The organism is Mycobacterium vicinigordonae (assembly GCF_013466425.1).
Classification (GTDB): domain Bacteria; phylum Actinomycetota; class Actinomycetes; order Mycobacteriales; family Mycobacteriaceae; genus Mycobacterium; species Mycobacterium vicinigordonae.
In genome coordinates, this window is record NZ_CP059165.1 from 6,206,028 (window position 1) to 6,263,698 (window position 57,671).

Consider the following 57,671-nt stretch of genomic DNA (forward strand, 5'->3'; position numbering starts at 1 on the left):
GCACGACAGCGCCCTCACCATCAGCGACAACACAGACATCCGGTTCGCCGAATCCACTGGAGGCAAGGCGTTGACGTCCGAAGTCGTCAGGCCGTCGAATCCGCCTGGAGAACACCCGCGGGAGGGACGTGCCGCACAGCCGGCCGACCCCGCCAGTGAACCCATCAGCGAACTCGATCCCGGTCTGGTCCGGGCGGGTGCCGCCGCCGCCGCTCGCCGACGAGAACTCGACATCAGCCAGCGCAGCCTCGCGGCCGACGGCATCATCAACGCCGGTGCGCTGATCGCCTTCGAGAAGGGCCGCAGTTGGCCCCGCGAACGCACACGAGCCAAGCTCGAGGAAGTACTGCAATGGCCCGCGGGGACGATCGCCAAAATCCGCGACGGTGCGGCTTTAGGCATGCAGGCGGCTCCCCGACCAGCCCCGGTGCCGGTTGGCGACGCCGGCCCCGAGCCAACGCCGGCACCCGAGGGCCCCGCTTCACTGATCGCCCAGGCCGTGGCCGCCGCCGTCGACACCTGCAGTCTGGCGATCGCCGCGCTGCCCTCGCCGCAGGATCCCGAGTTCATCGAGCGAGCCGCGCCGATTCTGGCCGACTTGCGGCAACTCGAAGGTATCGCCGTTCAAGCCACCCGGATCACTCGTATCACTCCGGAATTGATCAAGGCTATGAGCGCCGTGCGCCGATATCACGACCAATTGATGACGCTCGGCGCAACGGCACCCGGCGCCACGCTGGCGCAACGGCTGTACGCGGCGCGCCGGCGCTCCAACCTTTCCACTTCCGAGACGGCACAAGCGGCCGGAGTCGCGGAGGAGATGATCGTTCGGGCTGAGGCCGAGGAAGCTTTGCCGGCCGAGATTGCCGCGGCGATCGAAGCGCTTATCCGTCAGATCAATTGAAAGGCTTTCCGGCCCCTGTCGCGGGGTGAAGCGCCAGTGCCGCCGGCAACATCTCGTGCCTTTAGCACTGTTTCAGGGGTCGGCCCGACGGTGCCGTTCTGCACGCGAAAAGCCCCGCATAGCCCGAAAATTCGTGCATCTAGCTCACCTATACCGCTGTTAAGCTCGACGTACGGTGCGAAGGTGCATAACGAAAGTGACCGTGCACTCCAACAGCCAACGTGAGGAAGCTTTCAAATGTCGGGTAGCGCGATATGCAAGACCACCAGTAACTTCATTTACACCCAACTGTTTTTACTGGGCGACGGCATTCCCGACCCGGGCGACATTTTCAACGCCGGTTCGTCGCTGTTCAAAGGTGTCGCCGACAAAATCGGCTTGGCCATTCCGGGCACCAACTGGATTGGTGATGCCGCCAACGCCTATTTGAACCAGAACACCGCCCAACAACTTCGCGCCAAGCTGATGGGTGAAATCGATGACTTGACCGGCAATCTGATCTCCAATCAGGCCGAGCACGTCGAAAGCACCCGCAAAGTGCTGCGCGCCATGAAGAGCATGGTCGACGGCGTGTACAAGGCGTGCAAGTGGTGCGAAGACAACCTCTGGATCGTCGGTGACGCCATCTCGGTGTCGATGGCGATCCCGGCGTGTGGGCTCGCAATGACCGTGGTCGGCGGCGCGCTGCTCTACCTGACCATCATGACCGCCATGAACGCGTTCAACATGATTGGACTCGGCGGCCGACTGCTCGACATCCTGAAGAACCTGCCCAACCTGGCCGGACTAATCCCCGGCATCATCGAGGACATCATCGACACCATCTGGCCTCCGAAGCTCCCCGACATCCCAATTCCGGGTCTGCCAAACATCCCGGGCCTGCCCGAATTCACCTGGCCGCCACAGGTCGGTCTCCCGGACTTCAACCTGCCGATCCCGGGCCTGCCCGAATTCCAGTGGCCGGCCATCCCCGGCCTGCCCGACTTCGGTGGCATGCTGCCCGACCTGGGCGGCGTCATCCCCGGGTTCCCCAGCCTGCCCGGACTGCCCAACATCCCGGACATGTTCCCCGGCCTGCCCGGGCTCGGCGATCTGTTCCCCGGCGTCGGCAACCTGGGCAAGCTCCCCACCTGGACCGAATTGGCCGCGCTACCGGACTTTTTGGGCGGTTTCGCCGGCCTTCCGGTGTTGAGTTTCGGCAATCTGCTCAGCTTCGCGCAGCTGCCGGGCGTCGGGCAGGTCACGTCCACGATGGGCCAGCTGCAGCAACTCATGGCGGCCGGTGGCGGCCCCGGCCAACTGGGCAACATGGCCAGCCAACAGGCGCAGATGATTTCCTCACAGGCGCAGCAGGGCGGCCAGCAGGACGACTCGGACGACGAGCGAACCGGCGCGGCCGCCGGAATCACCGGGGGCGAGCGCGCGCCGGTCGATACGGCAGCCGGTGGCCAACAAAGTCCGCAGGGAACCGTGCTCTAACTCCTAGCAAATCGGCCTGTAACCAGCCAAACCCATAGCAAGCCAAAGCCATAGCGAGTAAAACGTTAAACGTAGAGGAGGGTCTTCCCCATGTCAGGAGTTCTCGGCGTCGTTCCTTCGTTCCTGAAGGTTCTGTCCGGCATGCAGACCGACATCGCGGGCCAATTCCAGACCGCCACCAATTCGGTAACCGGGATCAGCGGCCGGGTCTCGATGACCCACGGTTCGTTCACGTCGAAGTTCAACAATGCGCTGCGCGACATGGAGACCAACCGCGCCAACACCGGCAAGGGCGTGCAGGGCGTCAGCAACGGGTTGGCCACCAGCCTGCTCTCGGCCGCAGGCGCTTACCTGAAGGCCGACGAAGGCCTCGCCGGCGTCATCGACAAGATCTTAGGCTAATCATGTCCGGTCCGCTCGCTTCCGGTCGCGCGGGCCTTTACGACGACGTGGTCGGGGTCGAGGTGACCATCGACGGCATGCTGGTGATCGCCGACCGACTGCAGCTTGTCGATTTCCCCGTCGCACTCGGGATCCGGCCCAACATCCCGCAAGAGGACCTGCGTGACGTCGTCTGGGAACAGGTCCAACGCGATCTCACCGGGCAGGGCGTGCTGGACCACCACGGCATGCCGCATCCCGGTGTCGCCACGATGGTCGACACGATCAGCCGGGCCGATCGCACCCTGGAGTGTCGATGGTGGCGCCGCGACAAGGGCGTGATGGTGCGATTCGTGGTGTGCCGCAAAGGCGAAACGCATGTTGTCGCTGCACGCGATGACGACATGCTGGTGCTGCAGCTCGTCGCTCCCCAGGTCGGTCTGGCGGGCATGCTCACCACGGTGCTGGGCCCGGCCGATCCGGCCAACGTCGAACCGTTGACGGGTCTGGCTAGCGAATTGGCCGAGTGCACAACAGCCGCGCAGCTGACACGGCACGGCGTCACCCCTGCCCAGGCCCGCATCTACAGCGAGATCGTCAGCAACCCGGCCAGTTGGGTGGAGATCGTGGCCAGTCAACGCCATTCCGGCGGCACTAACACCACCACATCAGCGGCCGCCGGTGTGCTCGACTCCAAGCACGGCCGGCTGGTGTCGTTGCCGCGCCGCGTCGGTGGCGAGCTGTACGGAAGTTTTCTGCCCGGCACGCAACAGAATCTGCAGCGGGCCCTGGACAGCCTGCTGGAACTGTTGCCCGCCGGCTCTTGGTTTGACCACGCGGAAGCCTCCGCACGAGGCTGAAACTCCTTCTCCCGCCACGAGTTCAGAAAGGGACGCCATAGTGGATCTGCCCGGGAACGACTACGACACCGACGATCTCGGCGCGCTGGACTTCTCCGGCCCCAACGCCGCCGAAGAATCGGCTCTCGACGCCCTCGGTGATTACGCGCCGCCCGTCGAGAGCCCCGAATCCGGTTACGGCGGAACGGGTCTGGACGCTCTGGCCGGTCTGACGGAGCACGAAGAGGAACCTGAGCTGGCATTGTTCACCGTGACCAACCCACAGGGTTCGGTGTCGGTGACGGCGCTCATGGACGGCCGCGTGCAGCACATCACGGTGACCGACAAAGCATCGAGCATGTCCGAGTCCGCGCTGTCCGAAGAGATCTTCGTGATCGCCGACCTAGCCCGGCAGAAGGCGCGCGCCGCCCAGCACACGTTCATGGTGGAGAACATGAGCGAGATGACCGGCGAGCGCGACGCGCAGAACACCCTGCTACACGAATTCGTCGGGATGACGCTGAATCTGCCCACCCCCGAAGAGGCGGCGGCCCGCGAGGCCGAGGTATTCGCCGCCCGCTACGACGTGGACTACACCGCCCGGTACAACGGTGATCAATGACTGATCGCCTCGCCGGTCTGTTCGACAGTGCCGTCAGCATGCTGCCGTTGTCGGAGGCACGGTCGCTGGACTTGTTCACCGAGATCACCAACTACGACGAGTCCGCGTGCGATGCCTGGGTGGGCCGCATCCGGTGCGGCGACACCGACCGGGTGACCCTGTTCCGGGCCTGGTATTCGCGCCGCAACTTCGGCCAACTTTCGGGATCCGCGCAGATCTCGATGAGCGCCGTGAACGCGCGGGTACCCATCGGGGGGCTGTACGGCGACATCACCTATCCGGTGACATCTCCGCTCGCGGTCACCATGGGGTTCGCTGCGTCCGAAGCGGCACAAGGAAACTACGCCGACGCGATAGAGGCCATCGACGCCAGCGCGGTGGCCGGCTCCGAACATCTTGTGTCCTGGCTCAAGGCGGTGATCTACGGCGCCGCTGAACGCTGGACCGATGTGATCGACGAAGTCAAGGGCGCCGGGAAGTGGCCCGACAAGTTCCTCACCGGTGCTGCCGGTGTCGCGCATGGGGTCGCCGCGGCGAACCTGGGCCTGTTTACCGAGGCCGAGCGGCGACTCACCGAGGCCAACGACTCGCCCGCCGGCGAGGCGTGCGCGCGGGCCATTGCGTGGTTTCTGGCGCTGGCACGGCGCAGCCAGGGCAACGAAGAGGCGGCGGTAGCGCTGCTGGAATGGCTGCAGACCACCCACCCGGATCCTAAAGTCGCTGCGGCCCTGAAGGATCCGGCGTACCGGTTGAAGACGACGACGGCCGAGCAGATTTCGTCACGGTCCGATCCGTGGGACCCGGGCAGCGTGGTGACCGACAACTCCGGTCGCGAGCGACTGCTGGAGCAAGCCCAGGCCGAACTGGACCGCCAGATCGGTCTGTCCCGGGTCAAGACCCAGATCGAGCGGTATCGTGCGGCAACCCTGATGGCCCGGGTGCGCGCCGCCAAGGGCATGAAGGTGGCCCAACCCAGCAAGCACATGATCTTCGCCGGCCCGCCGGGCACCGGTAAGACGACGATCGCGCGGGTGGTGGCCAACATCCTCGCGGGGCTGGGCGTCATCTCCGAACCCAAGCTCGTCGAAACGTCGCGCAAGGATTTCGTCGCGGAGTACGAGGGGCAGTCGGCCGTCAAGACCGCAAAGACCATCGACCATGCCCTGGGCGGTGTGCTGTTCATCGACGAGGCGTATGCACTGGTTCAGGAACGGGATGGTCGCACCGACCCGTTCGGCCAGGAGGCACTGGACACCCTGCTGGCGCGAATGGAGAACGACCGCGACCGTCTGGTGGTGATCATCGCCGGTTACAGCAGCGACATCGACCGTCTGCTGGAGACCAACGAAGGGTTGCGGTCGCGCTTCGCCACCCGCATCGAATTCGACACCTACAGTCCCGACGAGCTGCTCGAGATCGCCAAAGTGCTCGCTAATGCTAATGACTCGGCGTTGAGCGCTGAGGCCGCCGATGAGTTCCTGGAGGCCGCCAAGGTACTGCACGATCGAACTCTGCGCGGCCGCCCAGCACTCGACATCGCCGGAAATGGCCGCTATGCAAGGCAATTGGTAGAAGCGGCCGAGCAATGCCGGGACATGCGGCTGGCGCAGGGCCTCGATATCGAGTCCTTGGATGTGGACCGACTACAGGAGATCAACGGCGCGGACATGGCCGAGGCAATCGCCGCGGTGCATGCACACCTCAACACGAGAGAGTAAGACATGGGGCTTCGCCTGACCACCAAGGTTCAGGTCAGCGGCTGGCGCTTCCTGCTCCGCCGCGTCGAGCACGCGATCGTGCGCCGAGACACCCGCATGTTCGACGACCCGCTGCAGTTCTACAGCAGGTCGGTGTGGCTCGGCGTCGTGATCGCGGTGGTGATCCTGGTGGGTGCGGGCCTGCTGGCGTACTTCAAACCGCAGGGAAAGCTCGGCAGTACCACGCTGTTGACCGACCGGACCACCAACGAGCTGTACGTGATCGTCGCCGGGCACATGCACCCGGTCTACAACCTGACGTCGGCGCGTTTGGTGCTGGGCAACCCGGCCAACCCCGCCGCGGTGAAGTCCTCCGAACTGAACAAGCTGTCGCTGGGCCAGACGCTGGGGATTCCGGGCGCCCCCTACGCGACACCGGTGTCCGGCGGCAACAACTCGGTGTGGACGTTGTGCGACACCGTGTCCCGGGCCGACAGCGCCGCACCGGTGATCCAGACCTCGGTGATCGCGATGCCGCTGCAGATCGATTCCACCGTAGACCCGGTCGACTCGAACGAGGCGTTACTGGCGACCTACCAAGGCCAGCAGTGGATCATCACCGAAAAGGGCAGGCACTCAATCGATCTCGATGACCGCGCACTCACCTCTGCAATGGGGATTCCGATCAATGCCAAGCCCGTGCCCATCTCCGAGGGTATGTTCAACGCACTGCCCAGCCAGGGCAACTGGCAGCTGCCGCCCATCCCCGACGCAGGAGCGCCGAACACCCTTGGGCTACCCGAAGAATTGGTGATCGGTTCGGTGTTCCAGATCCACGCCGACAAGGGCCCGCAGTACTACGTGGTGTTGTCCGACGGCATCGCGATGGTGAACTCCACGACCGCAGCCGCACTGCGGGCCACCCAGTCCCACGGCCTGGTCGCTCCGCCCGCGGTGATGCCCAGCATCGTTGTCCGACTCCCCGAACGCGTCTATCCCTCACCGCTTCCAAACGAACAACTGACGATCCTGACCCGGCCCGACGAACCCACATTGTGCTGGACCTGGGAACGTGCAGCCGGCGATCAGGCACCCAAGCAGACCATCCTTTCGGGCCGTCATCTGCCGATTGCACCGTCGTTGATGAGCACCGGTATCAAGCAGATCCAGGGAACCGCGACCATCTACATCGACGGCGGCAAGTTCGTGCGACTCCAGTCGCCGGATCCGCGGTTCGGCGAATCGATGTACTACGTCGACCCCGCAGGGGTGCGCTACGGGGTGCCCAACGCCGACTCCGCCAAGGCCCTCGGGCTGAGTTCGCCGAAAACCGCGCCGTGGGAGATCATTCGGCTGCTGGTAGATGGTCCGGTGTTATCGAAGGACGCCGCGATGCTCGAGCACGAAACGCTGCCCGCCGACCCCGCACCGCGGAAAGTTCCGGCCGGTACTCCGGGAGCCCCTCAGTGAAAACGGACATGTCATGACGACTAAGAAGTTCACCCCAACCATCACCCGAGGACCCCGGCTGACGCCTGGCGAGATCAGCCTTACCCCGCCCGATGACCTCGGTATCGACATCCCGCCGTCCGGTGTGCAGAAGGCGCTGCCCTACGTGATGGGTGGCTGCATGGTCGGCATGATCGCGATCATGCTGGCCGGCGGCACCAAGCAACTGTCGCCATACATGCTGATGATGCCGCTGATGATGATCATGATGATGGTCGGCGGCATGGCCGGCGGCACCGGTGGTGGCGGCAAGAAGGTGCCGGAGATCAACGCCGACCGCAAGGAATACCTGCGCTATCTGGCCGGGTTGCGCGGGCGCGTCACCGCCTCCGCCAGCTCGCAGGTGGCGTTCTTCGCCTATCACGCGCCACATCCCGAAGATCTGCTGTCCATCGTCGGCACCCAGCGGCAGTGGTCTCGGCCGGCCAACAGTGACTTCTATGCGGCAACCCGGATCGGGGTCGGGGATCAGCCAGCGGTGGACCGTCTGTTGAAGCCGGCCGTCGGCGGCGAACTGGCGGCTTCGATGGCCGCACCGCAGCCGTACCTGGAGCCGGTCAGCCACATGTGGGTGGTGAAGTTCCTGCGCACCCACGGCCTGATTCACGACTGTCCGAAACTGTTGCAGTTGCGCACCTTTCCGACCATCGCACTCGGCGGCGAGCGGCCGGGCGCAGACCGGTTGCTGACCGCCATGATCTGTCACTTGGCCGTCTTCCATCCGCCGGACCTGCTGCAGATCCGGGTACTGACCGAAAGCCCGGACGATCCCGACTGGTCCTGGCTCAAATGGCTTCCGCACGTTCAACATCAGACCGAGACTGATGCCGCCGGGCCGCTCCGGATGATCTACACCCGCCCGGACGGCCTGGCCGATCTCGCCGCGCGAGGCCCGCACGCCCCCGACACCTTGCCGACCGGGCCGCACGTCGTGGTGGTTGATCTGACCGGCGGCAAGGCCGGATTCCCACCCGATGGGCGCGCCGGGGTCACGGTGATCACACTGGGCAATCACCGCGGCTCGGCCTACCGAATCCGAGTCGCCGAGAACGGGACCGCCGACGACAGACTGCCCGGCCAGCAGTTCCGCCTGGTGGTCTCGGCTGCTGACGGCATGTCGCCCGAGGCGGCGACCCGGCTGGCCCGGAAGCTGGCCGGCTGGTCGATCACCGGGACCATCCTGGACCGCACACAGCGGGTGCAGAAGAAGGTGGCCAGCGAGTGGCACCAGCTGGTGGGCGCCAAGAGCGTCGAGGAAGTAACGCCGGCCCGCTGGAGGATGTACACCGACACCGACCGGGACCGGCTCAAGATTCCCTTCGGTCATGAACTCAAGACCGGCAACGTGATGTACCTCGACATTAAGGAGGGTGCCGAGTTCGGCGCCGGACCGCACGGCATGCTGATCGGTACCACCGGGTCGGGTAAGTCGGAGTTCCTGCGCACCCTGATCCTGTCGTTGGTCGCGATGACCCACCCCGATCAGGTGAACCTGCTGCTCACCGACTTCAAGGGCGGGTCGACGTTCCTCGGCATGGAGAAACTTCCGCACACCGCCGCCGTCGTCACCAACATGGCCGAGGAAGCCGAGCTGGTGAGCCGCATGGGCGAGGTGCTGACCGGCGAACTCGACCGCCGGCAGAACATCCTGCGGCAGGCCGGCATTCAGGTCGGTGCGGCCGGTGCGCTCTCCGGCGTCGCCGAGTACGAGAAATACCGCGAGCGCGGCGCCGATTTAGCCCCGCTGCCAACTCTTTTCGTGGTAGTCGACGAATTCGCCGAACTGCTGCAAAGCCATCCCGATTTCATCGGGCTATTCGACAGGATCTGCCGGGTGGGCCGTTCGCTGCGGGTGCACCTGCTGCTGGCCACCCAGTCGCTGCAAACCGGCGGAGTGCGCATCGACAAGCTGGAGCCCAACCTTACCTACCGAATCGCTCTGCGCACCACTAGCTCTCACGAGTCAAAGGCAGTCATCGGGACACCGGAAGCGCAGTACATCACCAACAAAGAGAGCGGTGTCGGGTTCCTGCGGGTCGGCATGGAGGATCCAGTGAAGTTCAGCACCTTCTACATCGGCGGCCCCTACATTCCGCCGGCGGTCGTAGACACCAACGGCGACAGCGGGCGCGGCGGCCCGCAGGTTTCCAAACAGTCCGTAGCGATTCACCAATTCACCGCCGCCCAGGTGATCGAGAAAGCGTCGACATCATGACGGAGACCACGGAGACCCGGGCGTTGCGCGAAGTTGTGCTCGACCAGTTGGGCACCGGCGAATCCCGGGCGTACAAGATGTGGCTGCCACCACTGGCCGACCCGACGCCGGTGAACGAACTCATCGCGCGGGATCGGCGCCGCCCATTGCGATTTGCGCTCGGAATCATGGATGAGCCCCGGCGGCACCTGCAGGAGACCTGGGGCGTCGACGTGTCCGGTGCTGGCGGCAACATTGGTATCGGCGGTGCACCGCAGACCGGGAAGTCAACGCTGCTACAGACATTGGTGATGTCGGCCGCCGCCACCCACTCCCCCCGCAACGTGCAGTTCTACTGCATCGACCTCGGTGGTGGTGGTCTGATCTACCTGGAGAACCTGCCGCACGTCGGCGGCATCGCCAACCGTTCCGAACCCGACAAGGTCTACCGCGTGGTCGCCGAGATGCAGTCGGTGATGCGGCAACGTGAGCAGCTGTTCAAGGAACACCGGGTCGGGTCGATCGCGATGTACCGGCAGCTACGCGACGACCCGAACCAGCCCGTTGCGGCCGATCCCTACGGCGACGTGTTCCTGATCATCGACGGGTGGCCCGGTTTCGTCAGCGAGTTCTCCGAACTAGAAGCGCCGGTACAGGATCTGGCCGCACAGGGTCTGGCGTTCGGCGTGCACGTCATCATCTCCACACCGCGGTGGACGGAACTGAAGTCACGCGTGCGTGACTATCTGGGGACCAAGATCGAATTCCGGCTCGGCGACGTCAACGAAACCCAGATCGACCGGATCACCCGGGAGATCCCAGCGAACCGGCCGGGCCGCGCGGTGTCGATGGAGAAACACCACCTGATGATCGGGGTACCCAGGTTCGACGGCGTGCACGGCACCGACAACCTGGTGGAGGCGATGACCGCGGGAGTCGCCCAGATCGCGGCCCAGACCACCGAGAAGGCACCGCCCGTCCGGGTGCTGCCCGAGCGGATCCACCTCTACGAACTGGATCCCAACCCGCCCGGCCCCGACGCGGATTACCGCACCCGGTGGGAGATTCCGATCGGGTTGCGTGAGACGGACCTGACGCCGGCATACAGCCACATGCACACCAATCCGCACCTGCTGATCTTCGGGGCGGCGAAGTCGGGCAAGACCACCATCGCCCACGCGATCGCGCGTGCCATCTGCGCCCGCAACAGCCCCCAGCAGGTGCGCTTCATGCTGGCCGACTATCGCTCCGGCTTGCTCGACGCGGTGCCACAGTCACATCTGCTGCAGGCCGGTGCGATCAACCGCAACAGCTCCAGCCTGGACGAAGCGGTCCAGGCGCTGGCGGTGAACCTGAAGAAGCGGCTGCCCCCGACCGACCTGACGACGCAACAATTGCGTTCACGATCGTGGTGGAGTGGATTCGATGTGGTATTGCTCGTCGACGATTGGCACATGATCGTCGGCGCCGCCAGTGGCATGCCACCAATGGCGCCATTGGCCCCGTTGCTGCCGGCGGCCGCGGATATCGGATTGCACATCATTGTCACCTGCCAGATGAGCCAGGCCTACAAGGCGACGATGGACAAATTTGTGGGAGCCGCGTTCGGGTCGGGCGCACCGACGATGTTCCTCTCCGGTGAGAAGCAGGAGTTCCCATCTAGCGAATTCAAGGTCAAGCGTAGGCCGCCTGGCCAGGCATTTCTCGTCTCCCCTGACGGAAAGGAGGTGATCCAGGCGCCCTACATCGAGCCCCCGGACGAGCTCGGCGAATAAGTGTGCGGAGCACCCCCAGACCCCGGTTAGGATTATTTCAACACCGGCAAGCGGCTATCGCGGACTGCGAGAAATCGAGCTTCGAGCGTCACGACGACCGGATTTGTTTCGGGCGATAACGAGGACGTCTCGGCCTGGAAAAGCCATTTCCGAAAGCACAACTAAACAATTCGAATTGGCGTTGCTGTTCGCGCCGATTGCGGACAATTCGAAGGCAGAAGGGAGTGATCACCATGCTATGGCACGCAATGCCACCGGAGCTGAATACCGCTCGGCTGATGGCCGGCGCCGGTCCGGCCCCGATGCTGGCTGCCGCCACGGGATGGGAGTCGCTGTCCGCTGCCCTGGACGCTCAGGCCGTCGAACTGACCGCCCGGCTGAACTCGCTCGGCGAGGCCTGGACCGGAGGCAGCAGCGACAAGGCGATCTCTTCTGCACTTCCGATGGTGACCTGGCTGCAAACCGCCTCGACGCAAGCCAAGACTCGCGGCATGCAAGCCGCCGCGCAAGCCGCGGCCTACACGCAGGCGATGGCAACCACGCCGTCGTTACCCGAGATCGCGATGAACCACGTCACCACCGCGGTACTGACCGCCACCAACTTCCTTGGTATCAATACGATCCCGATCGCCCTGAACGAAATCGACTACTTCGTCCGCATGTGGACTCAGGCGGCCGTGGCGATGGACATCTACGAGGCCGAGACCTTGGTCAACACCATGTTCGAAAAGATCGAGCCAATGGCGGCGATCCTCGACCCCGGCATTAGTCAGAGCATGGCGTCGAGCCCGTTGATGGGGATGCCGACTCAACTGGGCGCATTGACCCCGGAAACCGTGCAGGCCACGGTCGGCCAGGTCGCCGAACTTAGCGGCCCCATGCAGCAGCTCGCCCAGCCGGCGCAGCAGATGACCTCGATGTTCGGCCAGCTGGGCAGTGGCTCGGGCGGCACCGGTACCGGACTGGGCGACGACGAAGTCCAGATGGGTCTACTGGGGGCCAGCCCGCTGTCAAACCACCCACTTGCGGGCGGCGCGGGCGCGAGTGTCGGCGCGGGATTGCTACGCGGGGAAGCACTTCCGGGCGCGGGCGGCACGCTGGCCCGCACACCGCTGATGACCGGCCTGATCGACAAGCCGGCCGGTCCAGCGGTGCTGCCGGCGGCGGCAGCAGGCGAATCCGCGACTGGCGGCACGGCCCCGGTCGGCACGGGCGCGATGGGTCAGGGTGGCGCATCCGGCGCCGGTACCAGGGCGACCATTGCCGTGCCTGCCGCAGCCACCGAGGAGCACGACGAACCAGAAGAAGACCTGTGGGATGACGATGACGACTGGTGATCCCCGGCGCCACAACACACTTCCCGGTCAACCGGGCCGGAAGACTTGCCAACCGATGGCGAGGAATGGAAAGAGAGAAAGAAGTCCAGCATGGCAGAGATGAAGACTGATGCCGCTGCCCTCGCGCAAGAGGCAGGTAACTTCGAGCGGATCTCGGGCGACCTGAAGACACAGATCGACCAGGTCGAGTCCACCGCAGCTTCGCTGCAGGGGCAGTGGCAGGGCGCTGCCGGTCAGGCCGCCCAAGCCGCCGTGGTGCGTTTCCAGGAAGCCGCCAACAAGCAAAAGGCCGAACTCGACGAGATCTCGACGAATATCCGTCAGGCCGGCGTCCAATACCAGCGTGCCGACGAGGAGCAGCAGCAAGCGCTGTCCTCGCAAATGGGCTTCTGATCAAATTCCCCAAATACCACCGAGAAACGGAGCAGCAACATGACAGAACAGCAGTGGAATTTCGCGGGCATCGAAGCCGCGGCCAGCACCATTCAGGGAAATGTGACCAGCATTCACTCCCTGCTCGACGAGGGCAAGCAATCCCTTACCAAGCTCGCCGCCGCGTGGGGCGGTAGCGGTTCGGAGGCCTACCAGGGCGTTCAGCAGAAGTGGGACGCCACCGCGCAGGACCTCAACAGCGCCCTGCAGAACCTGGCCCGGACTATCAGCGAGGCCGGCCAGGCCATGCAATCGACCGAGGGCAACGTGACGGGCATGTTCGCATAACAAAAGACCTCTGTACGCGTAGAATCTCGAAGCACGAGATCGGGCGAGTTCACCTCAGTGGGGGATCTCGCCCCTTCTCGTGCTTTATCTTTTTGGTGAATTTGTGAGAGGTTCTCATGCCGGCCGACTATGACGCGCTCTTTCGGCCCGCCAAGGTTTCCGATTCGCGGGATGACGAAGCCGAGCAAACTTTTTTCGATCCGAACGCATTGACCGGTTCCGCTCAAAGAGGAGATCGGGAATCGGCTGCCGCGCCAGCGGTCGATTGGTCTCAGGCGAACGCGCCGGCCCCGGTCGCACCCCCTGCGGCTCCGCTTGCATCGCCGTCGCCAACCACGCCACCGAGCAGGCCGCCGATGCCGATCCGCCCTCCGCCGCCCGCTGCTGCGGAGCCGCCACCCGCGCCACCGGAACCGCCGGAACTGCCACCCCCGCCGGCCGCGCTAGCCCCGCCCGCGGAGCCGCCAGCCGCACCGCCGGAGCCCGAAGCTGCATCCCCGCAACCCGTACAGGCCGGCGGGCCGGCCACTGCGGCGAAATCCCCTCTGCCGCCAATGCCCATCGGCGGACCACCGCCACCGCCGCCGCCCGCACTCCCGCCGTACGACCCCGAGCCCACACCGGTGACGCCCGCACCGGTGACGTCCGAGCCCGCGCTGCCCACGCCCCGGCCGCCGTCGCAGCCAGCGCCTGAGACAGCTGAAGCACCTCAGCCGCAACATATTTCAGCCGGCCCGCCCGCGGCACCGCCCGCCCCGCCGGCCGTGCCGGAGCCCCCCACTCCGCCCCGCGCCCGCAAACCGCCGCCCGTGGCCCGCACCGAAGTGCCACCTCCGCGCCGTGCGACCGGCGGCGGATCGCCGCCGGTGCGATGGGACCGACCGCCGCACGGCGAACCCAGCCGGCCCACACCCGAGGACACCCGCACACAACGGGTCCGCGTGGGCGGAAACCAGCAACACCCACCACCACCGGTCGAACCCGCGCCGGCCGCGACAGCACCCCCGTCGGCCGAGCCGCCGAGGCGAGCGCGCCGCGGACACCGCTATCTACCCGATCCCGAGTCCGGGGAGCTTGATCCGGAGGGTGGCCCCTACTTCCGCGTCCCAATGCCCGAAAACAAGGTCCGGCAGGCGCGCCCGGCGGAACCGCCGACCGTGCCGTTCCAGCTCAACGAACCCGCCCCAGCCCCGCGGGCGCCCGCCCCCCCGCAAGCGGGCCGGCCGACCCCGTCGCCGGCTGCTGACAAGCGACGCGCAACGGTGCCGCCGGCTCGCCCAGCGACGCCTGCACCACCACCTTCGGCACCCACCCCGACGCCACCGCGAGCCGCGGCCTCGACGCCCACGCTTGCACCCCAACCGCATATCCAGCCTCTCCAGCAGGGCACCAAGCCCGTACCCCAACGGGGCTGGCGCCGTGGCTTTTACCGGCTCACCCGGATCAACCCCGGCCTGTCGCCGGACGAGAAATACGAGTTGAGCCTGCACGCCCGGGTCCGCCGCAAACCGCGCGGCGCGTATCAGATCGGGATGCTCGGCCTCAAGGGCGGCGTCGGCAAAACAACGACCACCGTCACGTTGGGCACCGTGCTCGCGCAAGTGCGCGGCGATCGGATCCTGGGCCTGGACGCGGATCCCGGCTGCGGAAACCTCGCCGAGCGTGCAGGCCGTACGTCGCCCTCGTCTATTGCGGATCTGGTGTCCGACAAGAACGTCTCGCACTACAACGACGTACGCGCACACATCAGCGTGAACGCCGACAACCTCGAGGTCTTGCCGACCGCCGAGTACAGCACCGCTGCGCGCGGGCTCAGTGGCGAGGACGTGCGCTCTGCCTTCGACACCGTCTCGAAGTTCTACAATCTGGTGCTCGCCGATTGCGGGCCGGGCTTGTTCGACCCGGTGACACGCGGAGTACTGGAGACTGCGTCGGCGATCGTGATCGTCACCAACGTTTCGGTGGACAGTGCGCGACAGGCCGAAAGCGCGCTGGAATGGTTGCGCCACAACGGGTATCAGGACCTGCTCGAGCGCGTTGTGGTGGTCGTCAACCACGCCGCGGTCGGTGAGACCAACGTCGCGGAAAAGCAGTTGGTGCGACAGTTCCAACAGCTGGTACGGCCCGACCGGGTGGTGCTGCTGCCCTGGGACAAGCACATCGCCACCGGGACCGAAATTCAGCTCGACCAACTCGACCCCGCCTACAAACGCCGGGTACTCGAGCTGGCCGCGGCTCTGTCCGACGATTTCGAAAGGGCGGGACGTCGTTGAGCGCACCTGCTACCAGCGCCGGTTCGACCGCTGCGGGCACCACCCCCGCACGACCCGCGACCACGCGGGTGACCGTCCTGACCGGGCGACGGATGACGGACCTGGTGTTGCCCGCGGCGACACCAATGGCTACCTACATCGACGAGACGGTGGCCGTGCTGGCTGAGTTGCTGGAGGACACCCCGGCCGAGATTCTGGCCGGCTTCGACTTTTCCGCCCAGGGCGTCTGGACATTCGCCAGGCCGGGAGCGCCGCCGTTGAAACTTGACCAGTCCCTCGACGAGGCCGGAGTTGTGGACGGATCGCTGCTGACCCTGGTGTCGGCAAGCCGGACCGAACGGTACCGGCCGCTGGTCGAGGACGTCATCGACGCGATCGCGGTGCTCGACGAAACTCCGGAGTTCGACCGCCCGGCAGTCGACCGGTTCATCGGCGTGGCCGTCCCGATCCTGGCCGTGCCGATCACGCTGGCGGCGATGCGAGCGTGGTGGCTGACCGGCCGCAGTTGGTACTGGGCGCTGGCCTTGGGCCTGGTCGGAGTCGCCGTGCTGGTGGGATCGTTCGTGGCCAAGCGCTTCTACCAGAAAGCCGAGTTCGCCGAATGCCTGCTGGCCGCGTCGGTGCCGCTGATCACCGCGGCAGCGGCGATCGCCGTCCCGCTGCCACGCGGGGTGAGCTCGCTGGGCGCGCCCCAACTCGCCGCCGCAGCCACGGCGGTGCTGCTCATCACCTTGCTGACACGCGGGGGTCCGAACCGCCGCCACGAGTTGTCCTCGTTTGCGGTGATCGCCATGGTGGCGCTGATCGGCGCTGCGATCGCGTACGGATACGGCTACCAGCGCTGGGTACCGGCCGGGGCGATCGCGTTCGGCTTGTTCGTCGTGACGACCGCGGCCAAGCTGACCGTCGCCGTCGCCCGGATCGCACTGCCGCCCATTCCCGCGCCGGGCGAAACCGTGGACAACGAGGAACTGCTTGACCCTGTCGCCACCGATGAAACGGCGAACAGCGAGACCCCAACCTGGAAGGCGATCATTGCGTCGGTGCCGGCCTCGGCCGCCCGGCTGACCGAGCGCAGCGCATTGGCCAAGCAACTGTTGGTCGGATTCGTGACCGCAGGAACATTGATCCTGGCGGCCGGCGCCGTCGCGGTCGTCACGCACGGGCACTTCTTCGTCCACACCATGGTGATTGCCACTCTTCTGATGGTGCTGTGCGGGTTCCGGTCCCGCCTGTATGCCGACCGGTGGTGCGCGTGGGCTTTGCTGGCCGCGACGGTTGCGATACCGACGGGTGTGACGGTCAAGCTCAGCCTCTGGTATCCGCAGTGGGCCTGGCTGATCCTCAGCGGCTATCTGGCCCTGGTCGTGGTTTCCTTGGTGATCACCGGCGCGATGGCCCCAATACGGCGTATATCGCCCGTGGCGAAACGTATTTCGGAGCTGATCGACGGGGCGGTGGTCGCATCCGTCATCCCGCTGCTGCTGTGGGTGACCGGCGTCTACGACATGGTGCGCAATCTGCGCTTCTGAACCAGCCGGGTCAGATCGGGGCGGCGACTGTGCCTGATGCTCCACTGGCCTGGGCGCTGGTCACCGGGGCACTCACCAACGTGGTCGGACCCGCCGCGGCGCCCGCCGCCGACTGACCTTCGTCGCCCTCGTTGTCCTTCTGGTTCTCGTCGGGCTTGGTGTCGCCGGTCAACTGGGCCGAGGACCCCGCACCTTGCGACGCCTGCGACGTTGCCTGTTGCACGCTCTGACCGACCTGTTGTCCCATCGGTGCCATCTGCTGGGCCAGCGGTGCGAGCTGGATCAACTGTGGAACCGTCGCTTGCAGTTGCGGCGCCAACGCCGTGGCCTGGTCGCTGACCGCCGCGGCGACCTGCTGGCCAATCGCGGCCGCTGCCGCACTACCGCCGGATGCGCCCAGCAGTTGTTGGGCTGCGCCCACGGGCCCGCCGAGCATGGCCGCACCAAGCGTGCCCGCGTCCGGCTGACCTGCCGCGGCGGCCATGCTGCCCAGCGCCTGCCCGTCGCCGTCGAACCCGTACCGCGTCAGCGCTTGGCCCAGCGATTGGTCGGCCTTGGTATAGATATCGGCCGCGGCCGTCATGCTGCTGGCAGTCCGTCGCAAGGCTGCGGTGACGCCGGGCAGGCCGTCGGAGACCAGCGACTCGATGCCCGGCATGGTCTCGTTGATGGCTGCCGAAACAGGATCCGTTCCAGCGACCCCCATCGGCGCGGGCGGCGCTGGGAATGCGAGCTCGGCGAGTTTGCTCGCCGCAGCGGCAAGGCGGGCGGGGTCGACAGCCAGCGCCTCAGCCATCACAACATCCCTTCGGTGCGTTCCCCACCCGAAAATTTTACTGGACGTGCGGTGGTCCCTGATGCGGCAATTTTGTTTGCCGCCCTCGATTTCAGGAGGTTTCCGCCAGTGCCCTGTCGAGCAACTCGGCGACGCACCGCCAGTACAAAAACTCCTCGACGGCGGGACGCTTTGCTTGCCCGTCCGCCGCCCCGTAAGCCTGGTGCAGCGCAAGGTCTCGACAGTGCTCGGCGTAAACGTGGAACGCGCGCAGATGCGCGATTTCGCGGCCGATGGCCGTGCTGGTCATGGGCTTCATCAGGTCGAACCAGAGCATGTGCCGCTCGTCGTCAGGTGCGTTCTGGTCCGCTGGGGCCGGCGGCAACAGGTCTAGCAGACGCAGGTCGTCGGCTTCTTGCAGCTGGGCCGCCGCCGGCGGGTCGACCACCTCGAGCCGTGGCCGGCCGGCCATCTTGCCGGTGTCCGGGATGTCGTCGGCCTCGAGGATCATCTTGGCTACCCCAGGATCGGAATTCGCCAGCTGCTCCGCGGTTCCGATCACCGCACGCAGCTTCAGGTCGTGGAACGCGGCCCAGCCCTGCACCGCCAGCACCGGATATGTTGCAGTGCAGGCCTTTTCGTCGGCGGGAATGGCGCGGTCGGCGCTTGCCATGAACACCTTGGCGGGCAACCGGACACCCTCGGGGATGTAGGCCAGTCCGTAGCTGTTGGCGACCACGATGTCGCCGTCGGTGGTAACGGCCGTGATCCAGAAGAATCCGTAGTCGTCGTCGCCGCCGCTGTCGCGTGCGTTGAGCGCTGCGGCGACCCGTCGAGCCAGTCGCAGCGGGTCCTTTTTCGCGCCGCCGGCGCCGACGGCCGCGGCGACGGCGTCGCGTGCTGCGCGGGCGGCCGAGACGGGGACCGATGGCAGCGCCGTCACATCGTCGGCCGGCTTTCTCTGCTCGGCGTCGTTGTCCGGCCGTGCTGGCGGTGCGGTGCGCGCGGACGCGGCGCGAGTCGACGCGGCAACCGGCGCCTTGCCCACCTGCGGAGCGCGCCCGCCCGCGGCACGCGTTCCCGAGGCCGCCGCGGCACCGGTGCCCTGGCTCGAGGCCGCGGCCTTGGGGGCCGAGCCGGCGCCGACCGAAGGGCCACGTGCCGGCGCCGGCATACCGGTAGCGGCCGCGGGTGCCACGGCCGCAGACGCGTCGTCAGTGCGATTCGCCGGTCCCGGCGAAGCTGCGGGTTGACCGGTGTGGCCGGGCGAAAGATCGGTCGCCGCAGCCGGTTTCACATGGGTGGGCTCGGTGGTTGTGGTGGGCCCCGGGGACGTGCCCGGACCTGCGGGTATCGGCGGCTGATTCGGCGAGGGCGGTGTCGGCAACGGGCTCGGAGCCGAAGGGGTCGGGTTCACCGGTGCCGGCTTGGGAGCGGGGTTGACCGGCGCAACGGGGGTGCCCGGCTGACCGGGATAGGGTTGGGCCGGGGTTGCGGGCGTGTCAGGGGTGACCGGTCGACTCGGGTCGACCGGAGGTTTCAGCGGCGGGTTCACCGGAAGCACCGGGGTTACCGGCGCACCCGGGCTTACCGGCGTTACCGGAGTTCCCGGCCCGACCGGGTCGAACGGATTGGCCGGCGTCGGCTCGAACGGCGTCGGGATCACCGGTGTCACCGGGGCATCCGGCGCGACCGGTTGATAAGGATTGGCCGGCGTCGGCTCGAACGGCGTGGGGGCCGGGCCAATCGGGGTCGGCGCGCTCGGCGTCGGAACCACCAGGGTCGGCACATCCGGGGCCGGGGGGGTCACTTGGTGCAGCAGGTCCTGCAGTGCGTTGTGCGGCGGTTTCCAATTCTTTGATGCCAGCACCTGTTCCGCCGTTTCGGCGACCAAACTGGTGTTGGCGTCATGCGTGGCCCGCACCACGGCGTTGATGGCAGCGACGCGTGCCTCGGCTTCCAATTCCTGATCGTTTTCCAGGATGCTGATCTCGCGCTGAGCGCCGTCGACGTTGTTGCCTATTTCTGCCTTGGCCTGTGCGATCAATCCGGCGACATGCTGGTGCCAGGTGATGACGGTGGCCAGATAGTCCTGCAGCGTGCTCATCTCGGTCAGATTGGTCCCCAGCGCGCCGTTGGCCGCGCTCGCGGCACCACCCGACCAGACGCCACCGTCGAACACCTCGACCTGCTGGCGACGCGCGGCGTCCATCACATCGGTGACCTTGCGCAGCATGCGGTTGTACTCCTGCGCGCGGTCGTAGAACGTGTCCTCATCGGCCTGCGGCCAGGCGCCGGGCTCGAGCATCTGACTGGCGTACTCGCCCGTCGGTCTCGGAATGCCCATTGCCCACTCTCCTCTCTCGCCGCTCTCGCCGCTCTCGCCGAAAGTGAATCTCACGACGCGACACGCTGATTCGCCGTCGGGTGATTCACACTCGCCGGCAGTGCAGAGAGCGCACGAACGGTTACGCCATGCGCTTAAGCGTTACCGGCCTTGCTCATCGCTTCGAGCGCGGCGGTCAGCTGCTCGCCCGCCGCGGCGTTGTACTTGCTCGCCGCCGCCTGGGCGTTCTGCAGTGCCTCGTTGACCCGCGCGCCGACCGCCTCGGCGCCCACTTCCCGTATCAAGCCGTCTTCGATGCGCACGCCGGTCAGCCACTGATGCCCGTTGATCGTCACTTCGACCGTCTCAGCCTCGTCTTTCCCGCGGAAAGCACCGGCGTTCATCTGATTCAGCGTGCCCTCCAGGGCCTGCTGAAACCGTGCCGCCAGCGCCAAAGCCGCCGCGACGTGCGGCTCCATCTCCATATCGGTCACTTTGACTCCTTGCTGTCTTGCCGGCGACGTTGACCAATGACGGCCTCGGTCCATTCTCTGTCCTCGGTATACAGCGACTCGTCATCCTGTTGTGCGCCTTTGGATTTAGAACCGCCACCGGCCTGTCCGTGGGCGCCCATCGGCATTCCCATGCCGCCGCCCGTGCCGCCACCTCGACCAGCACCGGCTTGTCCGGCGCCGCCGATCTCGCCCGCGCCCGCCGGCCGCACCGATTCACCGGCAATGCCGGCCCCACCCGCCTCTGCCAGCGGCATCGACGGCATGCCGCCCCCGCCGCCGCCACCCAGGGACATCGGTTTGATCCCAGGCTCTTTCGACAGACTTGCCGCCGCGTCCCGCCCGGCCGCCGACATTTCGGCACCGACGCCCGACGGCATGCCGCCCCCGGCACCGCCACCTGTCATCGGCATCATCGGGGCCTGCATCCCGGAGCCCGAGCCGCCACCGGCCAGGCTCGCCGCCTGCATCACCTGCGTGGGGATCAAACCGGGGGTCTGCGCCGGCGGCGGCGGGTCGATCTTGATCGCGGCCGGCGGCTTCGGCGGGTTCACCGCTTCCAGTTGCGCCTTGGTGGTGTACTCGTTGAGCACCTGCTCGGACTTGGACTGGTACTCGGCGTAGAGCTTGATAGCCTGGTCCTTATACGCCGGATCCTTGGACAGCTCTTCGAGTTTGGTGATATCGGCCAGCGTCGGGTGCGAGCGTCTCGCCCATAACTGCAGCTGTGCTAGATAGGTGCCTTGCTTAGCGAGCGAAGTGGCCAGCTTGGCCATATGCGTGATCCACTCGCGTTGTTGGTCCAGCGATGCCTCGCACGCGGTGGCCGCATCACCCGTCCAGTTCTCGAAGATGCGGAACCGCTTGACGTCTCCCTGCAACGCGAAGCTGAGCTGGGTCCACCCGTCGGCGAAGGCGGCCAGCGAGGCGCCCTGGTCGCCTGACTCCAGTTTGGTTGCAGCAGCCTTGAGGTCCGTGAATCCGTCGTCGCCGGCGGCCGCGACCTGTGGAGTGTCCTGAAGACCCGCGGAATTGTCGCCGCCTACCCCACCGGCCGATTCACCTGACACCTCGCCACCGTCGTTGTTGAGGGCTGTGGCGCCTTCTTCATCGACATCACCGTAGGCCCTGGCCGCGTTGCGCAGAGACGTCGCGAGTCGCTGGCGTTCCCGGACTCCGGCGGTTAGGAAGTCGCGCATATTCTGGGCGGACAGCCTGAGCTGTTCGGCCGCGTTCTTAGCCGCCGTCAGGCCGCAGGGCGCCGCCGGAACATCTGCCGGTGGCGTGGCCATGGGGGCCTCCACCTCGTCGGCCCGCGACAGGATTTCCCGCTGGTCCACCGTCACGGTCTGCGGCTGAGTCATATCGGATAGTCCTCCTTAATGCTCCAACCATTATCGTCGCTGCAGGACGGGCTCCCCACACCAAAATTGGCCGGATACCTCCACTACTTGGGCAGAGCCAATTGAAATCGGCTTTCTTCGGGCGGAGACACCCGCCGGATCGGCAACTCCCGGTGCCGTGGGGTGCCGATCAGGTTGTGCCGCAGGATCACCTTGTCCACGCCAGCGTGCGGGCCCAGATACGTCGTCGCGTTCGGCCACGCCACCTTGGCGGCGGGTCCGACCTGCGCGCCCACCAGCCGGGCGAACTCCTCGAAGTGCGCGCCGACGGTCACCGTTGCGCCCGCGGCGGCGGCGCGCACCACAAATTGCGTAAACGTCTGCGCGTCACCGAGATTGAGGCTCACGTCGACGTCGTCAAACGGCATGTACACCGAGCAGCGGTTCACTGTCTCACCCACCAGCACCCCGGCCGACCCGATGGGGATCTGGCAGTGCCGGTTGGTGACCAGATCCTGGCCCGTCAACGCGGACCGCTGACCGCCGAACAGGCGGGTGAAGCCGCGCGGCGTCTTCGGTTTGCCCGCGGTGGTCAGCAGCACCGTGGCCTGCGGCGGCCTGCCGGGCCGAATCCGGACCCTGGTGATGGTGTGGTCGGCGCGCGCCGACCACCACTGGTCGGGACCTCCCAACGCGGTGTACGCGGCGGTGTAAGAGTCGCGGCCCTTGATGGTCGACCATTTCTCCCGTAGGAACCCAATGTCGGTGGCATGGTCGTAATCGTCGAAACTGCGTCCGCATGCCGCGTCGACGCCATGGCTGGCTAGGTCGTCGGCGACCCGCGTCGCCGAGGCCACCAAGTACCGGGCCAATCCGGCGACGCCTTCGTCGCGACGCTGCGCCGAGCGGCGGGTGCGTTCGGGGTCGGCGCGCAGCATGATCCAGGTCCGGCGGTTGGACGGCGCCGGGTCGGCGCCAATCACCTGCTGATACAGCTTCACCACCTCCGGTGCGGCGGTGTGGCCCACCCGGAACCCGGCCGACACGATATCGGCTTCCAGCTCGGGACAGTGCACCTCGAGGAGGTGTTCGAGCAGTCGGGTGTCCAGCACGTCGTCGGTGTGGGCCACCCCGTCGACGATCACCGTCGGCGTGAACGGACGCGGCTTGAGTTCGATCACCGCAATCAGGTGATCGCGGCGCCAGCGCACCGCAACGTGATCGCCCGGTTTGACCGTCGCTCCGACTTCCGGCTCCGACGGCACGTCCGGCGGGGTCCGACGCCGGCGCAACCATGCGAATACCGTCGCCACCCACCCGGTAAGCCGGCGGTCGAAGAAGGTGACAAAGGCTACGACGGCGCCGACCGCGACCAGCACGATTCCCGCCCACCAGTAATGCGTGGGGGCGAACAGCAGAATGCAGAGCGGCATCAGCACCGTCAGCACCAAGGTGTGGCCGGTGGTGAACCGCAGCCGGACCGGGTTCCTCATCGGCGCCTCAACGCCCGCGCTGTCAACGCCCCGAAGACCAGCGCCAGCAGCAGTCCACCGACGGCAAACGTCACCGCCGTGATCGGCCGTCGATCGGGTGCCTGCTCGGGCGCCGGCGGCGGCATCCGTCGGACGCTGTACGGAATGGTCGCCGGGCCGGGGGCGATATCCCACGTCAGTGCCGCGACGGCGTTGACGACGCCCGCGCCGACCAGATTGTCGACCCCGCCGCCGGGATGCCGTGCGGTAGCGGTGATCCGGTTGATGATCTGCACCGGCGTCAGAGCCGGAAATCGCTGCCGGAGCAGCGCCGCCAGACCGGACACGTAGGCTGCGGCGAACGAGGTGCCGGCGATGGGGACCGGACCCTCCTTGCCTTGGAGGGCGTTCACGGGCTCGCCGTGGTGCCCGAGTGCGACGATGTTCTCCGCGGGCGCGGCCACACCGACCCATGGACCGTGCATCGAAAATGTGCTTGGCACGCCGCTCTCGCCGATTCCACCGACCGGGAGCACCAGCGGTGCGTACCAGGCCGGCGTCACAACGGTTTGCACCTTGTTCCAGCCGCGCGAGTCGGCGGGGGTCGCGGCGTCGGGCGAAGGGTTCTGCGCGCAGTCGCCCCCGGTGTTGCCTGCCGCGACGACGATCACCACCCCCTTGACGTTGGCGGCGTAGTCGATTGCGGCACCAAGGCTCGCCTCGTCGATCGGTTTGGTCACCTTGTAGCAGGCCGCTTCACTGATGTTGATCACGCCGGCGCCTAGATTGGCCGCATGCACCACCGCACGAGCCAGACTGCGGATCGACCCGGCAGCCGGCGTGGCATTGGGGTCATTCGGATTCGCTTGAGTACCAACAGGTTCGAACGCCTCCGAGGTTTGGCGTATGGAGAGCACCCGGGCGTCGGGTGCGACGCCTACGTAACCATCGGTGGGTGCGGGCCGACCGCCGATGATGGCCGCGGTGAGCGTTCCATGCGCGTCGCAGTCCGACAACCCGTCGCCGGTCTGGTCGACGAAATCGCCGCCGGGCTCGGCCGGTAGCCGTGCGGAGGCGTCGACGCCGGTGTCGATCACGGCGACCGTCACCCCGGCGCCGGTGGCGAACTTGTGGGCTTCGGTGACCCCGATGTAGGAGTTGCCCCACGGCGGATCGTGGAATGTGGAGTCCGGTAGCACCGTGGGCGACGAGCACTGCACTCGCTGCTCGGTCGGCTGGTCGGGGCCGGTCACGTCCGGCGGCAGCGCGCCCGGGTCGATCGGGGGCGGAGTGATTGCCTGGGCGGGCGGCGCGGCCAGCGGCGCTATCGTCAAGGCCAGCGCCACCGTTGTCGACAAGATCCGGTGCACCCCCGAATCACTCCGTTCATCGAGTCCAGTACGGCCTGGCAATCCTGGGAGCAGTGTAGACGTACCGGGGGCGTGAACGGGGCTATTTCGGGCTGGGCTCAAGCGGTTGGTTCGGGCTGCCAGAGCCGCCGAATTGCGACCCCAATGGGCAATATCGAGTCCGCGTCATCGCGGTCAGCAGCGTCGCGGCTGACGTCACGGCCGGGACGAATATCCATGCCCTCGGCGTGCTTCCAGAAATCTTTCGGCTCGGCGAGACTTTCGGTGGTAAGCGGGGTATTGGCGAATTCGATCTCGCGGCGGTGCTGGCGCGGTCCCGCCGAGGTTTACATAGCCAGCTACTATTGTAAATACGGTACTTGCTACGATAGTGCCCGATCCCCCGTCAGCAGATTCGAGGTTTTCACATGGGCACACCCGTGATCGTCGGCGCCGTCCGCACCGCAATCGGCCGATCGTTCAAAGGCACGCTCGTCAACACCCCGCCGGAGACGCTGATCACCGCGGTGCTGCCAGAGGTGGTGCGCCGCTCCGGCGTCGACCCGTCGGCCATCGACGACATTATCTTCGCCGAATCCCATTACGGCGGCGGCGATTTAGCCCGCTATGCCGCGACGGCAACGGGTCTCGAGCACGTGCCCGGGCAGTCGGTGAACCGCCACTGTGCCGGCAGCCTGACGGCGATCGGCAATGCCGCAGCGCAGATCGGCTCAGGAATGGAGCGGGTGCTGATCGCCGGTGGGGTGCAGTCGCTGTCGATGACGCCGCTGACCAACTGGCGCATCCCTGGCCCGGAGCTCAAGTTCGAGGAGCGCTGGATGCCGCCCACCCACGTCGAGACGCCGGACGCCCCGGCCAAGGACATGTCCATCACCGTCGGGTGGAACACCGCACAATCGGTGGGCATCACCCGCGAGGAGATGGACGCCTGGGCGGCGCGCTCGCATCAGCGCGCGGTGGCGGCCCAGGATGCCGGCAAGTTCGCCGAGGAGATCCTGCCGCTGAAGATCACGGTGCATGACGGGTCCGTGGTCGACTTCTCCGTCGACGAGCACCCGCGCCGCGACACCACCGTAGAGAAGCTGGCCGGCCTGAAGGTGCTGCACCCCGAGATCGAAGGCTTCTCCATCACTGCGGGCAACAGCAGCGGCACCAACGACGCGGCCGCCGCGGTCGCGCTGGTGGACAGCGACTACGCCGCCGCCGAGAGACTGAACGTAATGGGCAAAGTGCGGGCCTGGGCCGCCGCCGGTGTGCCGCCGCGCGACTGCGGGTTGGGTGCGGTGAAGGTGATCGGCAAGGTGCTGCAGCGCGCCGGGCTGTCAGTTGGGGATGTCGCGTTGTGGGAGATCAACGAGGCGTTCGCCTCGGTGCCCATCGCCGCGTGCCGCGAGTACGGCATCGACGAGGAGCTGGTGAACTTCTCCGGCAGCGGCTGCAGCCTGGGCCACCCGATCGCGGCATCAGGTGCGCGGATGGTCACCACGCTGACCTATGAGCTGGCCCGCCGCGGCGGTGGCATCGGGGTGGCCGCGATGTGCGCCGGTGGCGGTCAGGGCGGGGCTGTCGTCATCGAGGTATAGCCTCACCGCCGCTGGTAGCGGTCTACGCTGCCGCGGCTAGCCTTCAACCATGGGCTTGAACATCAACAGTGAACGCGCCGTGGGGCTGCTGCGTGAACTTGCGACTCATACCGGCGCCAACCAGACCGCGGCGATCAAGGACGTTGTCGCGCGCCGGCTCGTCGAGCTAGACCGCGACGAATCGGCGGGCATCGACGAAAGATGCACTGACCCGCTCCCTCGACACCAGGATTACCGCGCCCAGCTATGTGGAACTCGGCGCCGCCATGCACCGCGGCGGCCGCCCGGAGATCGCCCGACTGGTCGATCGGTTGCTCGACACCTACCGAATCGAGATCGAGGCCTTCGACGCCGGAGCGGCCGCGCAGGCATATCGCGACTTCGGCCGGGGCAGCGAACATCCCGCGCAGCTCAACGTCGGCGACACTTACGACCTCACCCGTGACGCTTAGACCATGCTGAGCCCCGGATCGGTGGTCGCGGGATACCGCATCGAGCGCCTGCTCGGGTCCGGCGGCATGGGTGAGGTGTACCAAGCCGCCCATCCGAATCTGCCGCGGTTCGACGCCCTCAAGGTACTTAACGCCCAGCTCTCCCAGGACCCGGATTTCCGTGTCCGGTTTCAGCGCGAGGCCGACGTCGCCGCCCGCCTCGACCATCCCAACATCGTCTCCATCTATAACCGGGGCCAAACCGAGCAGGGCCAGTTGTGGATCGCAATGCAGTTCGTCGACGGCACCGACGCCGACCGGGCCCTGGAATCCGGGGCGATGACGCCAGCCCGCACGGTGCACATCGTCGGCGAGGTGGCCAGGGCCCTCGACCACGCGCACCGCCAGGGTGTGGTGCACCGCGACGTCAAACCCGCGAACTTCCTGCTGTCGGGGCCGGTCGGTCCTGACGAACGAGTCTTGTTGGGCGACTTCGGGATTGCGCGTGCACTGGGCGACGCCGGTCTGACCGTCACGGGCTCGGTAGTGGCCACCTTGTCCTACGCGGCGCCCGAGCTGCTCAGCGGCGAGCCGTTCGACGGCCGAGCCGACGTCTATTCGCTGGGGTGCGCGCTGTTTCGGTTGCTGACGGGCAAGGCGCCCTTCGCGTGGGCTCAAGGGTTGCCCGCGTTAGTGGGTGCGCACCTGCAGGCTCCGCCGCCGCGGGTCACCGATTGGGCACCTGGACTCTCGCCGCGCCTGGATGCGGTAATCGCAACCGCGATGGCCAAAGACCCCGCGCAGCGGTTCGCTTCCGCGCGCGAGCTGGCGTTGGCCGCCGCCGATGCGCTCACCGAGCAGTCGGCGTCGACAACCGCGCCCTGGCAACCGATTTCGAGCAACCAGGTCAGCCAGTACCCAATCCCGGAACAGGCGTGGTGGCAACCGGGCCAGGACCGCACCGCCGCGGCCCCGCCAATGCCGCCCTGGCCCGCCCCGGCGCCTCCCCCGCGACGCCGCCGCGGCCGAATCACCGCAGCGGCGTTGGCCGCCGTCGCGGTCTCCGGTGCGATCGCGGCCGTGGTTGCGCTGGCGGTGCGCACACCGTCGCACCCACCCACGTCGGCACCGTCTTTGCAGCCGACGACAACCGTCGCCAGCGCGCCTACCACCACGACCGTCAGTGGACCGGTGCCACCGGTAGTGGCATCCGAGCTACCCGGATTCCTGCTTCCCGCCGAGCAAATCAAGACCATAATGGGCGCTGCCGCAATGCAAGTCGTTGAGTCGTCCGCCGATTCGTGGGCCAACGCCTCGACCTACATCTCCGACCAGGATTGCATTGGCCCCTATCAACCGGCCGATACCGCCGCCTACGGCAACTCCGGATCCACCGGATCCCAACGCCAGTTCCTGACCAACCCCGGGGGCGGCGCCGACGTCCAGCAAGCCGTCATCGTCTTTCCCAGCGCCGACGCCGCGCAGAAGTCCTTCGCCGCCCAGCGCGCCGTGTGGGCGGCGTGCGCCGGGCGAACGTTCACGGTCACGCTGCCCAACCAGAGCCCACACCGGTGGAGTTTCGGTCCGCTGAGCACTCCAGACGGCGGCGTGGCGCTCACCACCGCTCGTGAAGGCCAGCGCTATGCCGGTTGTGAACGCGCCCTGGCCGCCACCAATAACGTCCTGGTCGACGTCGGCGCCTGCAACATGAGCACGGACAAACACGGCGTCGCCATCCTCGAAGCGATCCTCGCGAAGGTCCCACACTAGAGTCGGCTTCGATGAGCATGCTGAATCCCGGGTCCATCGTGGCGGGCTACCGGGTCGAGCGGGTACTCGGCGCGGGCGGCATGGGCGAGGTCTATCAGGTCGCCGACCCGAATTTGCCCCGCTATGCCGCACTCAAAGTGCTTCCTGTCGCGCTGTCGGACAACTCGGAATTCCGGGCCCGGTTCCTGCGGGAGGCCGATATCGCTGCGCGACTCGACCATCCCAACATTGTGTCGATCTACGACCGGGGTCAAACCGAGCAGGGTCAGTTGTGGATTGCGATGCAGTTCGTTGACGGCACCGACGCGGCGAACGCGGTGCGGGCTGGCGCGATGACTCCCGCCCGCGCCGTGTACATCGTCGGCGAGGTCGCCAAAGCCCTCGACTACGCGCACCATCGCGGCGTGCTACACCGCGATGTCAAACCCGCCAACTTCCTGTTGTCTGGTCCAGCCGGCGGCGACGAGCGGGTCTTACTGGCCGATTTCGGGATTGCCCGCGCCTTGGGTGAGACGGGGCTGACCGGAACCGGCGCCGGCATGGTGACGTTGTCGTATGCGGCACCCGAGGTGATCGCCGGCGGCCACGTCGACGCCCGCGCCGACCTGTATTCGCTGGGCTGCAGCTTATTTCAATTGCTTTGTGGAACAGCACCGTTCGCGAGGGACGGCGGCGTCGCCGCGGTGGTGGCCGCGCACCTGCACGCCCCACCGCCCCGCGTGAGCGAGCGGGTACCGGGTCTGCCGTCGGGGATGGATGCGGTTATCGCGACGGCACTGGCCAAGGATCCGGCGCACCGCTACACATCGGCGCGACAATTAGCCGCCGCGGCGGCCGCTGCGCTTCATCCGGTGTTGCCCGCGGTTCACCCGGGCCCGGCCGTGGCTTATCCGGTCCCAGCCGCACCGCGCGACCCGGGGCGACGCAACCTCATCCTCGCGGCAGTTGTCGGCCTTTCCGTTATGGCCGCCGCGGTCGCCTTAGCGGTGACCATGATCGTTCGCTCCCCAGCGCCGCGTTCGGCGGCCCCGCCCTCGTCGGCCACTCCAAGGACATCGACGAGCACGACGCCCGCTACACCCGCCGCGGCGCCACCGGCGGCGGTGTCGGCGCTGCCGGGCTTGCTATTGCCGCCCGACCAGATCGCCAGCCTGCTGGGCGTGCGAACCATGACCGTGTCCGACTCGTCGTCGCACGGCTTCACCGACGACACCCCCTACATATCGGACAAGGAGTGCACTGGACCGTACGCACCGGCAGACCAGGGCGCCTTCGGCCGATCCGGGTCGGTTGGAGCGCAGCTGCAGCTACTGAGCAACCCCGACGGCCCCAACGCCGTGGAACAGGCCGTCATCGCGTTTCCTAGCGCCGCCGCCGCCCAGCAGGTCCTCGCCGAGCAACAGCGGCAATGGTCGGCGTGCTCCGGGCGCACCTTCACTGTCACCACTCCCAACGAGACCCCTACCCCCTGGACTTTCGGCCCGCTGACCACCCCCGGCGGCACGCTGGTGATGAGCTTCACCTCTCAGGTGCGCAGTTCCGTCAGTTGCCAACGGGCCATGGCCGCCCGCAACAACGTCATCGTCGACGTAGCGGCCAACGGATTCGACGTGGGCAACCACGGCGTAGACGTGCTGAACGCGATCGTCGCGAAGGTACCTTCGTAGCAGGGAATTTTTGCGTTCTAGAATCCGGAAAATGGATGCGTTGATCATCGGCAAAGTGCTGCTGCTGGGGTTCATCATCGTGGGTTGCGGCATCGTGATCAGCGCTTACGTGCGTAGGCGCCGCGCTGGAGTGCGGCCATGGCGAAATCCATACGCTGCGCCGTACCTCGACATCTACGACGGCGGGCGGCCCCCGATGCCGCCGCCACCTCCGGCCATCACCGAACCCGGGTGCGACGACGAGGCGCCCCCGCACGACCCCGGAAGACGTGGCTAACCGACCGCACACTCCGCGGCCCAGGCGGGATCGGCCACCCGGCGCCCAGTCACAGTCTTATCGGGACATGCTTTTCCGCGCACGCGTCGACTACCGCGGTGACCACGTCCGGTGCCAGTAGCGTCTGCAGGTCCTCGACTGTGACAGACCCTTTCGCGCTGCGGTTCTGTGCGGCCACCCGCGAATCCCGCAGCCGCTCAGCCCGTTCCACCACATTGCGGGCAAACCGACCGTTGTGCATGACGTCGATGCCGTGCGTGCCGTCCGGCGCGTGGTAGTCGCCCAGCACTGTGCAGGCCGTTTTCAAAGCCGCCGCAGCCTCGGGTGCGATCACAGTTGCCCGCGGCTCGCCGTAGCGCACCGCGATCTCCACTAGCTCATCCGGTGTGTAGGACTCGAAGCGAAGCTTGCGGTTGAAGCGGCCGGCCAGACCCGGGTTCACAGTAAGGAATTCGTCGACTTCCTTCTCGTATCCCGCACCGATGAAACAGAAGTCGAATCGGTGCACCTCCAGCGCGACCAGCAACTGGTTGACCGCCTCCATGCCGATCATGTCGGGACGCCCGTCTTGGTGCCTCTCCACCAGCGAGTAGAACTCGTCCATAAACAGAATGCGCCCCAAGGACCGATTGATAAGTTCGTTGGTCTTCGGTCCCGACGCCCCGATGTGCTCGCCGCAGAAGTCCGCCCGTTTGACCTCGACGATCTCGGGATGCCGCACGATTCCGAGCCCGGCGTAGATCTTGCCCAAAGCTGCTGCGGTGGTGGTCTTCCCGGTCCCGGGTGGTCCCACCAACAGCATGTGGTTGGTTTGATTGGCAACCGGCAGGCCCGCCGCCAGCCGCAGGGCGCGCACCTCGATCTGGTCTTCGAGCTCGGCTACCGCCCGTTTGACGTCGGCCAGCCCGACCTGGTTGTCCAGCAGCGCACGTCCTTGCGCCAGCAGCTCATTGCGCCGCTCCTCGTTTTCAGCCTCGGAGCGCTGCGTGGCCGAACGCTGAGTGTTGACGTCCCATTTATCTGTCCGGGTGGCGATGGCATCCTCGTCGGTGATCACCAGCTGCAGACCGGAGTCGGCCAGCGCCTGCTTGGCCGCGTCCATCAGCGCGCCGTTGATGGTCGCCCGGGACAGCCACACCTGGGCCTGGTGTTCATCGCCGAGATGGCGGTGTGCCATTCCGCGGATGTAGGCCAAATCCGCTGCGATCAAGGGGAACTCGATGGCCTCGATGGCCGCCGCGGTCAACTGACGGCGTGCCTGGGTCGCGCTGGGATGGTGGGCTCGCACTTCAACCCGGTCAGCCCATTCCAGGGCGACCCGCGCCTGCCCGAGGTGGGCCGCAGCGTGCGCGGCCAGCGCACAGGTCGCCGCCGTGACAGCCGACATGATGATGGCCTGCGGGGGCAGGATCGCGGCCGCGACCGAGATCACGTCCGGCCAGCGCTGCGTGGCGAACATCAGGTAGGCCTCCAGATGCTGCTGCCACTGGTGGTTCTCCCAGGCATCCAGCAGGGCCGGATCCGCGAGCAGCGTCTCGGCTTTCCCGTACTGCCGGTGGTCAATGAGAGCGCCCGCCAACGCCAGCCCGGCATGTGAGGCCTCGGTCACCGAGATCGACAGGTAAGGACCCGCCTTGACGGGCGCCGAGAGCCGCACACCGATCCGGTTCGTCTCCCGATGCAACCGCGACCCGTAGGCATACAGCTGCTGCACCGTCGGCAGGGACTCGTCGCCGGCCGCGATCAGCCCCAGCCACGCGTCGGCCATCGACGGGTCAATCTCGGTGGCCTCTCGAAATCGCGTCCTGGCCCCCGCTATGTCGTCATGCAGCAACGCCATGGCCTGGTCGAACCGTTTGCGGGCGGCGCCCACGCTGGTGCTGCTGGTCATGAAACGTCCACCGGTTCTAGGTCACCGCTGCGCAAGCTCACCGGCTCGGTTGATACATAACGGTTTTCAGCCCGGAACAGCTCGATTTCGACGGTGTGTGACTGCCCGGCGGCGAGCACCTCGACGGTCCCCGCGCCGTTCTGAGTGATGAGGACACTGGCAAAACCGCGGTAGGCGACGTCTCGCTCCCCCACGGATATCACCGTGTTCGGGCGCGGTGTGGGAGTAACCGTCCCATCCACCACACTGACGGTGGTTCCGGCGATCGGCTTCGCGGCGTCGGTCACCGCGACGTCGGGCATCCGAACACTGGCCCAGCGCTCAAGATTTCGGGTGTGCACCGTAATCCGTTCCCCGGTACCCGCCAATCGCACCACGATCCGTTTGGCCAGCGCGTCGTCGGCGGCGATATGTACGCGACTGAACTCACCCGGATCGTCCAGCGGCAACATCAGCCGATTACCAGCTCCGACCTTGCCCAGCAGCACGCCGGACGGGCCGACCGCAACCACTACCGATTCGGTCAGCAAGCCGCGACGGACGCCGCGCAACTGCGGCAGCGGCCCACACAAACTGGCGACGACGGCGTCCGCCTGCTCTCCGGGCAACGTTTGCAGTAGCGTGCTCGGCGGTGCGGTTGGTGGTTGGGCACTTCGCACCGTCAGCGTCGCCGCGACACCCCCGTCTGCGAAAAGGGTTATGTTCTGCGTGATTCCGTCAACCCGCAGCATCCAAGCCTGTGCCAGCGCCGCGGAGGTGATGCCTTCGGGCCGGTACCAATAGGTGGTCAGCCAACCTCCGTCCGCGCGCACACAGCGCCACCGGCGGTTCCCGACGTGCAGCGCCGACCGCCCCAGCCTGCGCTCCAATTCGACGATGTCGGTGGCGGTTGCCACCTTGGCCCGGACTCCTTGTTGGCGCATGGCCGCGCTGATCCGCTGCGCGACCGCCAACGTCGCAGTGCCGATCGACGAACGACATTGCAACGCCTCGATATTGGCCAGGACGGCTACCCGCACGATCACCCACGTCTCACGCTGCCCGGCGTACGGCGGAGTGCCCAGTAGCGTGTCGTATACCCGGGGATAGTCTCCCGTGCTTCGACGTCGAGCACCGGTGCTAACCACACTCAACGAGTCGACGTGCAGGCCCAGGCTTTGCCGCATCAGCGGCTGCAAATCACGGATATCGAAGGCATTTTCGGTGTGGGTCGAGGTGGACCCGGTGAACAGGGACGCGGCATGCGGCTTGCCGAGGAGTTGCACCGCAGCAACCGCGACACCGTCTTGGAACCGCACGCCACCGCCGGCGCGGTCGTTGGCGACGGTGCGCGGATCGGCCAAGGTGATGGGTCGGTGTCGCCGGAGCCACAACAGTAGCCACCCCCATCCGGTCCGGCCGCGCCACCGCGGGACACAGACCGCGGTCGCGATCACCGAACACGCTGTGGCACAGACGTATCCGCTGGCAGCGAGTCCGGCCAGGAATGCCGCGAAGACGGCGGCAATAATGCTCAACCTGGTGGCGGCCGTCATCGTTCCCGCCGCGCTCGGGCGACCAGGGAGGCCAGGGTGGTGGCCAGCACGACGACCCCGGCGAAAATCAGTGCGATGTTGCGGGCGCGGTGGTCCGGCGGGGGCGGCGGCGCGGCGGGTGTGATCACCCGACTGTGCGCCCCGGGCGCAAGCCGGTCCCCTACCGGCACATCGAATGTCAGCGCGGCCACTGGATCCACGACGCCGTAACCGACTTGGTTGTCCGTGCCGCGCGGCGGGTTGTGCGCAGTCTGCAAGATACGGTTGATGATCTGATGCGCCGAGAGCTCGGGGTACTTGGCTCGCACCAACGCGGCGACGCCGCTAACATAGGCAGCCGAGAAGCTGGTGCCCCAGATGGGCATGTTCTTCTCGCCCGGATGAATCGGCGGGTAGGCGTTGACCGGCCCACCCGTTTGCGGGGACAACCCCATGATGCCTACGCCCGGGGCCGCGGCAGCCACCCACGGCCCAGCCAGGCTCTTGGCGATGGGTAATCCCGTATTATCCACCGCCCCAACCGATAAGACGTAGTCGGAGAACCAGGAGGGCGACGAGACTGTCTTCACCTGATGCCAGTCCCGCGGGTCGGCGGCGCTCAACGGGTCGAAAGACGGATTCTGCGCGCAACCGTCTTCGCTGTCATTACCGGCTGCGGCGACGATCACCGCGTCCTTGACGGTGGCTGCGTACCAGACGGCGGCGCCGATGGAGGCCTGGTCGAGCGGATCGGCGGCCGCAACGCAGGATGTCACGCTGATATTTATCACCTTGGCGCCCATGTTGGCGGCGTGCACGATGGCGGTGGCGAGCGACGCGAGCGAGCCGGCCTTCTTGCGGACCTCCGAATCGCCAGGGCCGGGGTTGACTGGTTCGAAGGCCCGGGACGACTGACGGATGGAGATGATCACGGCGTGCGGTGCCACGCCGACCACGCCGTCGGGTGCCCCGGGCGCCGGACCGGGCACCTCCGGGACATCGGGGCTGGCGGGATCACCCGGCCCGTTGGAAGGTTCGTCGGGCGGCGGCGCCGCGGGTGGTGGCGGTTTCGTTTCGGTGACCGTGACCGGGGTAGGTGGTGGCGGGGGTGCTGGTGGGGGTGGGGTCCCGCCGGGCGGGGGTGGCCCGGAGTCGACGGGCACCGGGCCGGCCGGCGGTGGAAAGGCGGGGGCGCTCGGCATCGGAGCCGGCATCGGACTGCCTTGCGGCGCAGCGCCTATCACCGACGCCACGATCGTGCCGTGCGCATCACAATCCATCAACCCGTCACCACTCATGATGTAGTCGCCCCCGGCCACCACCCGTAGCCGAGGGCTGGGGTTGATCCCGGTGTCAATGACCGCTACCGGAACCCCGTTGCCGGTCGAGTACTGCCATGCCTTGCTGATATTGAGCATGGTGAAACCGGGCGCGGTGGCGGCCACGTTCGGATCGGCGACAGTGATGGTGCGGGCGCACATATTGCTTTGCCGCATCGGTTGGTCCGGGCCCGGCTTTCCGTCCGGCGGTACCCGGCTGGGATCGATGGTGGGTTGCGGAATCGCCAGTGCCGCCGGCACATTAGCTGACAGGGCAACTGCCGACACTACCAGCGCCACTACCAGAAGCCGTCCGCCAATGGCCTTCATCTCATCCGCACCCAGGTGAACAATCCGCCTATCCAGGCGGCCAGTGGCAACGCCGCGATAATGGCTGCGATCTCCACCCATTCGGCGGCCATGCGCACCAGCGGCGTGAACCTCGTGATCGGCACCAGCAGCGACGCCAACAGCCCCGCGCCGGCGAAAGCTGTCAAAGCTACCGCAGCACACAGCAACGCCATCTCGTTTGAAGATGCTTGGTGCACAACATATTTGATGACACCGGTGCACGCGGCAACCGCGGCGCCACTCACCAGTGCAACCGCCTGGCGCTTGTCGGCGAAGGCCCGCCCCCGGCTGATGAAAATCACCACGAACAGCCCACCCAGCACCGCGGCCGCGGTGCCACGGTCGCGCCCGGGCATCAGGGTGGCCCACACCGCAACCGGCAGCGCCACAGCGGCGCCCACGCAAATGCCGGTCAACACGTTGTTAGCGCGGATGGCCACCGCGGCGATCTGCGCACCGCGCGGCGTGGTGTCGGGAATCGCATCGTCCGCGCCGCCCTCAGTGCCGTCGCTCACCGGAGAGACGGCGTCAACCGGCATGCCGTCGGCGCGCCTGAACAGATCGCGGCCGGTGATCGAACCGAAGTACGGCGGCCGGATGCGGGCGGCCCAGAGCGCGAAGGTCGGGGCCAATGTCAAAACGAGCAGCAGGATTACCAGGGTGCACATTCCCAGCCACTGGGCCGGGATCGGCCACCACATCCGTGGCGCAGCCACGCTCACCCCAAGGGCACACATCGTGACCACCGCCGCCGCCGCATCGATATGGCGCCGAGTCACCGTCGCGAGGCCACACGTCAGCACCGCGGCCGCCAATGCGGCGATGAAGACGTGTGCCGAACCCATCTTTCCTGGCGCACTGGCGCCCAGGCCCACCGCGACAAGGGGCACGGCCAGCCAGCCGAACCCGTCGAGCATGTCCGTCCGGCGGGGCCACCACTGCCACGCCGCGAGTGCGCCGCCCGCGACCACGAGTCCCGCTCCGCCCGTGACCAGGCCGGGCAACAGCGAGTCGGTTGCGATACGTTGTCGCACAGCCAATCCCAGGATCGTGACAACGACGAATGCGACGATTGCCAGTGCGGTGTGTGCGGCTGTCTGGACGGTGACCGGTTCGAAGAGCTTTTTGCCTATCCGCGCCAGGCCGGTGGACAGCGACTCGTATTGGGGCTCGAACGATTCGCCCTCGGTGGCGGGTACCAGGGTAAGGGTGGCGCCGTCTTCCACACCGAGTTCGTCGAGGGTCTTGGTGATGTCGAGGCGCACCCCGTTGGCTTTATGTAGTTCGTATCCGACACCGGTTTCGAGCCCGGGCAGGCCACGGCGCTTGAGTTCGTCGTGCACCAGTTCGACGACGTTGTCGACGAACACCTCGATCGGTACGGAGGCCGGGTACACCTGCGAGAGCAGGTGTTCGCCGCAGACAACAGCTACCGCGCAACGGGCAGGAAACGAGACCTTGCCAACCAGAGAGGTCATTTACCGGGGCCTGTCGGCGTCCGGAATGTACTTGTCGGCCAGGGCCGCGACGATCTCGAACAACTGCAGACGCGACTTCTTCTTCAGTTCGTGGCGGGTGTCGATGATCCCGCCCTTGGCGAGGTACGGGTCATACGGCATGAACTCGACCGTTGCGCCGGATTGCTTGAAACGCTCGGTGAGGTACGCGCGGGCGTCGGGGTCGTACTTGTCGCGACTGTCGTTGAGGATCACGGTGCTTCGCGACACCAGTTCGTGGTATCCCATCGACCGCAACAGATCGATAGCGCGGGTCACCGGCAGGGAGGTGTCAGCGGTCAGACCTGAGACGAACACCAGCGCGTCACAGGCGTCGAGCACCGCCTTCATCACCGGGTGCTCGATGTCGTCGGAGGTGTCCACCACGATGACGGTGTGGGTGCGGCGCAGCCGCGACAGCACTCCGGTGAACATCGATGGAACCAGCGGTCGCGGCTGGTCGGATGCTCGGTTACCCGCCAGCACATCGAGACCGATGCTGTTCTGCCCCAAGTGCTCTCGGATATCCGCGTAGCCTTGGACGTCGGTGTCGTTAAGTACCGCCGAGTAGTCCCCCGGCGGGGACTCGTCGATCCGTCCGGCCAGTGTGCCGAATCCAGGAGCGGCGTCGATCGCAACGACGTTGTCGGGTCGGCATTCTCGGAAGACGCCCCCGATGCACGCGGTCATCGTGGTCTTTCCGACGCCACCTTTACCCGAAACCACCCCGATCACATACTGTTTGCGGATATGGCGCCTGATCCGGTCTTGAAGTTCGCGATGGTGTCGTTCGGCCGGTGATTCGCCGAGGTTGACCGTCTTGAATGACAAGTTGTACAGGAACTTTCGCCAACCCGACCCGGGTGGGATCTTCCGCGGCGCGACCATGTCGGAAATCCGCAGCGTGCCCGATACGGATTCCTGGTGCGCGACACGCGCAGCGGGGACGTCCCGTTGCGTGATTCCCGCCTGTTCGACATGAGGGGCAGCATTCCACGGGTTCGTCACGACGCAACTTCCAACACTTCGATCGACACCTCTCGACTACACAACTTTCCGGTACGAAAACCATTCATGTTCGGCGGGCAGACGGCGCAGCATGTGGGTGATCGCGCTGGTGATGTTGCCCGTAGTTCCGGGCGCGACGATCATCCACCGTCGGCCGGCGGAGTTGACGTGCTCGGCGACCAACCGCCCCTCGGGGGTGTCGATGACAGTCACCGCACCGGCTTCGACGTGTGTTCGCGACGATTTGCCACCGGCAACTCCGGATTGCACGGCGACGATCGAGGCTTGAGCCGACCGGCTCGGGTCGGTAGCCAGTGTCAGCAACCGCGTCTGGTCGCACTCGAGCCCGTGACCACGGATGAACGCGTCCAGTGCCTCCCGACCGACCGCCGCCGCACGCAGGCTATCCGCGTCGAGGGTGACGGGCCGCAGTGCAGCCGGCGCCTGTTGCCCACACCACCGCTCGATCTGCGCGCGGATCACCGAGCTTGCCGATCCCTCCGCGGTGGACGTGCCCGCGCCGCTGATCCGGATCAAGTCAGCGCAGCGTTCCACGGCGACCCACCACTGGGCGAATCGCGCGAGCAGTGCCCGCGCCGGTTCCGCGTCGCCCGGTGCGCGCATCTGGACGAAAAGCCCGATGTCTCGCCGCGACAGGACCGTCAGCCATTCCAGCACGGTGCCGTCGACTGTGCCGGATTCGTCGAGCACCCCGGCCGCGCACAATTCGGCGGTGACGGGGTGTTCGAGCGCCAGGCGCCTGGGTTCCACACTCGGCAGCAACGGCCGCAGCCCCAACTCGGGGGCCACGGTCTCGATGCCGGTGAGGACCTGCAGGGCCCACAGCCCGTCGACGGTGGTGGTTAACACGGTGTTCCTCGACATAGACCCGGGGCGCACGCATTGCATGCGCCCCGGGCCGATCGCATTGGCTAGATAAAGAGGTTGCCCATCTGGGCGTCGGTGGCCTGTGCCATTTCGTCGACGTTGTGCACGGTGTGAGCGTGCCGGCTGACGGTCTGAATCAGGTCTTCCAGTCCGTGCAGCATCTGCTGCTGTGCATCGAAAAATGCGGTGGCGCCATGGCCTTGAAAGAAGTCACCGAGTGCTTGCGTGAGGTTGAGGACGTCGCTGTGAATTTCCATCAGCTGTGCGGCCTGCGCACCGACCTCGCCTGCGAATCCGACGACGGCGCCGTGGTTATAGACGATGTGATCTGCCATGAACGTTCCTAACTTGTGGTCTGCGGAGTAGGGGAACTGCGATTCGGGCTAGACCGCCTGAGTCCCCCCGCTGAACACGCCGTTGAGGTTGTGCGCCGCATCGGCCTCGTGGTTTTCCATCAGCACCGCAGCCCGGCCCAGCCCGTGTGCAAGCCGTTGGCCCCCGGTCATGATCTGTTGCAGGTCGTGATGGATCTGGCCGGCGGTGTTGAGCGAGGTGTTGCCCGCGTCCCCTGCCCATCCCGTCGCATTGATGATGTTCTCGTGCCCGCTCAGATACTGATTGGCGATCGCGGCGGCTTCCTGCAATCGGGCTTCGATCCGTTGCTGCGTACTGCGCAGCAACTCTGGAGTGACAACTGTTGCGTTTGCCATATTAGAATCTCCCTCAATTATTTTGCTCTCGCCGAGGCCGGATCTGCGTAAAGCTAGATCAGCCGCCCCCAGCTGTCACTTCACCCACCTTGGTCGCTGCACATGGGTGGAACAGGCTGTTTAGTGGACACCAGAATTTGGCGCGTGTCAAACGCTGGACAGCGGCCCGGCTTGGGGATAGTTACCGCGCAGGACCTTCAGCGCATGGAGAATGGTCGCAGAAAATTAGCTGTGCTTATTGGCAAGGCTTCATGCGGCCCCCGCTCCGTCGGCTATTCCGTCGCCGTCGGAATCGAAGAGTCGAACATCCCAGCGCCCGTCGCCGTCGGTGTCCACGTAGCCGGTGACGCCGTCGGGACCCGTGCACACCACCTGATCGGCAACCCCGTCGCCGTCGAGGTCGGCCAGCCGATCGTCCGGTTGACCCTGCCCGTCGAAGTCGACCAGCGGGCCGCCGGAATGTTCCACACCGTCCAGACCGAACCACCGCAGCTGCCCGCCACGATCGACAGCGACCCGCCACGTCCCGGATCCATCGTCGACGAAGTAGGTTTCCGGGGCGCCGTCGTTGTCTGCGTCGAGCACGGCGTGGTCGGCGACTCCGTCGTGGTCGAGGTCGACCAGGGCGTCGTCGCGGAGGCCGTCACCATCCAGGTCCAGCCCGACGGCGTCGAACGCACCGTCGCCGTCGAGGTCGAGATCAGCGGCACGATTCCACATCGACGCGGTGCCGTCGTCGCCGCCGAGGCAGTACTCCATGCCCAGTTTGGACGCGGCGGCGCGGCGCCAGGTTCCGATGATTGTCAGTCGCCTCGCGTCTTCCACCACGCCAGCAGTTCTGCGGTGGCCTCCTCGGTGGACAGCGGACCGCGGTCCAGACGCAGTTCCTTGAGGAATCGCCACGCCTCGCCCACCTGTGGGCCGGCCGGAATGTCGAGCAGCCGCATGATCTCGTTGCCGTCCAGATCCGGCCGCACCCGGTCCAGGTCTTCCTGAGCCGCCAGTTCCGCGATCCGATGCTCTAGGCGGTCATAAGACGCGCGCAGCCGCGCCGCGCGGCGTTTGTTGCGGGTGGTGCAGTCCGCGCGCACCAGCTTGTGCAATCGCGGCAGCAGCGGTCCAGCATCAGTGACGTAGCGGCGCACCGCCGAGTCGGTCCACTTGCCTTCGCCGTAGCCGTGAAACCGCAGGTGCAGATACACCAGCTGGGATACATCGTCCACCATCTGCTTGGAGTACTTCAACGCCCGCATCCGCTTGCGGACCATCTTGGCGCCGACCACCTCGTGGTGGTGGAAGCTCACTCCGCCGTTGGGTTCGTGGCGGCGGGTCGCGGGTTTGCCGATGTCATGCAGCAGTGCAGCCCAGCGCAGCACCAGGTCGGGACCCTGGTCTTCGAGCTCGATCGCTTGGCGCAGCACGGTCAGTGAGTGCTGGTAGACATCCTTGTGCTGGTGGTGCTCGTCGATCGCCATCTGCATGCCGCCGATCTCGGGCAGTACCACCTCGCCCATCCCGGATTGCACCAGCAGGTCGATGCCGGCCACCGGGTGCGCACCGAGCATCATCTTGTCGAGCTCGGCCGCCACCCGTTCGACGCTGATCCGCGCCAGCTGCGGCGCCATTTCCTCGAGCGCCGTCCGCACCCGCGGCGCGACGGTGAAGCCGAGCTGGGAGACGAATCGGGCAGCGCGCAGCATTCGCAGCGGGTCGTCGCCGAAGGACACCTCCGGGGCCGCCGGCGTGTCGAGCACCCCGGCGCGTAGTGCCGCCAGCCCACCCAGCGGGTCTAGGAATTCCCCCGCCCCGGCCGAGGTGACGCGCACCGCCATCGCGTTGACCGTGAAGTCGCGGCGCACCAGGTCGTCGTCGAGCCGATCCCCGAACCGCACTTGCGGATTGCGCGACACCTGGTCGTAGGTGTCGGCGCGGAAGGTGGTGATCTCTAAGCGGTGCTCGCCCTTGCCGACGCCGACAGTGCCGTACTCGATGCCGGTGTCCCACAGCGCATCGGCCAGCGGCCGCACGACCTTCTGGATCTGTTCGGGGCGTGCGTCGGTAGTGAAGTCCAGGTCTGGGCTGAGCCGGCCCAGCAGCGCGTCTCGCACCGAGCCGCCGACCAGGTACAACTCGTGTCCGGCGGCCGCGAATGCGGCGCCCAGTTCGCCGAGCACTCCGGCGTGCCGGTGCAACGCGACCGCAGCTGCGGTGAGCAGATCGGCATCCTGGACGGGTTCAACCACGTTCGGTGAGCCTAATAGCAATCGTCCGGTGACTCAGCCCACGTCCAGCCGCATTCACACCTGCGCAGCGAGCGGCAGGTTCTGCGGCAGAGCGCCGAGCACTGTCGCCGGGGGGTTCCTGTGGCGCAAGCGGCCCACGCGACGAAAGTGATCAAAGGTACCGGCGGACGGCGAGTGCGTCCGGAAGACCCGCCCCAGCCAGCTAATATCGCTTGAATGTCGGACGGCGAGCAAGCCAAACCACGTCGACGCCGGGGCCGGCGTCGCGGTCGTGGCGCGGGACGTTCGGCGGAGCCGAAGACGAACGGTCAACCGGTCGCCGACACCGCACCAACCCCGGCCACCGCGGCCAAGCGCCGGGTACGGCGCGGCCCCGACCGCATGCGGACCGTGCACGAGACGTCGGCCGGCGGCCTGGTCATCGACGGAATCGACGGTCCGCGTGACGAACAGGTCGCCGCGCTGATCGGCCGGGTGGACCGGCGTGGCAGGATGCTCTGGTCGCTGCCCAAGGGGCATATCGAACTCGGCGAGACGGCCGAGCAGACGGCCATTCGCGAAGTCGCCGAGGAGACGGGTATCCGCGGCAGTGTGCTGGCCGCACTGGGACGCATCGACTACTGGTTCGTCACCGACGGCCGGCGGGTGCACAAGACCGTGCACCACTATTTGATGCGCTTTCTTGGTGGAGAACTCTCCGACGAAGATCTGGAGGTCGCCGAAGTGGCGTGGGTGCCGATCCACGAGCTGCCGTCACGGCTGGCCTACGCCGACGAACGCAAACTGGCCGAGGTAGCCGACGAACTGATTGACAAGCTGCAGACCGACGGCGAAGAAGCGCTGCCCCCCCTGCCGCCGAGCGCGCCGCGACGACGCCCCCAGACCCATTCGCGCACCCGACACGCCAATGACTCCGCATCCCGGAAGAACGGTAACGGGCAGGGGCCGTGACGGGGCCGCGACTTCGACGGGCTAGGGCCGAGGGCGGGACCAAGGGGGCGCGTCTCGCCACAGTGATCGGCATCATGGCCGGCTTCGCGATGATGCTGGCGGGCAATCCGCCGAACGCGAACGCCGGCGAACCCGCCGCCACTCCCTTCGTGCAGGTGCGGATCGATCAAGTGACGCCCGACGTCGTCACCACCACCAGCGACCCCGTCGTCACCGTCAGCGGAATGGTGACCAACATCGGCGACCGCCCCGTGCACGACGTGATGGTGCGGCTCGAGCATGCCGGCGGCGTCACGTCGTCCACGGCGCTGCGCACCTCGCTGGACGGTGGCACCGACCAGTACGAGCCGGCCGCCGAGTTCCTGACCGTCTCCCCCGAACTGCAGCGCGGACAGCAGGCCGGGTTCATCTTGTCCGCTCCGCTGCGCTCGCTGACCAAGCAATCGCTGGCCATCGACCAGCCCGGTATCTATCCGATGCTGGTCAACGTCAACGGAACCCCCGACTACGGCGCACCGGCCCGCCTGGACAACGCCCGCTTCCTGCTACCCGTGGTGGGTGTGCCACCCGACAAGGCGGCCGGCATCGACGCGGCAGTGGCCCCGGAAACCCGCAAGCCGGTGTGGATGACGATGCTTTGGCCGCTGGCCGACCGGCCCCGGCTGGCGCCCGGTGTTCCCGGCGGCACCATCCCGGTGCGCCTGGTCGACGACGAGCTGGCCAACTCGCTGGCCAACGGCGGGCGCCTGGACACTCTGCTGTCCGCGGCCGAGCTGGCCACCAGCCGCGACGTCGACCCCGACGGTGCGGTCGGCCGGGCGCTATGCCTGGCCATCGATCCCGACCTGCTCGTCACCGTCAACGCGATGACCGCTGGCTACGTGGTGTCCAACTCCGCTGACGGCCCCGCACAATTGCCGGGGGCCCCGACCCACCCCGGTACCGGCCAATCTGCCGCCAACCTGTGGTTGAACCGGTTACGCGCCCTGGCGCACCGCACGTGTGTGGTCCCGCTGCCCTACGCCCAGGCCGATCTGGACGCCCTGCAGCGAGTCAACGATCCGGGGCTCAACACCGCGGCCACCGCAGCGACATCCGACATCGTCGACCGCATTCTGGACGTCGCCTCGGTGCGCAACACCGCGCTGCTGTCGGACGGCCCGCTGACCAGCCGGGGCGTGACCCTGCTGGACGCCAACGACAGCACGGTCGCGGTCGCGGCCGCTGAAGCACCCGGCCAGAGCGCCAACACCACCTCCGGCAGCGCTGATATCTCGCCCCGCAGGCTCTCGACGCGGGTAGTGACCGCGCCGTTTGACCCGGCCATCGGCGCTGCGCTAGCCGCCGCCGGGACCAGCCCCATCGTGCCCACCTATCTGGACTCGTCGCTGTCGGTACACGTCAGCCACGACTCGGCCACCGCCCGCCGCCAGGACGCGCTGGGTGCGATGCTGTGGCGCGGCCTCTCACCGGATGCCGCACCGCGCACCCAGATCCTGCTGCCACCGGCGTCGTGGACATTGCAGGGCGACGATGCGCAGTCCATCCTGACCGCGCTGGCCACCGCCATCCACTCCGGGCTTGCGGTGCCGCGCCCGCTGCCCGCGGTGATCGCGGACGCGGCGGCACATACCGAGCTGCCCAGCCCCCCGGGCGCCTACCCGTCGGTGCGGGGCAGGTTCAGCGACGAGATCACCGGCCAGGTCGCCGACCAGGTCGGCCGGGTATGGAAACTGACCTCGGCACTGATGACCGATGAACGCACCGGGCTGACCGGTGCGCAGTACACCGCGCCACTGCGCGAGGACATGCTGCGTGCCCTGAGCCAGTCGGTGCCGCCGGACACCCGCAACGGGTTGGCGCAGCAGCGGCTATCGGTGGTCGGTACCACCGTCAACGACTTCTTCCGTTCGGTGACGATCGTCAACCCGGGCGGTTCCTACACCCTGGCCACCGAGCACAGCCCGTTGCCGCTGGCCCTGCACAACGGCCTGGCCGTACCGATCCGGGTTCGGCTGCAGGTCAACGCACCACCCGGGATGACAGTGTCCGACGTCGGCGAAATCGAGCTACCGCCCGGATACCTGCCGCTGCGAGTGCCGATCGAAGTCAACTTCACCCAGCGCGTCGCCATCGACGTCGGGTTACGCACACCGGACGGCACGGCACTTGGTGAGCCGGTGCGGTTGTCGGTCCATTCCAACGCCTACGGCAAGGTGCTATTCGCGATCACGCTGACGGCAGCGGCGGTGCTGGTACTGCTGGCCGGGCGGCGGTTGTGGCACCGCTTCCGGGGCCAGCCCGACCCCGCCGACCTCGATCGCCCCGATCCCCCCGCGGCGGCGGGCCATGGACGGGCACCCGAGCAGCCTCGCGCCGTCACGGGTCGGGTTCACGAAGAGCATCGGGTATGAACCGCGCACCCCGGCGGGTGCATCCTCCGCAATCACCACCGCCGCAGCGGCCGCCGCTGTCCCAGCCCAGGTCCGCGGTTCCGCCGCCGGGCCTGCCGCCGCGGCCGGGCTGGACTCCACATCAGGCACCCCGCCGCACCCAGCAACTCCCGCGCCGCGCCGAGCTGTCCGACGCCGCGCTGGTTAAACGCTCCTGGGGGATGGCGTTCGCGACCCTGATCAGCCGGCTCACCGGTTTCGCCCGGATCGTGCTGCTGGCCGCGATTCTGGGTGCTGCGCTGTCCAGTTCGTTCTCGGTGGCCAACCAGCTACCCAACCTGGTCGCCGCGCTGGTGCTAGAGGCCACGTTCACCGCGATCTTCGTGCCCGTGCTGGCACGCGCCGAGCAGGACGACGCCGACGGCGGCGCAGCCTTTGTGCGGCGACTGGTCACCCTGGCCACCACCCTGCTCATCGTTGCCACCGCGCTGTCGGTGGCGGCCGCGCCACTGCTGGTGCGGCTGATGCTGGGCCGCGACCCGCAGGTCAACGAACCGCTTACCACCGCGTTTGCCTACCTGCTGCTCCCGCAGGTGCTGGTCTACGGCCTGTCCTCGGTGTTCATGGCGATCCTGAACACCCGCAACATCTTCGGTCCGCCGGCGTGGGCACCCGTCGTCAACAACATCGTGGCCATCGCAACCCTGGGGGTTTACCTCGCTGTCCCCGGCGAACTGTCCGTCGACCCAGTCAAGATGGGCAACGCCAAGCTGCTGGTGCTCGGGATTGGCACCACGCTGGGGGTGTTTGCGCAGACGGCGGTGCTGCTGGTGGCGATCGGCCGCGAACGCATCAGCCTTCGCCCGCTGTGGGGCATCGACGAGCGGCTCAAACGCTTCGCCACCATGGCCGCCGCGATGGTGCTGTACGTGCTGATCAGCCAGCTGGGTTTGGTGATCGGCAACCAGATCGCCAGCACGGCCGCCGCCTCGGGCCCGGCGATCTACAACTACACGTGGCTGGTGCTGATGCTGCCGTTCGGGATGATCGGCGTCACGGTACTCACCGTCGTGATGCCGCGGCTGAGCCGCAACGCCGCTGCCGACGACATCCCCGCCGTCCTGGCCGACCTGTCGCTGGCCACCCGGCTGACCATGATCACACTGATCCCGGCGGTCGCGTTCATGACCGTAGGTGGCCCGGCGATGGGCAGCGCGCTGTTCGCCTACGGGCACTTCGGCCAGGTCGACGCCGGATACCTGGGTGCGGCGATCGCGCTATCCGCGTTCACCCTGATTCCCTACGCGCTGGTCCTGCTGCAGCTACGGGTTTTCTATGCGCGCGACGAACCGTGGACACCGATCGTCGTCATTATCGTGATCACCTCGGTGAAGATCGCCGGTTCGCTCGCCGCGCCGCACCTCACGTCAAACAAGCAGCTGGTCGCCGGCTATCTGGGGACGGCCAACGGTTTGGGTTTCCTGGCCGGGGCCGTGGTTGGGCACCTGCTGCTGCGGCGCAGCTTGCTACCCAAGGGGGGCCGACTGATCGGCCTCGGCGAGGTGCGCACCATCCTGGTGACAATCGCGGCTTCTCTGCTCGCCGGCCTGGTCGCACACGTCGCCGACCGGTTGCTGGGAATCGACGGACTGACCGCTCACGGTGGCATGGGTTCGCTGTTGCGTCTGCTGGTGCTGGCGGTCATCATGGTGCCGATCCTGGCCGTGGTGATGCTCGGAGCGCAGGTCCCAGAGGCGCGCGCCGCCCGTGATGTGATCCGGCGCCGGTTGGGCATCCCGGATATGAGGCCGCCCCAGCGCACCGCGACGGTTTCGTCCAGGCGGTCCCCGGTCACGTACCCTGAGCACAGAAATGCGACCCTGCCGGGCGATGATGCGGTCCGCGAGCCGATCCGGCGCGGATCACCGGTGACCAGGGCCGGGCTAGCGAAAGGACCGGAGGTGACTGACCGCACACCGGATAGCGCCGCGTCCAGCTCCCCCCTTAGCTCCAAGGCGAGCCAGGACCGGCCGCGTGCCGACGACTTCCAGCCCGACATTCCAGCCGCCAAGGACCCGTCCCGCGAACACGTCAATGGGGATGCAGCCGAGGCGCGGGGCCCGCTGCCGTTCGACGCTCCTCGCGAACGGAACCCTGAGCCGGGGCCGGACGACGCGCACCTGGTGCCCGGTGCCCGCATCGCCAATGGCCGCTATCGGCTGCTGATCTCGCACGGTGGCACACCGCCTCTGCAGTTCTGGCAGGCCATGGACACCGCCTTGCACCGGCAGGTTGCGCTCACCTTCGTCGACCCCGAGGGTGCCCTGCCCGAAGACGCGGTGCAGGAGATTCTGTCCCGAACGCTGCGGCTGAGCCGGATCGACAAGCCCGGCATCGCCCGGATACTCGACGTCGTCCACACCGGGTCCGGCGGGCTGGTGGTCGCCGAATGGATCCGAGGCGGCTCCCTGCAGGAAGTCGCCGACACGTCGCCGTCGCCGGTCGGCGCCATTCGGGCCATGCAGTCGCTGGCGGCCGCCGCCGACGCCGCGCACCGCGCCGGAGTCGCGCTGTCCATCGATCACCCCAGCCGGGTTCGCCTGAGCATCGACGGCGACGTGGTGCTGGCCTTCCCGGCAACCATGCCCGACGCCAACCCGCAGGACGATATCCGCGGAATCGGCGCCTCGCTGTACGCGCTTCTGGTCAACCGCTGGCCGCTGCCTCAGACGGGGGCGCCCAGTGGGTTGGCAGCCGCCGAGCGGGATGCGAACGGGCAGGCCGTCGAACCGACCGTGATCGACCGCGACATCCCGTTCCAGATTTCTGCGGTCGCCGTTCGATCCGTCCAGGAAGATGGCGGAATACGCAGCGCGTCAACACTTTTGAACCTGCTACAACAGGCTACAGCGGTGGCCGATCGCACCGAGGTGCTCAGTCCGATCGCCGAACCACCGGGGCCGTCCTCGCCGCGCAGGTCCACCGAGCGTGGCGACGATGCCTACTCACGACGTCGCCGCAATCTGCTGATCGGTCTAGGCGCGGGCGCGATCGTTCTGGTGGTGGCGCTGGTGGTGCTCGCCTCGGTAGTCAGCGAGATCTTCGGCGACGTCGGCAATGGCCTCAAGGGCGAACAACTGGGCCTGAACAACAACCCGTCGTCTTCGGCGACCGAGACGCCCGGCACTGCGGCGCCGTCGGGCAGCACCGTCAAGCCCACCAAAGCCACGGTCTTCTCCCCTGGCGGCGACGCCGACAACCCCGGCGACGCGGGCAACGCGATCGACGGCAATCCGGCCACCTCGTGGCAGACCGACACCTACACCGACCCCGTCCCGTTCCCCGGGTTCAAGAGTGGCGTCGGACTGCTGCTGCAACTGCCGAAGCCGACGGTGGTCGGGGCGGTCACCATCGACATCTCCAGCACCGGCACTAAGGTGGAGCTCCGCTCGTCGACCTCGCCTAACCCGTCCAGGCTGGAAGACACCACCGTGCTGACCCCCGCCACCGTGCTGAAACCCGGCCACAACACCATCCAGGTCAAAGGGGCCGCACCGACGTCGACCCTGCTGGTGTGGATCTCCACGCTGGGCACCACCGGCGGCAAGAGCCGTGCGGACATCTCCGAGATCACCATCCAAGCCGGTTCCTGAAGTGCCCGCCGCCCGCCGATTGGTTACGGTCCGGCGATGGGATTGCGGCAAAGCACGCGACGGCTCCGCAGCGACGCCGAGCTACTGACCGCGCATGTCGCCGGCGACCGCCGCGCCTTCGCCGAGTTGTTCGCCCGCCACCACCGACGGCTGTACCGGCTGGCGAAGCTGATTAGCCTGAACGCCGAGGATGCCGAGGACGCGCTGCAGGAGGCGATGCTGTCCGCGCACCGCGGTGCCGCTTCGTTCCGCCGGAACGCTCAGGTCAGCTCGTGGCTGCACCGCATCGTGCTCAACGCCTGCCTGGATCGGTTGCGCAGGGCCAAGGCGCAGCCGGCTGTCCCGCTGCGCTGGGACTATCCCGTCGCCGACCGGACCACGCAGTCCGACACCGCGATCGTGGTCCAGCGCGCGCTGATGCGGTTGCCGGTCGAACAGCGGGCGGTGGTGGTCGCCGTCGACATGCACGGTTATTCGATCGCCGAGACCGCGGCGCTACTGGGGGTGGCCGAAGGCACGGTCAAGAGCCGATGCTCGCGCGCGCGGGCGCGATTGGCCCGGTTGTTGGGCTACCTGGACGCCGGCGACTCGACGTCCCGGGCGCTGCGAGCACCGAACCGCGCATGACGCACACTGGGGCGGATGAGTGCCGCCGAGGACGACGCCGATCCGCAACCACCGCTGACGGTTGAACAGCTTGCCGACCTGCAGGCGGGCCTGCTCGATGATGACACCGCCGCAGCCGTGCGAAGCCGCATCCGCACCGACCCGCAGGCCGCGGACGCATTGCAGGCGCTGCACCAGGTGCGTCGCGATCTCGCCGCCTTGGCGGCCGAACCCGCACCCAACGCTCCCCCGCAGCTCGTCGACAGTGTCGCCGCCGCATTGCGCTCGCCGGGCGCCGCTCACGCAGCGCGGCCTCCGATGCGCTCCGCGCGGGTCATCGCCGGGTTAGTCGGCTTCGCCGGGGTGGTGGCCGCGATTGGTTTGGGCACTGCGGCGTTGCTGCGCTCGCCGTCCTCTGGCTCGAAAACCGATCCCACCGCCAACCACATAACCGTGTCCGCGCCGGTCCCGGTGATTCCGCTGTCGGACCCGGAGATCCTCGCCTTGTTGCATCGTCCGCCCGATTTCGGTGCGCTGACCAACCCTGGGCAGCGCGCCTCCTGCCTGGGCGGCCTAGGCTACCCGGCGGGCACCCCGATCCTGGGCGCCCAACCGGTCGAGGTCAATTCCCGCCCGGGGGTACTGCTGGTGATGGCCGGTGACACCCCCGGCACTGTGACCGCCTACGCGGTCGCGCTGAGCTGCAGTGCCGCCGATACCGGACTGCTAGCCACCACCACCATTCCGCGCGCATAGCCGGCTCGGATCGGTGTCGTGTGCGGCTGTCGGGAACACCACTGCCTAGGCTGGCGTTCGTAGACTTTGCAGATCCACCTTAAGTTCGGTATCGCCCCGAAAGGCCCGCATGCCCGCATCAGACACCATCCATGACGTGATCATCATCGGTTCCGGTCCCGCCGGGTACACCGCGGCCCTCTACACTGCGCGCGCCCAGCTCAAGCCACTGGTCTTCGAGGGCACCTCGTTCGGTGGGGCACTGATGACCACCACCGAGGTGGAAAACTATCCGGGTTTCCGCGATGGCATCACCGGGCCGGAATTGATGGACCAGATGCGCGAGCAGGCCCTGCGATTCGGCGCCGACCTTCGCATGGAGGACGTCGAATCGGTTTCGCTGCGAGGACCGGTCAAATCGGTGGTCACCGCCGAGGGCGAGGCATTCCAGGCCAGGGCGGTGATCCTGGCGATGGGCGCGGCCGCCCGTTACCTGCAAGTACCCGGCGAGCAGGAGTTGCTGGGCCGCGGTGTGAGTTCCTGCGCTACCTGCGACGGCTTCTTCTTCCGCGACCAGGACATCGCAGTGATCGGCGGCGGCGACTCCGCGATGGAGGAAGCCACCTTCCTGACCCGGTTCGCCCGCAGCGTCACGCTGGTGCACCGGCGCGAGGAGTTCCGTGCGTCCAAGATCATGCTCGAGCGCGCACAGACCAACGACAAGATCGCCATCTTGACCAACAAGGCGGTGCTCGGGGTCGACGGCGACACGACGGTCACCGGGCTGCGGCTGCGCGACAACGTGACGGGCGAGCAGACCACATTGCCGGTGACCGGAGTGTTCGTGGCAATCGGCCACGAACCGCGCTCGGCGCTGGTGCGCGACGCGGTGGACCTCGATCCGGACGGCTACGTGGTGGTCCAGGGCCGGACTACCAGCACGTCGCTGGAAGGTGTGTTTGCCGCCGGCGACCTGGTGGACCGCAGCTACCGGCAGGCGGTCACCGCCGCCGGCAGCGGGTGTGCCGCCGCGATCGACGCCGAGCGCTGGCTCGCCGAGCACGAAACTACCGGCGAGACCGGCAGTACCGACACCCTGATTGGAGCAAAGCGATGAGCAACGCCGACAAGTCCGGCACCATCGAGGTTTCCGACGCCTCCTTCTCCACCGACGTGTTGTCCAGTGACAAGCCGGTGCTGGTCGACTTCTGGGCAACGTGGTGCGGGCCGTGCAAGATGGTGGCTCCGGTGCTCGAGGAGATCGCTACCGAACGATCGGCGCAGCTGAAGGTCGCCAAACTGGACGTGGACGCCAACCCCGAGACGGCGCGCGACTTTCAGGTGGTGTCGATCCCCACCATGATCTTGTTCAAAGGCGGTGAACCGGTGAAACGGATCGTCGGTGCCAAGGGCAAAGCGGCGCTACTGCGGGAGCTTTCCGACGCGGTTCCCGACCTCGGCTAGCGGCAACCCGTAGTCCCAGGTCACAATCACCTCACGTATTGCAGAAACAAGCCCCCGACTGGCCTGGGGTTTTCCCGATCCGACCGTGGATCTGCGACAATACGAGGCAACTGCGCTGCTCTTGGCAGCGATGTCAATTAGTCCCGGAGGACCCTTGGTATGCCGAGTCCGCGCCGCGAAGACGGCGACGCGCTGCGCTGTGGCGACCGCGGCGCAGCTGTCACCGAAATCCGGGCGGCGCTCGCCGCGCTGGGAATGCTGGACAATCCGGACGAGGATCTGACCACCGGACGCCACATCGCGTTCGAGGTTTTCGACGAAGAACTCGACCATGCGGTTCGCGCGTTTCAGCAGCATCGTGGGCTGTTGGTGGATGGCATCGTCGGTGAGGCCACCTACCGGGCATTGAAGGAGGCTTCCTACCGCCTCGGTGCGCGCACTCTGTATCACCAATTCGGCGCACCCCTCTACGGTGACGACGTCGCCACCCTGCAGGCCCGCCTGCAAGATCTCGGCTTTTACACCGGTCTGGTCGACGGGCATTTCGGGTTGCAGACTCACAACGCGCTGATGTCCTATCAACGCGAGTACGGCTTGTCCGCGGACGGGATTTGCGGCCCAGAAACGTTGCGTTCGTTGTATTTCCTGAGTTCCAGGGTCAGCGGTGGATCGCCACATGCGATCCGCGAGGAGGAGCTGGTGCGCCGCTCCGGGCCCAAGTTGTCGGGTAAGCGCATCATCATCGATCCGGGCCGCGGCGGCAATGACCACGGCCTGATCACCCAGGGCTCCGCCGGACCGATTAGCGAAGCAGACGTGTTGTGGGACTTGGCAAGTCGCCTCGAAGGCCGAATGACCGCCATCGGCATGGAGACATTCCTGTCCCGGCCGACCGGCCACAGCCCATCGGATGCCGAACGTGCTGCGATCGCCAATTCCGTTGGCGCCGATCTGATGATCAGCCTGCGCTGTGAGACTCAGGCCAGCCCGTCGGCCAACGGGGTGGCATCGTTTCACTTCGGCAACTCGCACGGTTCGGTATCCACCATCGGGCGCAACCTGGCCGACTTCATCCAGCGAGAAGTGGTGGCCCGCACCGGATTACGTGACTGCCGGGTACACGGCCGGACGTGGGATCTGCTGCGGTTGACCAGGATGCCCACCGTGCAGGTCGATGTCGGCTACATCACCAATCCCCGCGACCGCGAGATGCTGGTCACCACGCAGACGCGTGACGCCATCGCCGAGGGAATTCTGGCCGCGGTCAAACGCCTCTATCTGCTGGGCAAAAACGACCGGCCCACCGGCACATTCACGTTCGCCGAACTGTTGGCCCACGAGTTGTCGGTCGAACGCGCGAGTCGGATTACCGGCTCCTAATCCGCGGGGGCCTCGCGCCGCGCTGGTGTGCGCAGAACGTTGCCGCCTGTCACACTTCCCGCCGATGCGGCCCCCACCGGTTGCTCGAGCTGAGCATTTTCCAGCAGCCGTTCCAGCGCCGCCTCGACTTCGGCCTTCCAGCCCAGCCCCTTGTCCAGCTCGAGGCGCAGCCGCGGGAAGTACGGGTGCGGTGCAACCACCACGAAGCCGACGTCGATCAGAAAGTCCGCGTCGATGATGCAGTGCTCGACCGAGCAATCGTTGAGGGCCTCGAGTACCGGGCGGACGTCCTCGTCAACCGGCTCCTGGAGGTCAGTGGCCGCCTCGGTTCTGCCGAACGCCTCGAGTGCGCGCACGCCACGTCGAACCAGCTCGTCGATGACCCTGGCAATCAGCTGGTGGGGCAGATCGGCCATCACATCCGGTTCGGTTTGGCCGCGTTCGATCCCCATGGACGTCAATAACACCGCGTCCGCCGAGACTGGTGCGGTGGGAAAACGATGCGCGCGGGGCACGGCCCGCGGTGGCGCGTAAAGGACATACCCCAGACACGGAGGTTCGGCCTGGCTGCGCTCATCGGGGATCGCGGTGGCGACCTGCCCGCACGAACCCCACTCCAGCATCACCATCGACAGCCACGCTTCTTTTTCGAACTCGGGGTCGGCGAGGTGGTCGTTGGTACCGAGGGTCGCCGGATCGACTTCCCAGAAGACGCAGCGGCGCGCGTGCTTGGGGAGTTGCTCGAAGGCTTCGAGCCGCAGCGCTGAAATCCGAGTTGACACTAGTCTCCTGGCCTCCGTGCGATGCTCAAGCACCTCAAACCCATAAGCCGACTCCGGCCGGTCCGACTCGCATTACCCCACGGCCGTTGTCCACCGCGTGGGGCCGTGTTGTACGACCACGCGGCTGACCCCACTTTCCCGGCCACTACTGGCACCGGGAATTGCACCGGATGTGCACCGGCAACCATTCCAGGATAGGGAGTCGGTGCCCATCGGGCCAGTGTTGGCCCGGCCACGGCCGTGCGCGCCTCGCCGTTGCTCGCACCGGCAGAGTGCGCCGCCCAAATCACCGGCCAATCAGGCCGGTAACGGCCGAAAAGGGTTGATACAGAACAGATCTGCAGCATATTCGAGTGTCCGGAAGTAGCCGTTGCGCGCCGCCTCATCAGCTCAGTGTCACAGTGACGTAATTACATGGTGTGGCGGGTCGGGCCCGTTCAGTCCTGCTTTTCGGTCATCAGGTCGATGATCCGCTGCAGATCATCGACGGATCCGAACTCGACGACAATCTTGCCCTTGCGTTTGCCGAGGGCGACCGTGACCCGGGTGTCAAAGGCATTCGACAGCCGCTCAGCAACATCCTGCAACCCGGGCATCTGTATCGGTTTGCGTCTCGGTGGTGCGGGAGTTGCGCCGTCGCCCCGGTTTGCCAGGGTGACCGCTTCCTCGGTGGCCCGCACCGATAGGCCCTCCGCAACGATCCGGCTCGCCAGTTCCTCCTGCGCGTCCGGACCGGACTCCAGCGATAGCAACGCGCGCGCGTGCCCCGCGGACAACACTCCCGCGGCGACTCGCCGCTGTACCGGGATGGGCAGCTTGAGCAACCGGATCATGTTGGTGATCAATGGTCGCGACCGGCCGATGCGGGCGGCCAGTTCGTCGTGGGTGACGCCGAACTCGTCCAGCAATTGCTGGTACGCCGCCGCTTCTTCCAAGGGGTTCAGTTGTACGCGATGAATGTTTTCCAGCAGGGCGTCGCGCAATAAATTGTCGTCGCCCGTTTCGCGCACGATGGCGGGTAGCGTCGCCAGGCCGGCCGCTTGAGCGGCCCGCCACCGCCGCTCCCCCATCACAATCTGGTAGTGCGCGCCACTCTGTGCGGCCGGCACCGCACGCACCACGATCGGTTGCAACAAGCCGAACTCGCGGATCGAGTGCACCAGTTCGGCGAGGGCTTCGTCGTCGAACACCTGTCGGGGCTGACGGGGATTGGGCTCGATGTCCGACGGCGCGATCTCGCGGTATACCGCACCCATCGAGGCGGCGTCGGGCAACGGGCCACCGATCACGACGTCGGCGGCCGCGGACCCCATCCGCGGCCCGAATGACGACGAGCCGGATTCGCCCTCGGCCGGGCCGGTTGGGATCAGGGATGCCAGGCCGCGACCGAGGCCGCCTTTCCGGCGCGATGGGTTCGTCATTCGTCATTCCCTCCCGGCTGGTCGATCGCGCTGCGCGAGTTCTCGGCTGGCATCTAGGTAGCTCATCGCCCCGCGCGAACCGGGATCGTAATCGATGATTGTCATGCTGTAGCCCGGCGCCTCGGAAACCTTGACGCTCCGGGGGATCACCGTTCGCAGCACCTTGTCGCCGAAGTACCGGCGCACCTCCTCAGCCACCTGATCGGCGAGCTTGGTCCGACCGTCGTACATGGTGAGGATGACGGTGGTGACGTCGAGCCGCGGATTAAGGTGGGCCTTCACCATCTCGATGTTGCGCATCAGCTGTGACACACCTTCGAGCGCGTAGTACTCGCACTGGATCGGGATCAGCACCTCGGGGGCGGCGACGAGTGCATTGATGGTGAGCAATCCCAGTGACGGTGGGCAGTCGACGAAGACGTAGTCGAAGTCGAACTCGTCCAGCTCCGCCAGAGCATTGCGCAACCTGTTCTCGCGCGCCACCATACTGACCAATTCGATCTCTGCCCCGGCCAGGTCGATGGTGGCCGGCACGCAGAAAAGGCGTTCGCTGTGCGGACTGCGTCGCAACGCTTCCCGTAACGGCACCTCCCCGATAAGCACTTCGTAGGAGGAAGGCGTGCCGGACTGGCGGTCGGTGATCCCGAGGGCGGTGCTGGCGTTGCCCTGGGGGTCGAGGTCGATGACAAGAGTCTTGAGCCCCTGGACGGCAAGGGCGGCGGCCAGGTTGACCGCCGTCGTAGTCTTGCCCACGCCGCCCTTCTGGTTGGCGACGGTGAATACCCTGCGCTGGCGCGGTCGCGGCAAGGGATCGTAGGTGGTGTGCAAGACGCGCATCGCGCGCTCGGCAGCGGCGCCGATCGGAGTGTCATATTCGGTCGATGTTTCACGTGAAACATTCACGGTGGGATTGTGCGCCTCAGCTGACGGCGCCGCCACCCCGGGGGTTCTCTCGTCCACCCCGACTCCTGATACCTCCGTGCGAGGACCAGTCGGCGCCGCTGTGACAGGTTGTGGCGCCACCTCGTTACGAACCGGTGCCGCAGGGGGCTGGTTGGTGTTCCGACCGAACCTCATGTCGTTTCCCTTTTCGGTGACTTCTTCTGTCGGACGTACGGTCCCCGCCTTGCCACCACCGCGGTAGTGGGCTGAGGCAACAGGCGCGCACCGCATGTCACCACCCTGGCATCGACCGCACCGAGTACTTCCATCACACGCCGGTGCTCCCGGACTTCATCGCCGGCGCGCTCCCCTTTGATCGCAACCATCAGACCGTCTTGCCTCAGCAACGGCATACTCCATTTCGTCAATTTGTCCAACGCCGCGACCGCACGCGATACCACCGCATCGCTGCCGCCCCAGCGCTTTCGGATCCCTGGTTCCTCGGCCCGGCCACGCGTCACCTCGACAGGCAGCCCGAGCGCGGTGACCACCTCGTGGAGAAACTCGCTGCGCCGCAGCATTGGTTCGACGAGAACCACGCATAGGTCCGGTCGGGCAATTGCCAGGGGCAGACCCGGAAGGCCGGCACCGCTACCGATGTCCACGACGCGTATGTCCGGCTTGAGGAGTTCCCCGATCACGGCGCTGTTCAGCAGATGCCGCTCCCACAGCCGGTCGACTTCACGAGGACCGAGCAGGCCGCGTTCCACTCCGGCGGTCGCCAGGATGTCCGCGTAGCGCCGTGCCAGGTCGATTCGCTCACCAAAGATCGCTGTCGCGGGTTCCGCCGACGCGCACTCCCGATCCGAGTGGAGTTCCGTCCGTCGGTGCGGATCGACATGTTTCACGTGAAACATTCCTCCGCTCTCAGTCCTCGCACCCAGACCACGCCGTCCTGCCAACCGGTGCCGTCCGAACTACAGCCCTGTAACTCCTACGGGAGTCGCGGTCCGGTCACGGTTAGCAGTCAAGTCAGTCACGCAGCACGACCACCCGGCGCGACGGCTCCACGCCCTCACTCTCGCTGTGCACTCCGGCAACCACGGCCACCGCGTCGTGCACGATCTTCCGCTCGAACGGAGTCATCGGCGACAGGGCTTCGCGCTCACCGGTCTCAGCCACTCGCCGGGCCACCT

48 protein-coding genes and 1 pseudogene (2 of these 49 cut by a window edge) are annotated in these 57,671 nt (G+C 66.9%); 28 read left to right on the plus strand and 21 right to left on the minus strand.

Annotated features, from left to right (window positions below; translation table 11 throughout):
- The 14 genes from H0P51_RS27940 to eccD (H0P51_RS28005) all read left to right on the plus strand — a co-directional run.
- Window positions 1–904, plus strand: partial view of an FHA domain-containing protein gene (locus H0P51_RS27940; RefSeq protein WP_343061804.1) — the 3' portion only. The gene continues 17 nt to the left of window position 1, outside the view; the window shows 904 of its 921 coding nt (coding positions 18–921); its start codon lies off the left edge, out of view; it ends in the stop codon at window positions 902–904.
- A 237-nt stretch (window positions 905–1,141) separates the two neighbouring features.
- Window positions 1,142–2,383 (plus strand): EspA/EspE family type VII secretion system effector, encoded by a 1,242-nt coding sequence (locus H0P51_RS27945; protein WP_180915995.1) that lies wholly within the window; start codon window positions 1,142–1,144, stop codon window positions 2,381–2,383.
- A 90-nt stretch (window positions 2,384–2,473) separates the two neighbouring features.
- On the plus strand, window positions 2,474–2,785 hold the full coding sequence (locus tag H0P51_RS27950; RefSeq protein ID WP_180915996.1) for an ESX-1 secretion-associated protein: 312 nt from the start codon (window positions 2,474–2,476) through the stop codon (window positions 2,783–2,785).
- 2 nt (window positions 2,786–2,787) lie between these two features.
- A complete protein-coding gene (locus H0P51_RS27955) occupies window positions 2,788–3,624 on the plus strand; it encodes an ESX secretion-associated protein EspG (RefSeq protein ID WP_180915997.1) in 837 nt (278 codons plus the stop codon).
- Between the two features lie 40 nt (window positions 3,625–3,664).
- Entirely contained in the window at window positions 3,665–4,225 is a 561-nt protein-coding gene (locus H0P51_RS27960) for a DUF2694 domain-containing protein (protein WP_281373839.1), read from the plus strand.
- Window positions 4,222–5,943: a type VII secretion AAA-ATPase EccA gene (eccA, locus tag H0P51_RS27965; protein ID WP_180915998.1), complete on the plus strand. Its 1,722-nt coding sequence runs from the start codon at window positions 4,222–4,224 to the stop codon at window positions 5,941–5,943. The genes H0P51_RS27960 and eccA (H0P51_RS27965) overlap by 4 nt, the downstream gene beginning before the upstream one ends.
- 3 nt (window positions 5,944–5,946) lie before the next feature.
- Window positions 5,947–7,392, plus strand: a complete 1,446-nt coding sequence (gene eccB / locus H0P51_RS27970) for a type VII secretion protein EccB (protein WP_180915999.1) — start codon at window positions 5,947–5,949, stop codon at window positions 7,390–7,392.
- A 13-nt stretch (window positions 7,393–7,405) separates the two neighbouring features.
- Window positions 7,406–9,646, plus strand: coding sequence for a type VII secretion protein EccCa (gene eccCa, locus H0P51_RS27975; RefSeq protein ID WP_180916000.1), 2,241 nt, complete (start codon window positions 7,406–7,408; stop codon window positions 9,644–9,646).
- On the plus strand, window positions 9,643–11,400 hold the full coding sequence (gene eccCb / locus H0P51_RS27980) for a type VII secretion protein EccCb (protein WP_180916001.1): 1,758 nt from the start codon (window positions 9,643–9,645) through the stop codon (window positions 11,398–11,400). The genes eccCa and eccCb overlap by 4 nt, the downstream gene beginning before the upstream one ends.
- 233 nt (window positions 11,401–11,633) lie before the next feature.
- Entirely contained in the window at window positions 11,634–12,737 is a 1,104-nt protein-coding gene (locus tag H0P51_RS27985; RefSeq protein ID WP_180916002.1) for a PPE family protein, read from the plus strand.
- A 90-nt stretch (window positions 12,738–12,827) separates the two neighbouring features.
- Window positions 12,828–13,130, plus strand: coding sequence for a type VII secretion system ESX-1 WXG100 family target CFP-10 (esxB, locus tag H0P51_RS27990; protein ID WP_036362402.1), 303 nt, complete (start codon window positions 12,828–12,830; stop codon window positions 13,128–13,130).
- Between the two features lie 39 nt (window positions 13,131–13,169).
- A complete protein-coding gene (gene esxA / locus H0P51_RS27995) occupies window positions 13,170–13,457 on the plus strand; it encodes a type VII secretion system ESX-1 WXG100 family target ESAT-6 (protein ID WP_180916003.1) in 288 nt (95 codons plus the stop codon).
- A 116-nt stretch (window positions 13,458–13,573) separates the two neighbouring features.
- Window positions 13,574–15,730 carry a MinD/ParA family ATP-binding protein gene (locus H0P51_RS28000; protein ID WP_180916004.1) on the plus strand — a complete coding sequence of 719 codons (2,157 nt, stop codon included), beginning with the start codon at window positions 13,574–13,576 and terminating at the stop codon, window positions 15,728–15,730.
- The gene (gene eccD, locus H0P51_RS28005) at window positions 15,727–17,262 is read left to right on the plus strand and encodes a type VII secretion integral membrane protein EccD (RefSeq protein WP_180916005.1); all 1,536 of its coding nucleotides are present in this window, start codon (window positions 15,727–15,729) and stop codon (window positions 17,260–17,262) included. The genes H0P51_RS28000 and eccD (H0P51_RS28005) overlap by 4 nt, the downstream gene beginning before the upstream one ends.
- Window positions 17,263–17,272: 10 nt before the next feature.
- Here eccD (H0P51_RS28005) and H0P51_RS28010 read toward each other — a convergent pair whose 3' ends face one another.
- From H0P51_RS28010 to mycP (H0P51_RS28035), 6 genes are all read right to left on the minus strand, one after another.
- Window positions 17,273–18,058 carry a hypothetical protein gene (locus H0P51_RS28010; RefSeq protein WP_180916006.1) on the minus strand — a complete coding sequence of 262 codons (786 nt, stop codon included), beginning with the start codon at window positions 18,056–18,058 and terminating at the stop codon, window positions 17,273–17,275.
- Window positions 18,059–18,149: 91 nt separating this feature from the next.
- The gene (locus H0P51_RS28015; RefSeq protein WP_180916007.1) at window positions 18,150–20,384 is read right to left on the minus strand and encodes a secretion protein EspK; all 2,235 of its coding nucleotides are present in this window, start codon (window positions 20,382–20,384) and stop codon (window positions 18,150–18,152) included.
- 134 nt (window positions 20,385–20,518) lie between these two features.
- Window positions 20,519–20,848 carry a YbaB/EbfC family nucleoid-associated protein gene (locus H0P51_RS28020; protein WP_425489096.1) on the minus strand — a complete coding sequence of 110 codons (330 nt, stop codon included), beginning with the start codon at window positions 20,846–20,848 and terminating at the stop codon, window positions 20,519–20,521.
- Between the two features lie 5 nt (window positions 20,849–20,853).
- Complete coding sequence (gene espB, locus H0P51_RS28025) at window positions 20,854–22,239, minus strand: EspB family ESX-1 secretion system-associated protein (RefSeq protein WP_180916009.1); 1,386 nt, start codon at window positions 22,237–22,239, stop codon at window positions 20,854–20,856.
- 83 nt (window positions 22,240–22,322) lie between these two features.
- Window positions 22,323–23,711 (minus strand): type VII secretion protein EccE, encoded by a 1,389-nt coding sequence (gene eccE, locus H0P51_RS28030; RefSeq protein ID WP_180916010.1) that lies wholly within the window; start codon window positions 23,709–23,711, stop codon window positions 22,323–22,325.
- The gene (mycP, locus tag H0P51_RS28035) at window positions 23,708–25,060 is read right to left on the minus strand and encodes a type VII secretion-associated serine protease mycosin (RefSeq protein WP_180916011.1); all 1,353 of its coding nucleotides are present in this window, start codon (window positions 25,058–25,060) and stop codon (window positions 23,708–23,710) included. The genes eccE (H0P51_RS28030) and mycP (H0P51_RS28035) overlap by 4 nt, the downstream gene beginning before the upstream one ends.
- Before the next feature lie 407 nt (window positions 25,061–25,467).
- On the opposite strand from mycP (H0P51_RS28035), the gene H0P51_RS28040 reads away from it, so the two are divergent.
- The 6 genes and pseudogenes from H0P51_RS28040 (at window position 25,468) to H0P51_RS28060 (ending at window position 30,788) form a co-directional block, all read left to right on the plus strand.
- Window positions 25,468–26,643 carry a thiolase family protein gene (locus H0P51_RS28040; protein ID WP_180916012.1) on the plus strand — a complete coding sequence of 392 codons (1,176 nt, stop codon included), beginning with the start codon at window positions 25,468–25,470 and terminating at the stop codon, window positions 26,641–26,643.
- A gap of 49 nt (window positions 26,644–26,692) precedes the next feature.
- A pseudogene (locus H0P51_RS28785) lies at window positions 26,693–26,815 on the plus strand (type II toxin-antitoxin system VapB family antitoxin); the annotation flags it as partial.
- A 76-nt stretch (window positions 26,816–26,891) separates the two neighbouring features.
- On the plus strand, window positions 26,892–27,095 hold the full coding sequence (locus tag H0P51_RS28790) for a hypothetical protein (RefSeq protein WP_246398966.1): 204 nt from the start codon (window positions 26,892–26,894) through the stop codon (window positions 27,093–27,095).
- A gap of 3 nt (window positions 27,096–27,098) precedes the next feature.
- Window positions 27,099–28,844 (plus strand): serine/threonine-protein kinase PknH/PknJ, encoded by a 1,746-nt coding sequence (locus tag H0P51_RS28050; RefSeq protein ID WP_180916014.1) that lies wholly within the window; start codon window positions 27,099–27,101, stop codon window positions 28,842–28,844.
- A gap of 11 nt (window positions 28,845–28,855) precedes the next feature.
- Entirely contained in the window at window positions 28,856–30,511 is a 1,656-nt protein-coding gene (locus tag H0P51_RS28055; protein WP_246398267.1) for a serine/threonine-protein kinase PknH/PknJ, read from the plus strand.
- Between the two features lie 31 nt (window positions 30,512–30,542).
- Window positions 30,543–30,788: a hypothetical protein gene (locus tag H0P51_RS28060; RefSeq protein ID WP_180916015.1), complete on the plus strand. Its 246-nt coding sequence runs from the start codon at window positions 30,543–30,545 to the stop codon at window positions 30,786–30,788.
- 49 nt (window positions 30,789–30,837) lie between these two features.
- Here the strand turns inward: H0P51_RS28060 and eccA (H0P51_RS28065) are convergent, their stop codons facing one another.
- The 10 genes from eccA (H0P51_RS28065) to H0P51_RS28110 all read right to left on the minus strand — a co-directional run bounded on the left by eccA (H0P51_RS28065) (window position 30,838) and on the right by H0P51_RS28110 (window position 42,208).
- Window positions 30,838–32,679: a type VII secretion AAA-ATPase EccA gene (eccA, locus tag H0P51_RS28065; protein WP_180916016.1), complete on the minus strand. Its 1,842-nt coding sequence runs from the start codon at window positions 32,677–32,679 to the stop codon at window positions 30,838–30,840.
- Complete coding sequence (gene eccE / locus H0P51_RS28070; RefSeq protein WP_180916017.1) at window positions 32,676–34,214, minus strand: type VII secretion protein EccE; 1,539 nt, start codon at window positions 34,212–34,214, stop codon at window positions 32,676–32,678. The genes eccA (H0P51_RS28065) and eccE (H0P51_RS28070) overlap by 4 nt, the downstream gene beginning before the upstream one ends.
- Window positions 34,211–35,842 carry a type VII secretion-associated serine protease mycosin gene (gene mycP / locus H0P51_RS28075; RefSeq protein WP_180916018.1) on the minus strand — a complete coding sequence of 544 codons (1,632 nt, stop codon included), beginning with the start codon at window positions 35,840–35,842 and terminating at the stop codon, window positions 34,211–34,213. The genes eccE (H0P51_RS28070) and mycP (H0P51_RS28075) overlap by 4 nt, the downstream gene beginning before the upstream one ends.
- Entirely contained in the window at window positions 35,839–37,341 is a 1,503-nt protein-coding gene (gene eccD, locus H0P51_RS28080; RefSeq protein ID WP_180916019.1) for a type VII secretion integral membrane protein EccD, read from the minus strand. Before eccD (H0P51_RS28080) ends, mycP (H0P51_RS28075) begins: the two co-directional genes overlap by 4 nt.
- Window positions 37,342–38,367 (minus strand): MinD/ParA family ATP-binding protein, encoded by a 1,026-nt coding sequence (locus tag H0P51_RS28085; RefSeq protein ID WP_180916020.1) that lies wholly within the window; start codon window positions 38,365–38,367, stop codon window positions 37,342–37,344.
- A 36-nt stretch (window positions 38,368–38,403) separates the two neighbouring features.
- The gene (locus H0P51_RS28090; protein ID WP_180916021.1) at window positions 38,404–39,237 is read right to left on the minus strand and encodes an ESX secretion-associated protein EspG; all 834 of its coding nucleotides are present in this window, start codon (window positions 39,235–39,237) and stop codon (window positions 38,404–38,406) included.
- Between the two features lie 62 nt (window positions 39,238–39,299).
- Entirely contained in the window at window positions 39,300–39,590 is a 291-nt protein-coding gene (locus tag H0P51_RS28095; protein ID WP_180916022.1) for a WXG100 family type VII secretion target, read from the minus strand.
- Window positions 39,591–39,638: 48 nt separating this feature from the next.
- Complete coding sequence (locus tag H0P51_RS28100) at window positions 39,639–39,965, minus strand: WXG100 family type VII secretion target (protein WP_180916023.1); 327 nt, start codon at window positions 39,963–39,965, stop codon at window positions 39,639–39,641.
- 249 nt (window positions 39,966–40,214) lie between these two features.
- A complete protein-coding gene (locus tag H0P51_RS28105) occupies window positions 40,215–40,724 on the minus strand; it encodes a pullulanase (protein WP_180919282.1) in 510 nt (169 codons plus the stop codon).
- A 44-nt stretch (window positions 40,725–40,768) separates the two neighbouring features.
- On the minus strand, window positions 40,769–42,208 hold the full coding sequence (locus H0P51_RS28110; RefSeq protein WP_180916024.1) for a CCA tRNA nucleotidyltransferase: 1,440 nt from the start codon (window positions 42,206–42,208) through the stop codon (window positions 40,769–40,771).
- A 216-nt stretch (window positions 42,209–42,424) separates the two neighbouring features.
- On the opposite strand from H0P51_RS28110, the gene H0P51_RS28115 reads away from it, so the two are divergent.
- The 8 genes from H0P51_RS28115 to H0P51_RS28150 all read left to right on the plus strand — a co-directional run bounded on the left by H0P51_RS28115 (window position 42,425) and on the right by H0P51_RS28150 (window position 53,390).
- Entirely contained in the window at window positions 42,425–43,159 is a 735-nt protein-coding gene (locus H0P51_RS28115) for an NUDIX hydrolase (RefSeq protein WP_180916025.1), read from the plus strand.
- 74 nt (window positions 43,160–43,233) lie between these two features.
- A complete protein-coding gene (locus tag H0P51_RS28120; RefSeq protein WP_180919283.1) occupies window positions 43,234–45,573 on the plus strand; it encodes a hypothetical protein in 2,340 nt (779 codons plus the stop codon).
- The gene (gene murJ / locus H0P51_RS28125; protein WP_180916026.1) at window positions 45,570–49,205 is read left to right on the plus strand and encodes a murein biosynthesis integral membrane protein MurJ; all 3,636 of its coding nucleotides are present in this window, start codon (window positions 45,570–45,572) and stop codon (window positions 49,203–49,205) included. The genes H0P51_RS28120 and murJ overlap by 4 nt, the downstream gene beginning before the upstream one ends.
- Window positions 49,206–49,241: 36 nt before the next feature.
- Window positions 49,242–49,832 carry an RNA polymerase sigma factor SigM gene (gene sigM / locus H0P51_RS28130; protein WP_180916027.1) on the plus strand — a complete coding sequence of 197 codons (591 nt, stop codon included), beginning with the start codon at window positions 49,242–49,244 and terminating at the stop codon, window positions 49,830–49,832.
- Window positions 49,833–49,847: 15 nt separating this feature from the next.
- Window positions 49,848–50,567: a hypothetical protein gene (locus H0P51_RS28135; protein ID WP_180916028.1), complete on the plus strand. Its 720-nt coding sequence runs from the start codon at window positions 49,848–49,850 to the stop codon at window positions 50,565–50,567.
- Between the two features lie 109 nt (window positions 50,568–50,676).
- Window positions 50,677–51,663: a thioredoxin-disulfide reductase gene (gene trxB / locus H0P51_RS28140; protein ID WP_180916029.1), complete on the plus strand. Its 987-nt coding sequence runs from the start codon at window positions 50,677–50,679 to the stop codon at window positions 51,661–51,663.
- Window positions 51,660–52,010 (plus strand): thioredoxin, encoded by a 351-nt coding sequence (gene trxA, locus H0P51_RS28145; RefSeq protein ID WP_180916030.1) that lies wholly within the window; start codon window positions 51,660–51,662, stop codon window positions 52,008–52,010. The genes trxB and trxA overlap by 4 nt, the downstream gene beginning before the upstream one ends.
- A 159-nt stretch (window positions 52,011–52,169) precedes the next feature.
- Window positions 52,170–53,390, plus strand: a complete 1,221-nt coding sequence (locus H0P51_RS28150) for an N-acetylmuramoyl-L-alanine amidase (RefSeq protein ID WP_180916031.1) — start codon at window positions 52,170–52,172, stop codon at window positions 53,388–53,390.
- On the opposite strand, the gene H0P51_RS28155 is transcribed toward H0P51_RS28150, so the two are convergent.
- The 5 genes from H0P51_RS28155 to H0P51_RS28175 all read right to left on the minus strand — a co-directional run.
- Complete coding sequence (locus H0P51_RS28155) at window positions 53,387–54,172, minus strand: acetyltransferase (RefSeq protein WP_246398269.1); 786 nt, start codon at window positions 54,170–54,172, stop codon at window positions 53,387–53,389. The two genes, H0P51_RS28150 and H0P51_RS28155, sit on opposite strands and share 4 nt — an antisense overlap.
- Window positions 54,173–54,609: 437 nt before the next feature.
- Window positions 54,610–55,593 (minus strand): ParB/RepB/Spo0J family partition protein, encoded by a 984-nt coding sequence (locus tag H0P51_RS28160; protein ID WP_180916032.1) that lies wholly within the window; start codon window positions 55,591–55,593, stop codon window positions 54,610–54,612.
- 3 nt (window positions 55,594–55,596) lie between these two features.
- Window positions 55,597–56,670 (minus strand): ParA family protein, encoded by a 1,074-nt coding sequence (locus H0P51_RS28165; protein ID WP_425488940.1) that lies wholly within the window; start codon window positions 56,668–56,670, stop codon window positions 55,597–55,599.
- Window positions 56,667–57,392, minus strand: a complete 726-nt coding sequence (rsmG, locus tag H0P51_RS28170) for a 16S rRNA (guanine(527)-N(7))-methyltransferase RsmG (RefSeq protein ID WP_180916033.1) — start codon at window positions 57,390–57,392, stop codon at window positions 56,667–56,669. The genes H0P51_RS28165 and rsmG overlap by 4 nt, the downstream gene beginning before the upstream one ends.
- Before the next feature lie 115 nt (window positions 57,393–57,507).
- On the minus strand, window positions 57,508–57,671 hold the end of the coding sequence (locus H0P51_RS28175; protein ID WP_180916034.1) for a Jag family protein. 379 nt of this gene lie beyond the right edge of the window; only the last 164 of its 543 coding nucleotides appear in the window; the start codon falls outside the window, past its right edge; its stop codon occupies window positions 57,508–57,510.

Coding starts and splice junctions, on each gene's coding strand:
- H0P51_RS28050 (WP_180916014.1), top strand. CDS start 27,099: ATGCTGAGCCCCGGATCGGTGGTCGCGGGATACCGCATCGAGCGCCTG.
- murJ (WP_180916026.1), top strand. CDS start 45,570: ATGAACCGCGCACCCCGGCGGGTGCATCCTCCGCAATCACCACCGCCG.
- eccB (WP_180915999.1), top strand. CDS start 5,947: ATGGGGCTTCGCCTGACCACCAAGGTTCAGGTCAGCGGCTGGCGCTTC.
- eccCb (WP_180916001.1), top strand. CDS start 9,643: ATGACGGAGACCACGGAGACCCGGGCGTTGCGCGAAGTTGTGCTCGAC.
- H0P51_RS28000 (WP_180916004.1), top strand. CDS start 13,574: ATGCCGGCCGACTATGACGCGCTCTTTCGGCCCGCCAAGGTTTCCGAT.
- eccCa (WP_180916000.1), top strand. CDS start 7,406: ATGACGACTAAGAAGTTCACCCCAACCATCACCCGAGGACCCCGGCTG.
- rsmG (WP_180916033.1), bottom strand. CDS start 57,392: ATGTTTCACGTGAAACATGTCGATCCGCACCGACGGACGGAACTCCAC.
- H0P51_RS28165 (WP_425488940.1), bottom strand. CDS start 56,670: ATGAGGTTCGGTCGGAACACCAACCAGCCCCCTGCGGCACCGGTTCGT.
- H0P51_RS27955 (WP_180915997.1), top strand. CDS start 2,788: ATGTCCGGTCCGCTCGCTTCCGGTCGCGCGGGCCTTTACGACGACGTG.
- eccD (WP_180916019.1), bottom strand. CDS start 37,341: ATGACCTCTCTGGTTGGCAAGGTCTCGTTTCCTGCCCGTTGCGCGGTA.
- H0P51_RS28095 (WP_180916022.1), bottom strand. CDS start 39,590: ATGGCAGATCACATCGTCTATAACCACGGCGCCGTCGTCGGATTCGCA.
- eccA (WP_180915998.1), top strand. CDS start 4,222: ATGACTGATCGCCTCGCCGGTCTGTTCGACAGTGCCGTCAGCATGCTG.
- H0P51_RS27985 (WP_180916002.1), top strand. CDS start 11,634: ATGCTATGGCACGCAATGCCACCGGAGCTGAATACCGCTCGGCTGATG.
- H0P51_RS28120 (WP_180919283.1), top strand. CDS start 43,234: ATGGCCGGCTTCGCGATGATGCTGGCGGGCAATCCGCCGAACGCGAAC.
- H0P51_RS28160 (WP_180916032.1), bottom strand. CDS start 55,593: ATGACGAACCCATCGCGCCGGAAAGGCGGCCTCGGTCGCGGCCTGGCA.
- sigM (WP_180916027.1), top strand. CDS start 49,242: ATGGGATTGCGGCAAAGCACGCGACGGCTCCGCAGCGACGCCGAGCTA.
- H0P51_RS27950 (WP_180915996.1), top strand. CDS start 2,474: ATGTCAGGAGTTCTCGGCGTCGTTCCTTCGTTCCTGAAGGTTCTGTCC.
- esxA (WP_180916003.1), top strand. CDS start 13,170: ATGACAGAACAGCAGTGGAATTTCGCGGGCATCGAAGCCGCGGCCAGC.
- H0P51_RS28105 (WP_180919282.1), bottom strand. CDS start 40,724: ATGGAGTACTGCCTCGGCGGCGACGACGGCACCGCGTCGATGTGGAAT.
- H0P51_RS28100 (WP_180916023.1), bottom strand. CDS start 39,965: ATGGCAAACGCAACAGTTGTCACTCCAGAGTTGCTGCGCAGTACGCAG.
- eccA (WP_180916016.1), bottom strand. CDS start 32,679: ATGACCAGCAGCACCAGCGTGGGCGCCGCCCGCAAACGGTTCGACCAG.
- esxB (WP_036362402.1), top strand. CDS start 12,828: ATGGCAGAGATGAAGACTGATGCCGCTGCCCTCGCGCAAGAGGCAGGT.
- espB (WP_180916009.1), bottom strand. CDS start 22,239: ATGACTCAGCCGCAGACCGTGACGGTGGACCAGCGGGAAATCCTGTCG.
- trxA (WP_180916030.1), top strand. CDS start 51,660: ATGAGCAACGCCGACAAGTCCGGCACCATCGAGGTTTCCGACGCCTCC.
- eccE (WP_180916010.1), bottom strand. CDS start 23,711: ATGAGGAACCCGGTCCGGCTGCGGTTCACCACCGGCCACACCTTGGTG.
- eccE (WP_180916017.1), bottom strand. CDS start 34,214: ATGACGGCCGCCACCAGGTTGAGCATTATTGCCGCCGTCTTCGCGGCA.
- H0P51_RS28020 (WP_425489096.1), bottom strand. CDS start 20,848: ATGGAGATGGAGCCGCACGTCGCGGCGGCTTTGGCGCTGGCGGCACGG.
- mycP (WP_180916018.1), bottom strand. CDS start 35,842: ATGAAGGCCATTGGCGGACGGCTTCTGGTAGTGGCGCTGGTAGTGTCG.
- H0P51_RS28135 (WP_180916028.1), top strand. CDS start 49,848: ATGAGTGCCGCCGAGGACGACGCCGATCCGCAACCACCGCTGACGGTT.
- H0P51_RS28060 (WP_180916015.1), top strand. CDS start 30,543: ATGGATGCGTTGATCATCGGCAAAGTGCTGCTGCTGGGGTTCATCATC.
- H0P51_RS28055 (WP_246398267.1), top strand. CDS start 28,856: ATGAGCATGCTGAATCCCGGGTCCATCGTGGCGGGCTACCGGGTCGAG.
- H0P51_RS28015 (WP_180916007.1), bottom strand. CDS start 20,384: ATGGGCATTCCGAGACCGACGGGCGAGTACGCCAGTCAGATGCTCGAG.
- H0P51_RS28150 (WP_180916031.1), top strand. CDS start 52,170: ATGCCGAGTCCGCGCCGCGAAGACGGCGACGCGCTGCGCTGTGGCGAC.
- trxB (WP_180916029.1), top strand. CDS start 50,677: ATGCCCGCATCAGACACCATCCATGACGTGATCATCATCGGTTCCGGT.
- H0P51_RS28040 (WP_180916012.1), top strand. CDS start 25,468: ATGGGCACACCCGTGATCGTCGGCGCCGTCCGCACCGCAATCGGCCGA.
- H0P51_RS28010 (WP_180916006.1), bottom strand. CDS start 18,058: ATGGCTGAGGCGCTGGCTGTCGACCCCGCCCGCCTTGCCGCTGCGGCG.
- H0P51_RS27945 (WP_180915995.1), top strand. CDS start 1,142: ATGTCGGGTAGCGCGATATGCAAGACCACCAGTAACTTCATTTACACC.
- H0P51_RS28115 (WP_180916025.1), top strand. CDS start 42,425: ATGTCGGACGGCGAGCAAGCCAAACCACGTCGACGCCGGGGCCGGCGT.